We start from the raw sequence: 54,717 nt of genomic DNA on the forward strand, positions 1-54,717 counted from the left end.
GAACAGGGGTGGGACGGCCTAGCTGGTATTGAGGCTGCTGCCCCCTCACCCGGATTGCCATCCGGGAAAAGCAATTCGGGGCAATCCGACCTCTCCCCGAGGGCAGAGGTCGGAGCCGGAACCGAGGAAAGATCACTGCCCCGGCGGAATCAGCCTGAAATCCGGCAGCTCACGCAAAACCAGTTCAGGTCCTGCCGGCGAATAGACGACGAACAGCTGCATCGGCCCGTCGCCGGTGTTGAGCGTCGAATGAAAGCGGCTTTCCGGCACGTAGATGGTGCAGCCGGGGCCGACCTTCTCGACCATCGGATTGCCCTTCTCGTCCTCGACCATCTGTTCGCCATGGCCTGAGATGACGAAGATGATTTCTTCCGCGCCCGGATGGTTGTGGCGCGTGTGGCCCTTGCCGGAAGGCAGGTCGACGACCCCGCCGGAAAAGCGGGTTGCGCCATTCACTTCGGGCGCCACCGTCAGCGCCAATTTTCCCCAGTCGAAGCCGAAGGCGCTGACGTCCTTCGGGTACACGAACACTTTGCTCTTGTCGGTCATCTCACTCATCCCTTCTTTTTCTTGAATGTGGTCTTCTGGCCGCCGAGCGCGACGGCCTTGAAATCGGCCGTCTGCTTGGCGATCGCGGCTTCCGCCGGCAGCCGTTCCATCGAGCTGGCGCCATAGAAGCCGTGCAGGCCCTTGGCCTGGGAGAGAATGTAACGGGCGTCGTCGGGCATCGAAATCGGGCCGCCATGGCAAAGCAGGATGACATCCTTGCGCACCGAGCGCGCGGCATTGGCGATGGCGTCGATCTCCTGAATGCAGTCGTCGAGCGACTTGGCTGACGTGGCGCCGATCGAGCCGCCTGTCGTCACACCCATATGGGCGACGACGATGTCGGCACCGGCCTTGGTCATGGCGCGGGCCTCATCCGGGTTGAAGACATAGGGCGTGGTCAAGAGATCGAGCTTGTGCGCCTCGGCGATCATGTCGACCTCGAGGCCGAAGCCCATGCCGGTTTCCTCGAAGCTCTGCCGCATGCTGCCGTCGAACAGGCCGATGGTGGGAAAATTCTGCACGCCGGAAAAGCCCATCGTCTTCAGCTCTGCCAATAGCAGCGGCATGATGACGAACGGGTCGGTGCCGTTGACGCCGGCCAGCACCGGCGTGTGTCTGACCACAGGCAGCACCTCATAGGCCATTTCCTTGACGATCTCGTTGGCGTTGCCATAGGCGAGCAGGCCGGCGGCCGAGCCGCGCCCGGCCATGCGGTAGCGGCCGGAATTGTAGATGATGATGAGGTCGATGCCACCGGCCTCCTCGGCCTTCGCCGACAGGCCGGTGCCGGCGCCGCCGCCGACGATCGGCACGCCCTTGTCGATCATTCCCCTGAATTTCTTCAAGATGTCCTTGCGCGGTATGGCGGGCATTTTTTGAGGTCTCTCACTGTCTGGCGATGTCGAGGAAGGCCGCTGTTGCTGCCTTTGCGAATTCCGGGTCGTTGATATGCAGCGGCAGGCGCGTCACGCGGCGCTTGCCGTTGGGCTTGATGGTGCGCTCGATGGCATCGAACAGAACGGCGTCGGCTTCCGGGTCGAAGAAGGCGCCGCCTTCGATGTCGAGCGCCGAGACGCCTTTTTCCGGGATGAGAAAATGCACCGGTCCCCCGCAGCGGGCGAGCCTGGTGCCGATCCACTCGCCGATCGCACGGCATTCGTCCGCCGTGGTGCGCATCAGCGTGACATTGGGATTGTGTTCGTAGAACAGCCGGTCGCGATAGTGCTCCGGGATGGTCGAAGGCGCCCAGAAGTTCACCATATCGAGCGCGCCGACGGAGCCGACATAGGGCAGCCCCGTGCGTGCGACGGCGCCGAAACGATCCTCCGTCGCCGGCAGCACGCCGCCGAACAGAAGATCGCAGACTTCGGTCGTGGTGATGTCGACGACGCCGGACAGCAAGCCGCTGTCGGCCAGCTTTTCCATGCTGCGGCCGCCAGTGCCGGTGGCGTGGAAGACCATGCAGTCATATCCGGAACGGAGCTGGTCGGCGATGGCGGTCACGCAAGGCGTGGTGACGCCGAACATGGTGAGGCCGATCGATGGTTTGCCGTCGGGTGGTGGCGCCGGGCTGGCCGCCATGCCTGATATGGCTTGAGCCGCGTTGTACAACACGACACGGGAGAGCCGGTTCAGTCCGGCCATGTCGGTCACAGAAGGCATCATGATGATGTCGGAGACATCGACGTAGGGAGCGGTGTCGCCGGAGGCGAGCGTCGAGACCATGATCTTGGGCAGGCCGAGCGGCAGGGCGCGCATGCCCGACGTGACGATCGATGTGCCGCCACCGCCGCCAATGCCGATCATGGCCGCGATGTCGTTGCGCGATTGGGCAAAGCGGGCGAAGGCGATGCCCATTGCGGCGACCGCGGCGCCGCGATCATTGCCGCCGAGCACGGTTTCACTGCCGCCGGGATGATGGTCGGCGATTTCCCTCGCGCTGATATCGACGGGGATGGTTGCGTCGCGCGTTCCGACATCGACACGACAAACGAGGGCGCCCGCAGCCGTGATTGCATCGGCCAGGAAGGCGAGTTCCTCGCCCTTGGTGTCCGCGGTCCCCACCACATAGATACGCTTCATTGCGCTCTCCCAATCCTGGCAGGCGCGATGCCGCCCCCATCGCTCATTGCCCGGGCCACTCGACGATGCGGACGCCATTGCAAATTTTTGAGACGTGCGTATCGTATTGGTATGAATGTCTCACGTCAACAATCCGCTGCGAGCGACGAGGCTGAACGGGCAACCGGCCCAGTGCCCGAACGTGGGCCGCGCGCGCGGACCAAACGGCTGATGCTGGAGACGGCAACAAGGCTGATGCAGGCGGGCGTCACGCCCTCGGTCAGCGAGGTCGCCGAGGCGGCCGAGGTTTCCCGCGCCACCGCCTATCGTTACTTCCCGAGCCAGTCGGCACTGGTGCAGGCCGTCGTCGACGAGGGGCTGGGGCCAATCCTCACCTGGCAATCGACCTCCGCCGATGCCGAGCGCCGGGTCGCCGAGCTGTTCGACACGGCCATGCCGCGCATCGAGGCCTTCGAGGCTACGTTCAAGGCAGCACTGAAGCTGTCGCTCGATCAATGGGCGCGGCGTCAGGCCGGCACGCTGGGCGGTGAGCCCGCCTTTACGCGTGGCCACCGCATCGACCTGCTGAAGGATGCGATCGCGCCGCTCAAGGGCCGTTTGCCGCCGCGCGACTTCAAGCGGCTGGCACAGGCGCTGTCGCTTATCTTCGGCGTCGAGGTGCTGATCGTGCTCAAGGATATCTGGGGGCTGGACAGCCGCCGGACGATGTCGGTCGCACAGTGGGCGGCCGGGGCGCTGGTGCGTGCGGCAGTGGCGGAATCGGTCGATGAAGGAGGCAGCCTCGATCCGAAGGCAGTCGTGAAATAGAGCCTAACTGGTTCGACCAGATTGGCATGCACACTACTGATCTTAGCGGTTGGGTGGGGTATTGGACAATACCCGATCATATCACTGAGTAGGAAAATCTTGGTAAAACAGGCAGATAAAGCGGTAATCCGATGGAAATGGCCACGTCAAGCTGCCAAGAAAGGGCTTGACGCGCATGCAAAATTGGTAATACCAGATTGGATCAGAAAAGCGGATCGAAAGTGAGGGCTGCGATCCATTTTCCGGCGGGGCGAGGAGGCTCGAAACCGGAAAGGTGCGATCACGGGAGGAACTACCAGGGCCGGCCACGTTGCCGGCTCGCACGATAAGGTAGAACGCGCACAAGGGAGGAAATCATTATGCGCAAGTTAGTGACCAGCGTACTTGCTGGTATCGGCTTAACGCTTGCCTGCGGAACGTCCGTTTACGCGCAGGAAAAGTCACTCACCATCTTCTGGGCTGAATGGGATCCCGCAAACTATCTGCAGGAGCTCGGCAACGAGTACGAGAAGCAAACCGGCGTCAAGATCACGGTGGAAACCACCCCGTGGGCCGACTTCCAGACCAAGGCCTTTACCGAGTTCAACGCCAAGGGCAGCGCCTATGACCTGGTCGTCGGCGACTCGCAATGGCTTGGTGCCGCCTCCGAGGGCGGTCACTATGTCGACCTCACCGACTTCGTCAAAGAGAACAAGGTTCTCGACAAGATGGCTCCGGCGACGGTCAAGTTCTACTCCGAATATCCCGGCAACAGCGGCAAATACTGGTCGATCCCGGCCGAGGGCGACGCCGTGGGCTGGGCCTACCGCAAGGACTGGTTCGAGGATCCGAAGGAAATGGAAGCGTTCAAGGCCAAGTATGGCTACGACCTTGCCGTTCCGAAGACCTTCAAGGAAATGACCGACATCGCGGAGTTCTTCAACAGGCCCGACCAGAACCGCTACGGCATCGCCATCTACACACAGAACCAGTATGACGGCCTGGCGATGGGCTTCGAGAACGCGCTGTTCTCGTATGGCGGTGAGCTCGGCGACTTCGGCACCTACAAGGTCGACGGCATCATCAACTCGGACAAGGCGGTGGCCGCGGCGGAAAACTACCGCAAGCTGTTCGGCTTCACGCCTCCGGGCTGGACCAACGCCTTTTTCGTCGAGAACAACCAGGCCATCACCGAAGGCCTGGCGGCGATGAGCATGAACTACTTCGCCTTCTTCCCCTCGTTGATCAACGAGGCGTCGAACCCGAACGCCAAGAACACCGGCTTCTTCGCCAACCCGGCAGGTCCAGGTGGCGAGCAGTTCGCCGCGCTCGGCGGCCAGGGCATTTCCGTCGTCTCCTATTCCAACAACAAGGAAGAGGCGATGAAATTCCTGAAGTGGTTCATCCAGGACGATACGCAGAAGAAGTGGGCGGCCCTCGGCGGCTACACCTGCAACAAGGCCGTGCTGGAATCGGCCGAGTTCCAGAACGCCACGCCCTACAACAAGGCCTTCTACGACACGATGTTCAAGGTCAAGGACTTCTGGGCGGTGCCGGAGTATGCGGAACTGCTGCAGCAGCTCAACCAGCGTGTCTATCCGTACATCGTAAACGGCGATGGTACGGCCAAGGAAATGCTGGATGCGCTGGCGAAGGATTGGGACGCCACGTTCAAGAAATACGGCCGCGGCCAATAACCGACATGTAGTGCGGAGGAGGCCTGCGCCTCCTCCGTTTTCTTTTTCAGGAATGGGAGCAGGTCTTGGCGACCACAATGATCACACCGCTGAATACCTCCTCCAGAGCCGCCTCTCGCGGCCTCAGCGACATTTCGATACGCAACCTCTTCATCATCCCGACGATCGTGTTCCTGATCGTCTTCAACATCTTTCCGCTGATCTATTCGCTCGGCTATTCCTTCACCGACTTCCGCGCATCGACCAATGCGCCGGCCAATTTCGTCGGACTGAAGAACTATCGCGAGCTCCTCAGCGACCCTTATATCTGGAACAATTTCGCGGTGACCGCGAAATACGTCATCGTCTCGGTCGTCGGTCAGGTTGTCGTCGGCTTTGGAACGGCAATGCTGCTCAATCGCACCATTCCGCTCAAGGGCCTGATCACGACATTGCTGCTCTTGCCGATGATGCTCTCGATGGCGGTGGTCGGCCTGTTCTGGAAGCTGCTCTACGATCCGTCCTGGGGTGTCATCAACTACGTGCTCGACCTCGGCAAATTCCAATGGCTCGGCGACCCGAAGATGGCGCTCTACGCGGTCGCGTTCACGGACATCTGGATGTGGTCGCCCTTCGTCATGCTGTTGTCGCTCGCCGGGCTTTCGGCGGTGCCGAAGCATCTTTACGAAGCTGCCGCGATCGACCGCGCCGGGCCGTTCTATACCTTCTTCCGCATCACGCTGCCGCTGGTCGCGCCGATCCTGATGATCGCGGTCATCTTCCGCACCATGGAAGCCTTCAAGACTTTCGATCTTGCTTATGTGCTGTCGACGCAGCCGAGCACGGAGGTGATTTCCATCCGTCTCTACAAGATGGCTTTCCAGGAATGGCAGACGGGGCGCTCCTGCGCGCTTGCCTATATCGTGCTGATCATGGTGCTGGCGATCACCAACATCTATGTGAAATACCTCAACAAAGTTAAGGAGCGCTGAGATGGCGGCCGTCCAGACTTCGGGTGAACGGGCGCTCAACAAGGTCGCTATTGTCGCCGTCCTTTTGGTGACGATCATCTTCCTGGCGCCGATCTACTGGATCGTGGCGACCTCGTTCAAGCCACGCAACCTGGCCACGACGATCCCGCCGACGGTGATGTTCGAGCCGACCATCTCGCCTTTCGTCAAACTTTTCACAAAGCGCTCACAGTTGCGCAGCCCGCCGTCGGCCGAAGAATATGCCGCCGCCCCGTGGTGGGAGCGCGTCGTGTTCGACGGCGGCGAGAAGATCGTGCGCGACGGCAAGGGCCAGGTGCAATGGTCGGGATATCCGAGCCGCTTCCTGAACTCGCTCATCATCGCCATCACCTCGACGGTGTTGGCGGTCGGCATGGGGACATTCACCGCCTATGGCTTCTCGCGCTTCAAGGTGAAGGGGGAAGCGGACCTGCTCTTCTTCATCCTGTCGACGCGCATGTTGCCGGCGGTGGTGGTCGCCATCCCGATGTTCCTGATGTACCGGGCAGTCGGGCTCAACGATACGCATCTGGGCCTGATCATTCTCTACACCGCCTTCAACCTGTCCTTCTCCGTGTGGCTGATGAAGGGTTTCATGGACGAGATTCCGAAGGAATATGAGGAGGCCGCGCTTGTCGACGGCTACACGCGCATGGAGGCGTTCTTCAAGATCGTGCTGCCGGAGGCCGCCACGGGCATCGCCGCCACCGCCGTGTTCTGTTTCATCACCGCATGGAACGAATACGCCTTTGCGCTGATCATGACCAACCGCCGCGCCCAGACCGCGCCTCCCTTCATCCCGAGCCAGGTCGGTTCGGGCCTGCCGGACTGGACGGTGATCGCCTCCGGAACCTTCCTGTTCCTGCTGCCGGTCGCCATCTTCACCTTCCTGCTTCGCAATCATCTGCTGCGCGGCATGTCCTTCGGAGCGATCCGCAAATGAGTTTTCGCGCCTTCAACCAGAAATACCTTGAACCTGGGTCGCAGATATTGATGGTGCTCGGCATCGTCGCGCTCTGCCAGCCCTGGAACATGCTGCTGCACAGCTATGGCCTGACCATCATCCTGATCGGGCTCGTCGGCTTCAACGTAACCTCCAAGATCGCGCCCGAGGAGAAGGCCGGCACCGGCCAGGTGCGCAATCCGGGAGCACAGCATTGACCCAGATCGAGCTTCGCGGCGTCCAGAAATTCTTCGGCGCCGTCCAGGTCATCAAGGACCTGAACCTCAAGATCGCCGACAACGAGTTCATCGTGCTGCTCGGCCAATCGGGCTGCGGCAAGACGACGACGCTGCGCGCCATCGCCGGGCTGGAAACCATCGACGAGGGCGACATCTTCATCGACGGCAAGCCGGTGCAGCATTTGAAGGCCGCCGATCGCGACATCGCCATGGTGTTCCAGTCGTTCTCGCTCTATCCGCATATGAGCGTCTACGAGAACATCGCCTTCCCCTTGCGTGCCACGCGCAAGAGCAAGACGGAGATCGACAGCGAGGTGCGCTCCGTCGCCAAGACGCTGCAGATCACCGACCTGCTGGACAAGAAGCCGTCGGCGCTCTCGGGTGGCGACATGCAGCGCGTCGCCATTGGCCGCGCTCTGGTGCGGCGGCCGAAAGCCATGCTGATGGATGAGCCGATCGGCGCGCTCGACGCCAAGCTGCGCGAGGAGATGCGCGCGGAAATCAAGCGGCTGCACATCAAGCAGGGCTCGACCACCATCTATGTCACGCACGACCAGATCGAGGCCATGAGCCTGGCCGACCGCATCGTCATCATGCACGCAGGCGTCTTGCAGCAGGTCGGCACGCCCGACGAGGTCTATTCGCAGCCGGCAAATCTGTTCGTGGCGCAATTCGTCGGCAGCCCGGTGATGAATGTCACCGATGCGGCGGTGGCCGAGACGACGTCCTCGGTTTCGGTGACGGTCGGTGGAGCCGCCGCCGGCTTCGAGTTCCCGCGAGCCCTGCTGTCGAAGCTCAACGGCCATGCCGGCGGCCAGTTGGCGCTTGGCATACGGCCGGAAGGCGTGCTCATCCGGCGCGAGGCGACCGAGGGCTTCGTGCCTGTCGACACACATATCGTCGAGCCGCTCGGCTCCTTCGACATCGTCGATCTCAAGGTCGGAACCGAGTTGCTGCGGGCCCGCACCAAGAGCGGCTTCGTTGCCGGACCCGGTGAAAGGGTCTTCGCCAGGATCGACCCGACCCAGGCGCATTTCTTCGACAAGGCAAGCGGCAAGTCGCTTGAGGTGAGACTCTGATGGCCCATATCCAGCTCAAGAACATCTCGAAGACCTTCGGCAACCACACGGCGCTCACCGGGCTCGATCTCGATATTGCCGATGGCGAGTTCTTCGTGCTGCTGGGCGAGACGGGCGCCGGCAAGACGACGACGCTGCGGCTTATCGCCGGCCTGGAGAAGCCCAGCGAAGGCCAGGTCTTCATCGACGGCGTCGACGTTGCCGACTGGGGTGCGGCCGAGCGTGACGTGGCGCTGGTGCTGCAGCAATATTCGCTCTATCCGCGCTACACGGTGCGCGAAAATCTCGAATTCCCGCTGAAGCCGAAAATTCGCCGGCTGCCCGACGCCGAGATCAAGGACCGTGTCGACCGTGCCGCCCGTACGCTGCGGATCGAGCATCTGCTCGACCGCAAGACGGATCGGCTGTCCGGCGGCGAGATGCAGCGCGTCTCGATCGGCCGCGCCATCGTGCGCAAGCCGCGTGTGTTCCTGATGGACGAGCCGCTGTCTGCGCTCGACGCCAAGCTGCGCGAGGCGCTGCGGACTGAACTGAAGAACCTGCAGATACAGCTCGGCGCCACCTTCCTGTTCGTCACCCACGATCAGATCGAGGCGATGTCGATGGGTGACAAGGTCGGCGTGCTCAACCATGGCCGAATCGTCCAGACCGGCACACCGCATGAGATCTACAACAATCCACGCGACACCTATGTGGCGAGCTTCGTCGGCTCGCCGCCGATGAACCTCATCGACGGCAAGCTCGTGAACGGCCGCGCGGTGATGGCGCCGCTGAATTTCGAATTGCCTTTTTCAGGGGGAGCCAAAGCGGGCGGGGCGACCGACGGTCGCCCGCTCGTCTTCGGCATTCGTCCCGAGGACGTCTATCTCGAGAGCGGCGCGCCGGTCGAGGCGCGTGTCCACGACGTCGAGAACCACGGCGTCGAAAAGATCCTGACGCTGCGCGTCGGCGACGCGACACTGCGTGCAACCGTGCCGGCCAGGACCGACGTCGCCATCGAGCAGGCGGTGCGCTTTGCCTGGAACCCCGACAAGGTGGTGCTGTTCGACAAGGGCAGCGGCGTCAGCTTGCGTCACGCCTCGTAGCCGCATCCCAGCCTATTTCTGGAAGTAGGTTTCGTAGGGCGTGTCGTTGATCAGCAGGATCACGCATTCCGTGTCGGAGACGCAGGCGTCGTCATGCATCTCATTGGCTTTCTGGGTCCAGTAGGATCCAGGAGGCAGTTCGACCTTGGTCGCCTCGCCGCCATCCATCTGCCAGTGCGCCCACATCCCCTTTATGACCACCGCACGGTAATCCGCGGTGTGCGCATGGACCGGTGCGCGCCAGTTGCCGGGAACCTTCAGCAACGTGCCTGCCGGACCCTTGGCCCGCTCGCCCCACAATGGGCCAAGACGATGCGGCTGGTCGGGTACTTCCGCCACATAGGGGATCTTGTCGGCCGGCAGGTAGCTGTCCTCGAGGGCAAAGGCGCGCCCGGGAACCGCAAGCATGACGGCGAGTGCGATGAGCTTCGGATGATTTGGCATTGGTTCTCCTCTTCGGACCGGCTTGCCGCCGGCCTCTCGCTGCCTGGTTCTGGCAAGCTATTGCATGCGGGTGGCCCGGCAATGGCATTGCGTCCGGAAGGCTTGGCAATTCATCCAGACCCGGCGATCCACGGCCGCGCTGCGGATGGTGCCGATGCGATTGATGCCGCGCGCCATGTCGATCATCCTGACCGGCGTTTCGCTGGCGACCGTCTGTGCGGCGCCGGTCGGCGCCTATGTCGGTGACATCTGGGGCTGGCGCACGGCCTTCATGATTGCGACCGTGGTCGCCGCCCTGGCGCTGCTGGTGCAGCTGGCCACCATTCCGAAATTGCCCCCCCGTGGGTGTGGCAAGCTTCCGCACCTTGCTCCACGTGCTGAAGCGTCCGTCGATCCGGGTGGCGCTGCTGGTCGTGCTGCTGGTCGCTTCGGGACACTTTGCCGGCTTCACCTATGTCCGTCCCTTCCTCGAGAAGGTCCCCGTGCTCGACATCGAGACGATCTCGCTGGTGCTGCTGGCCTATGGCATTGGCGGCTTCTTCGGCAATGTCGCCGGCGGCATCCTGGCCGAGCGCAGCCTCAAGGCAGCCGTTGGGCTGGCGCCCTTGCTGATCGCACCGGCCGCCGCCTCGATGCTGGTTTTCGGAGCTTCGCCGACGATCGCCGCTGCCGCCGTTGCGGTCTGGGGCTTTGCTTTCGGCGCCGTTCCGGTCGGGCTGCAGAGCTGGCTGGTGCGGGCAGCACCCGACCAGGCAGAAAGCGCCGGCGGACTGATGGTGGCGACGTTCCAGGTGGCGATCGCGCTCGGCGCCGTCTTCGGCGGCCTGCTGGTCGACCACACCGGCGTCGCCAGTGCCTTCGCCCATTGCGGCGCGGCGACATTGCTGGCGGCCAGCGTGGTGTTCCTGCGCGGCCCGAAGCAGGCCGAGTAGCCTCGCCGCAATCAGGCTTCCCTGACACCTGCGCGTCGGCCCGAGAACCATCACGGTTTTCGGGTCGACGCCGTTGTGACGGCAGCGACGAGCGAACTCAGGCCGACCGCCCGTCGAAATCGAAGACCGACAGGGTCGAGGGGTCGAGATCGGCCACGCAGTTGATGTTGATGTAGGCGCTGCGTTCACGGCCCTCGCGGACATCCTCCGCAAAGGGATGGATGCCGCAGGCCCGGCAGAACCGGTGCGCGATGGCATGATTGCCGAATGTGTAGGTGCCCAAATCGTCGCCCCAGGCCAGGACCCGCAAGGTCCCGTGCGGGATGGCACACAACAGGGCGCCCTTGCGCGAGCAGATCGAGCAATTGCACCTGATGGCGCTGGTCAGTTCGGCCTTGAATTCGAAGGCGACCTTGCCGCAGTGGCAACTGCCTTTGTAGAGCATCGGATTTTCCTCGCATTCGACAGGGTGCAAAACCGTCTGCGCCGGGTTAAGTCTCGGCAAGCCAGGCACTGGCCGCTATCCCTTAAGACGTTCAAGGCGTCCGGAGTCCGACACCGAAAATGCAATCCGTCCGTGATCATCTGGAAACCATCCTTGCGCGCCTCGCCGCCCGTGCCGGCGAAGAGCGTGTGTTCACGAAGCTCTATGCCGAAGCCGCGCGGGCCGCGGCCGATGCCAGCGATGCGCGCAGCCAAGCCGGCGTGACGCTCGGGCCGCTCGACGGCAGCATCGTCTCGATCAAGGATTTGTTCGATGTCGCCGGCGAGCCAACCACGGCCGGCTCGCTGATGCTCAAGGCCGCAGCACCTCCGCTGCGCGATGCCGCGATCGTCAGCCGGCTGCGGCAGGCCGGCGCGGTTATCATCGGCAAGACCAACATGACCGAATTCGCCTTCACCGCGATCGGCGACAACCAGCATTTCGGCACGCCCGGCAATGCTGTGGACACCAATCGCATTCCGGGTGGTTCTTCCTCAGGCGCCGGCGTTTCCGTCGGCGAGCGCACGAGCGAAATATCGATCGGTTCCGACACCGGCGGTTCGATACGCATTCCGGCTTCACTCAACGGTGTCGTCGGCTTCAAGCCGACGGCGCGACGTGTGCCGCTCGCCGGCGCGTTCCCACTGTCGGCCACGCTGGACTCGATCGGTCCGCTTGCCCGAACCGTCGCCCAGTGTGCCGCCGCCGACGCCGTGATGGCCGGTGAGGTGCCGACCGCGCTGACGCCGATTGCCCTGGCAGGGCTTCGCATAGGCATTCCGCGCGGCGTCCTTTTCGAAGAGACGGAAGACGAGGTGGCGACCGCGTTCGACCGCTGCCTTGGCAAGATCGAGCAGACGGGCGCGCGGATCGAGGATCTGTCGATCGACGATCTGCTTGCCGATTTGCGCGCGGCCACCAAGCGTGGTTCGATCGCCGCGATGGAAGGGGCCGAAGTGCATGCCGACTGGCTGGCGACAGGAGCTTCGGTACCGGTCGACCCGCATGTCAGCGGACCTTTGTCGCGGGCAGCCATGCTGCCGACGCCTGTCTACATCCGGGCAATGCGCCGTCGTACAGCGCTCGCCGCCGCCATGGACGAGCGGCTGTCCTCGGTCGATGTGCTGGCCTTGCCGACCACACCGGTGACGGCGCCGACTATCGTCTCGATGTCTGACGACGCCGGGTTGCGTGACCGCACCGAAGGCCTGCTGCTGCGCAACACGCAGGTTGCCAACCAGTTCGATCTCTGCGCGATCTCGCTGCCGATGCCGAGCACTCAGCTGCCCGCCGGCTTGATGCTGGTGGCGCGCAACGGCCATGACCAACGCCTGCTGCGCATAGCAGCAGAGGTGGAGCAGCTGCTTGGCGCGTGAGCAGGGCTGAACCGCCCATCAGCGCGACGAACAGTGCTTGCGTTCGCTGTCCTTGGCGGTCCGTACGATACGGGTCGCGACCAGCCAGGGCAAATTGTACTCCTTGCCGGCGATCGTCTGGGTGCGGTGCTCGATCGAGCCCCTGACGACGATCTTGCCTGCATAAAGCGCGTCGGAAAGATCGGTTATGGCCTTGTCGGCCTGCGGCAGGCCGCTGGGGTCGATCGACACGCCCTTGATGATCGTCCCGGTGGCAAGGTCGAGTGCGCTGTTGGACGGGCAGGGCGCCTTGAAGCAGCGCAGCCCGTTGTCGCAATAGACATAACTGCTCTCGGCCGCGAATGCCGGCATGGCACAGAGCGAACAGGCAGCGACAAAGAGGAAGGCGAGACCGGGCATGGCTCTCAACGTCGCGGAGAATTGGGGCGAAACCGCGATGGGTTACAGGCTCGCCGGAAACCGCCGCCGATAGTGATCGACCACTTCTGGATTGCGCAGATTGACCGGCAGCTTGCCCGCCAGCACCAGCAGGGCTTCGCCCGCCGCGCCGACGCCCATGCGCATCATCGATTCCTCGGTGATCCCCGCCATGTGCGGCGTGACGATAACATTGTCGAAGCCGAAATAGGGATGGTTCGACGGCAGCGGCTGCGTCGCAAACACGTCGAGCGCGGCGCCGCCGATGCGCCGTTTCTGCAAGGCCTCGATCAGCGCGTCGTCGTCGACGACCGGTCCGCGCGACACGTTGATCAGCAGCGCCTGCGGCTTCATGCGGGCGATCCGCTCACGGTTGATCAGGCCGCGCGTTTCCGGCGTCAGCGGGCAGCACAGAACGATGATGTCGCTCTGCTCGACGAGAGCGTCGATCGACAGGAAGCCGACCTTGTCCGGCGCCGGCTGCATGCTGCGCGTCGTTGCCACCACCTTCAGGTCGAAGCCGTGCGCGGCGATATGGCCGACCGCCTGGCCGACGGCGCCGAGGCCGACGATGCCGATCGTCTTGCCGGCAAGCTCGCTGTTGGCGTTGGCGTGCTCGCGGCCGGCAAGCCAGCCTTTGGCGCGCAGGTCGCGGTCGACGACGCGGAAGTTGCGCAGCAAGGCGAGGGCCACGAACATGACGTGTTCGGCCACCGATCGGGCATTGACCGCCGGCACATTCGCCACCAGCACGCCGGCGGCCGTCGCTGCTTCCATCGGGATCATGTCGAGCCCGGCGCCATGACGGATTGCCGCCCGCAGCAGCTTTGCGCCGTCGAAAAGCTGTGGGGGCAGCGGCGCGCGCACGATGACGATGTCGGCATTTTTCGCCTCGGCGGCCAGCGTGGCCGGATCGATGGCGGAGGCGACGACGAGCTCGCCGGCGCCGGAGAGCATAGCCGAGGCGCGCGGGTGCAGAGGGTGCGTCGTGAGGATACGAGCCATGTCGGTCAGGCTTTTTCGAGCGCCGGGCTTTGCGGCTCCTCGCCATGGCCCTCGATCAGGCCCTTCCAGTAGCTCTCAGCGCCCTGCAGATGGGCGCTCATCAGCGCCTGTGCGAGATTGCCGTCGCGGCGCAGCAGCGCTTCATAGATCTGGATATGCTCGGCATGCGAGCGCACGTTGCGCTCGGGGTCGTTGAAATAGATCGGCAGGCGCTGCTCGCCCATCATGTAGTAGACGCTGCAGACATTGTGGAAGACGCTGTTCTTGGTGGCGCGCACGATTTCGAGGTGAAATTCGCGGTCTTCCCTGGCAAGCCCTTCGCCGGCGGCGATGCGCTCTTCCGAAGCCTTCAGGATTTCGCGCAGCCGCTCGAAATTCTCCTCGGTGGCACGCGAACAGGCAAGTTCGGCCGCCTTGATCTCGTGGATCTTGCGCAGTTCGACCGTCTCGTAGATCTGGATCGGGTCGAGCGGGAGGCCCGCGCGGGCAAAGAGCGCCATGGCCTCCACACTGGCCTGCTTGGTGTCGATGTAGATGCCGGATTTGGCCCGGCGCTCAACGATGCGCATGGCCTCCAGGATGGCCAGCGCCTCGCGGATCTGACCGCGGCTGACGGCGAAATGCTCCGCCAGTTCGCGCTCCGATGGCGTTCGGCCGCTCTCCTTGTCCGAATGGGAGAACAGGTAGGCAGCGAGTTCCGCGAGAAGGTTCTTTTCTTTCATCGTCAACCGCGTTGCGCGTGCGCCTCCAGGAACCGCTCCGAAATGGTGAATCCCAGACCCGGTTTTTCCGGGATCGCTATCATACCGTCCCTGGCTTCGACAGTCTCTTCGACCAGATCATGGATCATCGGGTTGGCGCCGAGCGAATATTCGACGGTGAAACTCGACGGCGAGGCGGCGCAGACATGCAAGCCTGCGAAAAAACAGGGCGCGCCGGCCCACAAATGCGGTGCAAAGCGCAGATTGAAGGCGCTGGCGATGGTGCCGATCTTCATCGCCTCGCTGATGCCGCCGCAGAAGGCGGGATCGGGCTGGAAGATGTCGGCGGCTTTGAGCACGGCAAGGTCGCGGAAGGCGTAGCGGGTCGCCTCGCTTTCGCCGGTGGCAATCGGAACGGCGCCACTTGCCCGCACTTCGGCCATGCCCGGCTTATCGTCGGCGATGATAGGTTCCTCGAACCACGCCAGGTCAAGGTCGTTGACGAGATGGATGAAGCGCTTGGCTTCAGCCACCGTGTAGGTGCCGTGCGCGTCGACCATCAGTTCGACATCGGGGCCGAGCGCCTGCCGTGCGGCGCGCACGCGGGTGGCGGAAATGTGCGCCGCGCCGTCCATGGCGCCAACCCGCATCTTCAGTGCCTTGAAACCGCCCTTGGCGATATAGGATTTCAACTGCTCGCCGATGGCGTCGGCGGCCGCCCAGCCGCCGGACGCGTAAGCCGGCATGCGATCGAGCTTGCGGCCGCCGAGCAGCCGCCAGACAGGAACGCCAAGCGATTTGCCAAGAATGTCCCACAGCGCGATGTCGACGGCGCTGATCGCCGCGATGCTCATGCCGCGCCGCGCCAGCTGCGGCATGGCGTGGCCGCCGCGTGCGGCGCTGTCGTGGCGCACGCCATTGTAGAGCATCTCCCAGATGATGCCGATGTCGGCCGGATCGCGGCCGACCAGCTGCGGCCCGACTTCATGGTTCAGCATGTGGACGAGTGCACCGTAGCTGCCGGCACTGCCGGCGGCGTTCTTGCCTTCGCCCCAGCCGACCAGCCCGTCATCGGTCTCGATGCGCAGGATGGCGGCGTCGAAGGTCGTCACCTGACCGAAGTCGCTGCGGTGCTGCCGAGCGGCTTCGATCGGAACGCGGATCCACCAGGCTTGGACGGACTTGATACGCATATTCTTCCCCAGCCCTGCGCCGGTCAGGGCGGAAGGGCGAATTTCCCTGAGGCAGTCGACTACTTGATCAGCGGCAGCAACGTTTCGGCGTTGATGCGCATCTGGTCGGTGTAGAATTTCTCGGTGAGCACGCTGGAGCCGTGGTCCTGGATGAACTTCAGCTGTTCGGGCGAGATATCGACCGGATTGCGCTCGACCATGTCGGGATAGGGGGCCGCCGGCGTCCGGTCGACGGGCGCGACGAACTCGTTGGTCAGCGCGCCGTCGTAGCCGATCTCGCGCAAGGTGGCGACGATCTTCGGCCAGTCGATCTGGCCGAGACCGGCGGCGAAGCGGTTGTTGTCGGCGACATGGAAGTCGAACAGGCGCTTTCCGGCCTGCCGGATCGCGTCATAGACGTTAAATTCTTCCATATGGAGGTGGTAGGCGTCGAGGCAGACACCGCATTCGGGGCTGACCGCGTCGGCCAAAGCCAGCGCCTGGGCGCCGCGATTGAACAGATAGGTCTCGAAGCGGTTGAGCGGTTCAACAGCGATCTTGACGCCGACCTTCTTGGCGTGGGTGAAGCATTCGCGGGTGGCGTCGACGACCCACTTCCATTCCTCTTCCTCGGTGCCGTCAGGCACGACCTTGCCGACGGTCGCCGGAACCAGCGTGATGATCTCGCCATCGAGTTCGCTGACCATGGTCAGCACGTCCTTGACATACTGAACGGAACGCTCGCGCTGGCCCTGGTTCCTGGCGGCAAGGTTGCGCTCGCCCAGCATCAGGGTCACCGCGCCCCAGCAACGAATGCCATGCTCCTTCAGCAGCGCCCGGGTCTCCCTGGTTTTGTACTGCTCGGGTTCGCCGGAAATCTCGATCGACTCATAGCCGAATTTCTTGATGCGCTTGAGCGTCGTTTCCAAGGGTTCCGCGCGCATCCAGTTGTGCGTCGAAAGATGCATGGTCTGTCCTTCCCAACTCGTCTCTATGGTTCGCCTGCGACATGCATCGCCAAAAGGCGACACAAAGGTTCCTCCCCAAGGCGTTCCCAGCCTTTTCTCGCAAACTGGTTCGACCAATTGGGCCTGAAGCGAGGTCTACAGCAAATTATCCGGATCGGCAAGAAGCGCCGGGATGCAACTTTCGCTGTGGAGTATTTCCTTGATTATATTGAGATATATATGCCTGCGCCGGGTGGTTTTGGGGTCATGATGGCGCATTGCAAGGCTTGACCAAAATTCCACATTTGGTAATACCAGAATGGTGGTGCGTGCAAGCGCCCGTTGAGAAAAGACCAAAGTGGCTGGCCCTGTTTCCAATCGGCGCTATGCTCGGTCGCGAGAGAAATGAGGGAGGATGCCGATGCCGACGACAATGAAGGGCCCGGGGCTGTTTCTGGCGCAGTTCGCGGGCGACGCCGCGCCGTTCAACTCACTGGCGTCGATCACCAAATGGGCGGCCGGTCTCGGCTACAAGGGCGTGCAGATCCCGACCTGGGACGCGCGGCTGTTCGATCTCAAGAAGGCGGCCTCTTCCAAGGCCTATTGCGACGAGGTGAAAGGCATTTGCGCCGACGCCGGCGTCGAGATCACGGAATTGTCGACGCATCTGCAGGGGCAATTGGTGGCGGTGCATCCTGCCTATGACGCGCAGATGGATGGCTTTGCGCCGCCATCGGTGCACAACAATCCCGCAGCCCGGCAGAAGTGGGCTGTCGAGCAGATGAAGTTCGGCGCTAAAGCATCGCGTAATCTAGGCCTGAATGCTTCAGTGTCGTTTACCGGCTCGCTGGCTTTCCCTTACCTCTATCCGTTCCCGCAGCGGCCGGCTGGACTCATTGAGGAAGCGTTTGGCGAGCTCGGCAAACGCTGGAAGCCGATTCTCGACGTGTACGAGGACAACGGCGTCGATGTCGGCTATGAAATTCACCCGTCTGAAGACGTTTTCGACGGCGCCACTTTCGAGATGTTCCTCGACGCGGTCGGCGGCCACAGGCGCTGCAACATCAATTACGATCCGTCGCATTTCCTGCTGCAGCAGCTCGACTATCTCGAATTCATCGACATCTATCACGAGCGCATCAAGGCGTTCCACGTCAAGGACGCCGAGTTCAACCCGACCGGCCGGCAAGGCGTCTATTCCGGCTATCAGAGCTGGACCAACCGCGCCGGGCGCTTCCGTTCGCTGGGCGATGGACAGGTGGATTTCGGCGGCATCTTCTCCAAGCTGACGCAGTACAATTATGATTCCTGGGCGGTGCTGGAGTGGGAGTGCTGCCTGAAGCATCCGGAGGATGGTGCGGCCGAAGGCGCGCCTTTCATCGAGCACCACATCATCCGGGTGACGGAAAAGGCATTCGACGACTTCGCCGCTGGCACCACCGACAAGAAGTTGCTGCGCGCCATGATGGGAATCTAGCTCGATTTTCCCTCCCCTTCGCGGGGAGGGTGGCCCAAAGGCCGGGTGGGTCGGTTCACACCGCGCTCTGCCTCAACGACCCCACCCGATCCGCTGCGCGGATCGACCTCCCCTCAAGGGGGGCAAGCAACAGCGAGGAGCAAGATATGGTCGGCGCATCGAAGTCGGAAACGGGAGGCGGCCCGATCCGCTACGGCATGGTCGGCGGCGGGCAAGGCGCCTTCATCGGCGCGGTGCATCGGATCGCGGCGCGGCTGGACAACGAGTTCGTGCTGGTTGCCGGCGCTTTGTCAGCCGACCCGGCCCGTGCCAAGGCCTCGGCGGCCGAACTGGGGCTCGACCCCTCACGCAGCTACGCATCCTATGCCGAGATGGCCAAGGCCGAGGCGAAGCGCCCCGACGGCATCGAAGCGGTGGCCATCGTCACGCCCAACAATGTGCATGTGCCAGCGGCAAAAGCTTTCCTCGAGGCCGGCATCCACGTCATCTGCGACAAGCCGCTGGCGACGACGCTGGCCGAAGCGAAAAAGCTCGCGGCGATAGTCGAGAAGACCGGCAAGGTGTTCGTGCTGACGCACAACTACACCGCCTATCCGATGGTGCGGCAAGCACGCGAAATGGTCGCCAAGGGCGTGCTCGGCGACATCCGCATCGTGCAGTCCGAATATCCGCAGGACTGGCTGACCGAGGATTTGGCGGCGACAGGCCAGAAGCAGGCGGCGTGGCGCTCCGACCCCAAGCAGGCAGGTGCCGGCGGTGCGCTGGGCGATATCGGCACGCATGCCTACAACCTCGCCCGCTTCGTCTCGGGGCTGGAACTGGACTCCCTGTCGGCCGATCTCGACGCCTTCGTGCCGGGACGGCTACTGGATGACAACGTCAACGTCATGCTGCGCTTCAAGCCTACCGGCAAGACGCACCCGGCCAAGGGCATGATCTGGGCAAGCCAGGTGGCGCCCGGCCATGAGAACGGGCTGAAGCTGCGCATCTATGGCTCGAAGGGTGGGCTGGAATGGGTGCAGGCCGACCCGAACTATCTCTGGTACACCCCATTCGGCCAGCCAAAGCAATTGATTACCCGCAATGGCGCCGGCGCGCTGCCGGTGGCGGGCCGTGTCAGCCGCGTGCCGTCAGGCCATCCGGAAGGCTACCTCGAAGGCTTCGCCAACATCTACCAGGAGGCCGCACGCGCCATCCGGGCGGCACGCCGCAAGGGCGGCAAGCCGGCAAAGGATGTCGTCTTCCCGACCATACAGGACGGCGTCGAGGGCATGGCCTTCATCGAGGCTTGCGTGAAGTCGTCGAAGAAGAACGGGGCGTGGACGAAGCTCTAGTCCAAGGGGCGCTGAGATTCAGGTGAGGCCGGCCTGCAAACGGCCGTTTCCTGCGCTTCCGGTGCTCACGTACCCAAAAGTACGCTCCGCTCCGGTTCTCGGAACCAGCCGTTTTCGGCTTGGCCTGACCTGAATCTCAACACCCCGGCGATCCGAGGAATCTAAGGGGAGGGGGCGTCGATGAAAATCGGCATGTGCATGTTCTTGTGGACGACGGCGGTGTCGAAGAAACACGAGCCGCTGCTGCGCGACATCAAGGCGACCGGTTTCGATGGCGTCGAGATACCGATCTTCGCCGGCACGCCGGACGATTATAGAAAGCTCGGCGATCTGCTCGACCGCATCGGGCTGGAGCGGACTGCGGTTTCGGCCATGGGCGATCCGGCGATGAATTTGATCGCGGCCGACGCGGCAACCCGCAAGGCCGGTGTCGACTACATGAAATGGGCGATCGACTGCGCGCAGGCGCTTGGCGCCAGCACGCTGAGCGGCCCTCTGCATTCGACGCTCGGGTCCTTTTCCGGCTCTGGGCCGACGGCCGCGGAGAAGAAGCGCTCCGTCGGCTCGCAGCGCGCCATCGGCGACCATGCCGGCAACAAGGGCGTCACCATCGGGCTCGAGGCGCTGAACCGCTTCGAATGCTACCTGCTCAACACGATGGCGGACCTGTCGGAGCATATCGACGCCATCGACCGGCCGCACATCAAGGCGATGTACGACACCTTCCACGCCAATATCGAGGAGGCCGACCCGATCGGCGCCTACACGAAACACCGCAGGAATGTCGTGCATATCCATATCTCGGAGAATGATCGCGGCGTGCCGGGGCGCGGCAACATTCCGTGGACCGAAACGTTTTCCGCCATCCGCAAGAGCGGCTATGACGATTGGCTGACGATCGAGGCGTTCGGCCGCTCACTCAAGGATTTGGCGGCGGCGACCAAGGTGTGGCGGGATTTTTCAGAGACCCCGGAAGCGGTTTATCGGGAGGGGTATAGGCATATCAAGAGCGGGTGGAAGAAGGCGGCTTAGGCGCCCTGGCCCATTTTCTATTTGCGTTCGCGGCGGTTGCCAGGTGGTTCCCCCACTCCGTCTCGGCTTCGCCGAGCCACCTCTCTCCCCCCTCCGGAGGGAGAGGAAGGAAGCCTCGGCCTGGGGGACACTCGGCCTAAGAGGACAGGCGTCGGCTCGGACAGCCTGGCGCTTTCCTCTACCCCGTCGATCGGGGGAGAGCGACTATCTGGGGTGTCAAGTTGCACTCGCGAACTCGTTGCGCGCATCGCGTGCTTTTGCATTGAGGATGACGAGGAGTTTTCTGGCGAGTGCGATGCGGATGAGCATTTTTGGCTTTCCCGCCTGTTGCAACCGTTGAGCGAAAGCTTTGAGATTGGGATCGAATTTGGCCACGATGGCTGCGACGATGAAGAGGATGCCACGCGGCCCGGCGCGTCCGCCGCGCACATGCCTGTTGCCGGTGCGCTTGCCGCTATCGTTGGCGAAGGGAGCGAGGCCTGCCAGCTTGGCGATGGCCTTGTTGGAGATGAGGCCGATCTCGGGCAGTTCGGCCATCAGGCGGGCGACGGTGCGTCCGGCCACGCCCTTCAGCGAACGAAAGGCCTGCTCCAGCCTGGCCCACAGCGGATCGTCATCGATCATCGAGGCAATCTCGCCTTCCAGGCGCCGTTGCTCGCGCTTGAGGAAGGCCAGCATCGCCTCGATGCTGGCGCATACCTCGGCGTCGCGTGCGGCACTTCTACGCTGCTTGTTGATGGTCGCATCGCCGACAATCTGGCAAAGCCGGCCAACCAACGCGGCAAGCCGCTGCTGGGCGGCGCTTGGCGGTGGCGTCGGCACAGTGTTCTTGACTGCGCCGTAGTGGGCGATGACAGCGGCGTCGATCCTGTCGGTCTTCTCAAGATAGCCCATCGCCTCGGCGAAACGGCGCACGCTCTTGGCATTGACCACGCCGCACGGCATGCCGTGCGCCCACAAGAGCATGAATCCCAGCCGTTCATAGCCGCCCGATGCCTCCATCACCGCAAGGACTGCGTCATGGCTGCGGCAGAACAGCCAAAGAGCTGCGATCCCCGCCGCGTCGTTGGCGAAGCGCGCTGCCGCTCCGCCAGGCCAGACATGCGCGTCCAGCCAATCTTTCGAAACATCAACTCCACAAATAATCCTGTTCACGGTAACCTGCCTTGTGCGTACGGTTGGAACCAAGCGACTGTTCGGTCGTGCGTGATGAAGGCGAAGATCCCAAGCTCTCCCGCGGCTGTAACCTCAGGTGGTACGGGCGACTTCGCCAAGCCAAGGTCCGGGCGGCCACCCGGACCTTGGCTCAATCGCTCTAATCCCACGAAATCTCTCTCGTGTAGATACAAGGTGTCGAGCGAAGCTCGACGGAGTGGGGGTCGATCCTTTGGCGCCGGTCGAGACGACTTGCGCGTCTGCATCACAAGCCTACCCCTGCTCAGCCTGGATCCTGTTGTAGTCGTGGATCGTCTGGCTCAGCCGGCGGCGCAGGAAGTTGGAGATGTTGTCGAAGATGAAGACGACGGCCAAGATCAGCAGCACCATGTAGAAGACGTTGGCCCAGTTTGAGTTGGTGCGCATCGCTTCCCACAGTTTCAGGCCGATGCCGCCGGCGCCGACAGCGCCGATGATGGTGGCGCCGCGGGTGTTGGATTCCCACTGATAGAGCGTCTGGCTGATGAACACCGGCACCACTTCCGGCAGCACGCCGTAGCGCTGCACCAGGAGGCCGTTGGCTCCGGTCGAGGTAATCCCCTCGCGCGGCCTGTCGTCGATGTTCTCCAGCGCCTCGGAATAGGTTTTGCCGAGCGTGCCGACCTCTGTGAAGAAGATCGCCGCACTGCCAGCCAGCGGTCCCGGCCCGAAGGCGCGGGTGAAGAACAGCGCCCAGATCAGCATGTCGATGGAGCGCATGAAATCGAAGAAGCGCTTGAGCACCTGGTTGACCAGCCGGCTGGGCGTGATGTTGCGGGCGGCGAAGAAGGCCAGCGGGAAGGCGACGATGCCGCCCAGCATGGTGCCGAGAAAGGCCATGACGATGGTCTGCAGGAGCTTCGTCCAGACATCGCCATGCTGCCACTGGGCGTTGTTCCAGATGTTGTCGCCGGCCAGCGCCAGATTTGACGTGCCCGGTTTCAGTTCCGGCCCGGAGACGATCAGCGAAGCGACTTCGCTTGCCGACTTGCCGAAGAAAGGCGAACGCGTGTCGAAGACGAAATTTGCCCAGCCTAGAAACCGCTTGCGTATCCTGACGCGGTCAACGGCGACGCGGGACTCGCCGGCAAAGCCCATGTCGGCGACCACCTCATCCTCATGCGCGGTGATCCAGCCGGGAACCGGTCCCGAGATCAGCGGCTTGCCGGTGCCGAGCGCGACCGCGACAGTCTCACCGTTGGCAGTTATCGTCGCTTGCGTCTTGGTGAAGGTGATCGACTTGGCGGTGCCGTCGATCAGGATCGTCACCGAACCATCGGCATTGGTCTTGACCCAGTCCGGATCCGGGTTCGGGCCGAGCACGGAGAAGCGTGGATATTTGGCAGTGATCTGCGGTTCATCGAGGCGGAAGATCGGCTGCACGTCGTAGCTGATCCACTGGGTCAGGAACAGCGGCAGGCGCTCCCAGTGCGATTCCCGCATGACCTGCGGCAGGTTGAAGAACCACAAGGCGTACAGCAGGTAGAGAAAGATGCCGCCAAGCAGCATCAGCGGCCCGAAGCGCTTGTGGAACGGCCGCTGGAACACCTGCGGGAAGCGCTCTTCGATCGACTGGATCTGATCGGCGGTCATGGTGGCCATGGTCAAGCGCTCATCACGAAAGCCTGCTCGCCGACCAGCTTGCGGCGCAGCCAGGCGGAGAACTGGTCGACGATGAAGATCGTCGTGAACAGGAGCAGCACGAGGGCTATCGTCTTGGCGCCGAAGCCGCGCGAGATCGACAGCTTCAACTCCTCGCCGATACCGCCGCCGCCGACCGCGCCCATGATGGTGGAAATGCGGACATTTATCTCAACACGCAGCAGCGTGTAGGACATGAAGTTGGGCAGCACCTGCGGCAGGCCGGCGAAGCGCACCCGCTCGAACCAGTTGGCGCCGACGGCCCTCAGGCCTTCCTCGGCGCGCATGTCGATGTTCTCGTTGATCTCGTAGAACAGCTTGCCCAGCGCGCCGATCGAATGCAGGCCGATGGCGATGATGGCGGCGATCGGGCCGATCGAGACGATGGCGGCGAACAGGCCGGCGATGACGATCTCGGGAAAGGCGCGCAGCAGTTCCATGAGGCGCTTGACGATCAGCCGCAGCACCGGATGCGGCGTCAAATTGCGCGCCGCGATGAAGGAGAACGGCACGGCGAAGACGAAGCCGATGAAGGTCGAGACCAGCGCCACGTTGAGCGTGGTCAGCATCAGCTCGAAATATTCGGGGATGTAGAAGCTGCCCCAGACATAGGCGCGGCCAAGCGGAAAATTGAATTCCTGGGTACCGGTGTCATGCGGGGAAGTGATGTCGAACATCGCCCGCCAGACATCGTTCCAGTCCTTGGGGACGAGCCAGCTCAGGAAATCCAGCAAATGCGGCAACCGGTCGAAGAAATGCCCGGCATTGGCCTCGTCGGCGAACCACATGGTGCTGCCGAGCGCGGTGATGAGCAGGCCGACACCGATGGCGGTGTAGAGCCGGCGCAAGGACGTCTGGCGACGCCAGGCGTCGGCCATCTGGTGAGTGGCGCCGGAAGGGGCTGTCACGGAAAGGGTCATGATCGGACATGCAAGAAGGGCGGCGTTTTCTCGACGCCGCCCTTCCTGGTTTCGCCGTTAGCCGCCGATGGCTGCCTTACGGGCTTCGACGATGACGTTGTAGAAGTCCGCCTTAACCGGGACGTAGCCGGTAAAGTCGCCGCCCTCGACGCCTTCGAAGCAAGCCTTGTCCTTCTTCGGCAACTGCGTGAAGAAGTCGGCGAGCTTGGCGGTCATTTCGTCGCCGAGCGCGGTGCGCACGACCAGCGGGCCGTTCGGGATCAGACCCGAGCGCCAGACTTCGACGAAGTCGTTGGGGTCGACGGCGCCCTTGGCGACTTCCTTGTGGAAGGTGCCGGAGGTGTAGCCGTCCTTGAAGTCGCCGATGCCGGAAGAATCGTCCACCGCCACGTCGACCTTGCCGTCACGCACGGCCAGGACGTTGTTCTCGTGACCGCCGTTGAACTGGGTCGAGGCGAAGAAGGTTTCGTTCGAAGCGCCGGTATCCTTCGGGATCTGGGTCAGCGGGATCAGGTAGCCGGAGGTAGAATCCGGATCGGCGTAGCCGAGCTTCTTGCCCTTGGCCGACTTGATGTCGGTGATGCCGGAGGATTTCAGCGCCAGGCCGATCGAATAATAGCCGGTGGCGCCGTCGGTCTGCTGGGTGGTGAGGATCGGGGTGACCGCCTTCGGGTCCTTGAGAGCGACGCTGGCGTAGCCGGAAGCGCCGAGTTCGGCGAAGTCGAGCGTGCCGCCGAGCAGGCCCTGGATGACGCCGTCATAGTCGGCGGCGGGGAACAGCGAGACCTTTTCGAAGCCGAATTCGGCCTTCAAATGGTCGGCGAGGCACTGGTAGTTGCGCAGCCGGTCGGTTTCGTTTTCGCCGCCGAGAATGCCGACGCGAAATTCCTTCATGTCGGCGGCATGGGCCATGCTGGTCGCCATGGCGAGCACCGAAACGGCGCCAAAGACCATCTTCCTGAACATTGGATATTTCTCCTGTAGGTTCCGGCCCCGCGCCGGCAGCGTTATCGATTTTGACAGGTGCCCTTGACGTGGGCTGGCGATCCCAACCGCTCTCAATATCCCGGGAATGCGGGCTCGAGCGGTCCGGCGGATGCGGCGATCTTTCGGCTGAAGGCAACGCTGGTCGAGGTGATGGCCTCGGAGATTTCCTGGCCATTGCTGTCGGCGCCGTAGACGAGGCGCACCGCCTCGCGGTTGAGCTCTTCCGGCGGGCCGTCGAAGACGACCTTGCCGGCAGCCATGCCGATGATGCGGTTGCAGTAGGTGCGGGCGGTGTCCAGCGTGTGCAGATTGGTGACGACGGTGATGCCTTCGCGCAAATTGATGTCCTGCAGCGAATCCATCACCACCTTGGCGTTGAGCGGGTCGAGCGAGGCGATCGGCTCGTCGGCGAGGATCACTCTGGGCTGCTGCATCATGGCACGAGCGATGGCGACGCGCTGCTGCTGGCCGCCCGACAAGGTGCCGGCGGGCTGCAGCGCGGTGCGGACGATGTCGAGCCGCTCGAGTGCCGCGACCGCCTCGGCGCATTCGGCGCGGGAGAACATGCCGAACAGGTTGGTGATGGTCGAGCGGTGGTTCAGCTTGCCGAGCAGCACATTGGTCAGCACGTCGAGGCGCGGCACCAGGTTGAACTGCTGGAAGATCATGGCGCAGTCACGCTGCCAGCGCCGCAGCGGCGAACCGCTCAGCTTCGAGACCTCGGCGCCGTCAAAAAAAATCGACCCCTGGCTGGGATCGATGAGACGGTTGATCATGCGAAGGAGGGTTGATTTGCCGGCGCCCGAACGGCCGATAATGCCAACCATCTGACCCTGCGGGATCGCGATGTTGATGTCGCTGACGGCAGTGTTCTTGCCAAATCGTCGGGTGACACCGCGGATTTCGAGCGTGGCGGAATTTGCTGGCATGGGGGCAGGTTCCAGTCCGGGACCATTGATCGTCAGGCTCTCGCCTAACGCAGCCACATGAACCTGCCGTGTCGCGATGATGTCAGTTTTGTTACGCTCCACAGGCCGGAGTCTGCGGCCGGCCCAGGATCAGCAGTCGAAGGTGATGTGGAATGCAGGCCTGGCGAGCTGGCGCCGGTGGCCAGACGGCACCACTTGATGCGCATATACTCGCCCGTCGCGCGCCGGCGATGGCGAGGCCGTCCTTCAGGCGTTCCAGACAAGGGCCGTCATGGCGTCGATGCCGGTGTCGAGAGGCACGTCATGCGGATAGCAGGGGCGGGGGCGGTTTGCCCCCGCTGCCCAGCGTCAGTGACAGCCCGTTCCTGGCGTCGCTATCCGCCATATTTCTCCAAGAACGCCTCGGCCTCGAGCTCCCGGAAGTCATCCAACGCGGCCCGCAGCCTTGCATGGTCCCAGTCCCACCAGGCCAGCGCCTGGTAGCGTTCGGCCGTGCGGCGATCGAAGCGCTCGCGGATCGGCTTTGCCGGCACGCCGGCGACGATCGTATAGGGCGCTACATCTTTCGAGACGACAGCGCCGGCGCCGACCGCGGCGCCATCGCCGATGGTGACACCGGGCAGGATGGTCGAGCCGTGACCAAGCCAGGTGTCGTGGCCGATGGTGACCCGCTTGGCGCGGCGTTGGGCGAAGAATTCGCTCTCGTGCTCGGCATCGTCCCAGTAGTCCGAGGCGCGATAGGTGAAGTGATGCAGCGTCGGCCGCCAGGTCGGGTGGTTGGTGGCGTTGATGCGCACGCTGGCCGCGATGTTGGCGAACTTGCCGATCGTCGCACACCAGACCGAGCAGTCCTGCATCATGTAGGAATAGTCGCCAAGTTCGCTTTCCGAGACCCGGCTACGGTCGGCGATCTCGGTCCAGCGGCCGAGCGTCGAATTCTGTACATCCGCCGTCGGGTGGACCAGCGGCGTCTCGGACAATTTCCTGGTCATGCGGCGATTTTTCCGGGCGCGAAAGCGGTGACGTCGATGATGCGGTCGGCAACCGCCTCGCGTACATCGTGGTCATGGAAGATGCCGAGCAGGGCGACACCTGCAGCCTTCTTGGCGGCGATGAGTTCGATCACGACATCGCGGTTCCTGGCATCGAGCGAGGCTGTCGGCTCGTCGAGCAGCAGGATCGGATGCTCGGTGATGAAGCCGCGCGCGATGTTGACGCGCTGCTGCTCGCCGCCGGAGAAGGTCGCAGGCGGCAAAGCCCAGAGTTTCTCCGGCAGGTTGAGCTGCGCCAGCAAGGCGCGCGCCTTGTCCCTTGCGGCTTCGCGATTCTCGCCGCGCTCGACCAGCGGTTCGGCGACGACGTCGAGCGCCGAGACGCGCGGCACGGTGCGCAGGAACTGGCTGACATAGCCGATCGTTTGCCGGCGTATGGCCAGCACGGTGCGCGGGCTGGCGGTGGCGAGGTCGATCAGCCCATCATCATGCGTGACGATGATCTGGCCTTCGTCGACGGCGTAGTTGCCGTAGAGCATCTTCAGGATCGAGCTCTTGCCGGCACCGGAAGGACCGCCGAGCACGGTGCATTCGCCAGCCCTGATCGAGAACGAGACACCGGCGACAACAGGCAGTTTGATGCCGTCGCGCAGGTGCATGGTGAAACTCTTGGCGACGTCGGAGACAACGAGGGGGGTTGCCATCAGAAGGGCCTCCAATTGTCGTTCGTTTGCGGGCCAACGCCTCCCTCTGCCTTGCCAGGCATCTCCCCCTCAAGGGGGGAGATCGGCAGCTTTCTCGTTGCGCTTGTTCTGCAACGTTGGAGAGTGGCGAAACCGAGGACGATAGCCAATCTCCCCCCTTGAGGGGGAGATGGCCGGCAGGCCAGAGGGGGGTGCCTTGGCGCCATCGTCAAACCTGCAAAATCGAGGAAACAAGCAATTGCGTGTAAGGCGCGCGCGGGTCGTCGAGCACGCGGTCGGTGAGGCCGCTTTCGACGACGCGGCCGTCCTTCATCACCATCATGCGCTGCGACAAGAGCCGCGCCACGGCAAGGTCGTGGGTGACGACGATGGCCGCCAGACCGAGATCGGTGACCAGACCACGCAGCAGGTCGAGCAGGCGGGCTTGCACCGAGACATCGAGGCCGCCTGTTGGCTCATCCATGAACACCAGGCGCGGCCCGGTGACGAGGTTGCGGGCAATCTGCAGGCGCTGGCGCATGCCGCCGGAAAAGGCGCGGGGCTCGTCGTCGATGCGGTCCTCGTCGATCTCGACGCGCGACAGCCAGTCGACGGCGGTGGCGCGGATCCTGCCGTAGTGACGGTCGCCGACCGCCATCAGCCGCTCGCCGACATTGGCGCCCGCCGACACCGTCATGCGCAGGCCGTCGGCGGGGTTCTGATGGACAAAACCCCAGTCGGTGCGCATCAGGAAGCGGCGCTCGGCCTCGCTCATGCGGTAGAGCTCGCGGAACTGGCCGTCGCGCATGCGGTAGCTGGCGGTGCCGGAGCTCGGCAGCAGCCGGGTCGACAGGCAGTTGAGCAGCGTCGTCTTGCCGGAGCCGGATTCGCCGACGACAGCCAGGACTTCGCCCGGCCACAGGTCGAAGGAGACGTTGTCGCAGCCGACGCGCGAACCGTAGAATTTAGAAAGTGCTGCGACACGCAGCAGCGGTTCGTCGGTCATTGCGCCGGCTCCCTTGTTCCCGAGGCAAGATGGTTTTCCGGGGCAAGATGGCCGCGATAGCCGTCCGCTCGCCGCTTCTCGCAATGGTCCGTGTCGGAGCAGACGAACATGTGGCCGCCATGGTCGTCGAGGATGACTTCGTCGAGATAGACGTTCTCGGCCGCGCACAGCGCGCAGGGCTGGTCGAAGGTCTGGACCTCGAACGGATGATCCTCGAAGTCGAGGCTGACCACTTCGGTGAAAGGCGGCACCGCGTAGATGCGCTTTTCGCGGCCGGCGCCAAACAGCTGCAGGGCCGGCGAGCGGTGCATCTTGGGATTGTCGAATTTCGGCGTCGGCGAGGGGTCCATCACATAGCGGCCCTCGACCTTGACCGGATAGGCATAGGTGGTGGCGATGCGGCCGTGCTTGGCGATGTCCTCGTAGAGCTTGACGTGCATGAGGCCATATTCCTCCAGCGCGTGCATTTTGCGCGTTTCGGTCTCGCGCGGTTCGAGGAAGCGCAGGGGTTCGGGGATCGGCACCTGGTAGACCAGCACCTGGGCCGCCGTCAGCGGATGCTCGGGAATGCGGTGGCGGGTCTGGATGATTGTGGCGCTGGCAGTGTCGGTCGTCACCGCGACATTGGCGACCTTCTTGAAGAAGGCGCGGATCGACACCGCATTGGTGGTGTCGTCGGCGCCCTGGTCGATGACCTTCAGCACATCGTCCGGGCCGATGATCGAAGCGGTGACCTGGACGCCGCCGGTGCCCCAGCCGTAGGGCATCGGCATTTCGCGCGAAGCGAACGGCACCTGGTAGCCGGGAATGGCGATGCCCTTGAGGATCGCCCGGCGGATCATCCTTTTGGTCTGCTCGTCGAGATAGGCGAAGTTGTAGGTGGCGATGTCGGTCATGGCGATCACATCCACATTGTGCTATCGAATTGGCGTCCAGGACGCGGATACAGGGGCGAATTCAGATGAACTCGACCGGATGGATGCATCTCGGAATTCTGTTGGTGGTGTTCGCCGGCGTCGTTCTCTTCTTCCTTCGGCGCATGATTCTGCCCGGCCCCAAAGAAGGCTCTCAAGGTGAGTCCGTGGGCGTCGGCAATGGTGATTACTCCGGGTATGACGGCTATGGCGGTCATTCCCACGATGGTGGCGGCCATGGTGGCGTCGGGCACTAAATTCATTCCGCAGCCTCCGATCCCCTGGCATAGCGCGCCAGCCGCTCATTGAGCGTGCCGGTGTGCAGTTCGAACATGTGGTTGTCTTCGTCGTAGAAATAGATCGAGCGGCCTTCACCCTCGACGCGCGGGCGCGGCGGGCGCATGTCGAGGCCGAGCCTGCCGATGCGCTCGGCATAGCGGTCGAAATCGGCGTCATCGATCTTGAAGGCGATGTGGTTGTAGCTGCGCTCCGGCAAGGGTTCGCCCTCCATGATGGCGACCCAGATGTCACCGATCAGGAAGAATTTTTCGGGCGACAGCGAGAACTGCCTGGCGTCGCTGACATAGACTTCGCGTGCGTCGAATACGCCCTCGAGGATTTCGGTCATCCGCTCGAGATCGCGGACGATGAAGGTCATGTGGGAAAGGCCCTCGATCATTCCGCGGCCTCCCGCTTCTCTTCGACCTTCACGGGGTTTTGGCGGGCGTCATATTCGGCACGCATGCGGCGCACGAGATCGAGTTCGGCCTGGAAATCGACATAGTGCGGCAGCTTCAGATGCTCGACGAAGCCGGTCGCCTGGACATTGTCGGAGTGCGAGATGACGAACTCCTCGTCCTGGGCCGCGGCGACGACATCCTCGCCGAGCTCCTTCGCGCGCAGCGCCCGGTCGCAGAGTGCCACGGCCATCGCCTTGCGTTCGCTCTGGCCGAAGACCAGGCCGTAGCCGCGGGTGAATTGCGGCGGCGCCTTGGCCGAGCCTTTGAACTGGTTGACCATCTGGCATTCGGTGACGCGGACAGTGCCGAGCGGCACCGAGAAGGGCAGTTCGGGCACGTCGAGCTCCAACTCGACTTCGCCGATGCGGATCTCGCCGACGAAGGGGTGGTTGCGGGCATAGCCGCGCTGGGTGGAATAGCCGAGCGCCAGCAGGAACCCTTCATCGCCGCGTGACAGCGCCTGCAGGCGGATGTCGCGCGCCATCGGGAATTCGAGCGGCTCGCGGGTGATGTCGCCGGGGACATGATCCTGCGGCATGTCGCCATCCGGTTCGATCAAGCCTTCGCGGGCGAGGATCGCCGAGACGCGCGGCATGGCTTGCGCTTCCGTGTCGCGCAGCAAGGGCTCGGCGACATCGGCGCCGGCGGCAAGCTCGGGATCGAGCAGCCGGTGGGTGTAGTCGAAGGTCGGTCCGAGCAACTGGCCGCCGGGCAGATCCTTGTAGGTCGCCGAGACGCGCCGCTCGACCAGCATGTTGGCGGTGTCGATGGGCCTGGAGTAGCCGAAGCGCGGCAGCGTGGTGCGGTAGGCGCGCACCAGGAAGATCGCCTCGATCATGTCGCCGCGCGCCTGGACGATGGCGAGCGCGGCCAGTTCACGATCATAGAGCGAGCCTTCGCTCATCACCCGGTCGACGCCGAGCGCCAGCTGCTCGACGATCTGGTCGAGACGAAGGGCGGGCACCGAACGGTCGCCACGCCGGCGGTCGGCCAGCAGGCTGTGGGCGTTGGCGATTGCCGCTTCGCCACCTTTTACCGCGACATACATCTTACGCCTCCATCGTCTTGATGCGCGTCGTGCGCGGTAGGCAGGCGATGCCGCCTGATGTGGCGAGGATGATGTCGACGCCGCGCGGAAAGCGCTTGATATTCTGCTTCCACTGCTCGACGAAATGGCGTGGCATCTGCGCCGGCGCGATCGTGGCGCTGGTTTCGATGCCGGGACCTTCGAGCAATAGCGGCGTGCCGGAGACCAGATCGCTGACCTGCAGGATCAGCGTGGTCGAGCGGTCGGGATAATCCTGCGTGCCCTGCGAAAAGCCATCGAGCGCCATCATCTCGGCAGGTGCTGCGACCAAGGCGAAATGCGCATCGGCCGGTGTGTTGGCCAATGGCGCGCCGGTATGGAACCCAAGCCACGATCTGATCGCGGTGGAGGCCTGCAAAGCCGGGTCGAGCCAGAGCGGCGTGTCATTGTCGCACAGCGCCAGTGCGATGGCGCCGGCGGTAGCCGAGAGCGGCACCGGCGGGCGGGCGAAGGCCGGCAGCGGTTGCACGCTGCCCGGCCGAGCCATTGCGTCCATCACGGCGCGGAACACGGTCTGGGCGTTGAAGACCGGATCGGCGAACCCGCCCTCGATCGATTGCGCTGCAATGTCCATCAGTCTTCTCCGCGAACCATGGTGAAGAAATCGACCTTCGTTGCCGCCGTCTCGGCGCGGCGTTTTTCGTGCGCCAAGGTCAGAGCCGACCGCAGAGGCGCTATCAGTCCGGTCTCGACCTCATTGCGGCGGGCAGGGTCCTGCCATAGGGCGTCGGCGATAGCCGCCAGCTTCGCCTTCTGCTTGTCGCGGCCAAGCGCATAGCAATGGCCGACCTGTCCGGTGGGTAGCCTGACCGTGGCGCGGGTGACGGTCGCCTCGCCGACATTGAAAGGGGCGCCGCCGCCGCCGATGCGGCCGCGCAGGGTGACAAGGCCGGTTTCGGGGCCGCGCAACAGCTCGGCGTCCGAAGGCAGTCCGGCCTCATTCCAGAGCCGTACGATGTCATCGCCGCTGGATTGCGTAAGGGTTGCCATGGCGGCTTTGCGCTCGGCCTGGTCGCGGGCTTCCTGTCCTCGCATCAGCAGCATTCCTCTTTGTTAATTTGTCTATTGATGTAGACAACTATACAAATTATATCTATTATCTAACGCGTGTCCATGACGGGTGGATGACAGCGATAGAAGACTGGGCGCTGGAAGGTTGGGGCAATGATGGTCGGGCGGCTGTTAGCGGACAGCATCGAGCGGCGCAGTGGCGTTTCGCTGTGGCGGCAGATCGCCGACAAGATCCTACATGCGATCGCCATCGGCGATTTCACGGAGAATGCAGCGCTGCCGCCGGAGGTGGCGCTGGCAGAACGCTATGGCGTCAACCGTCACACGGTGCGCAACGCCATATCAGCCCTTGTAAGGGAAGGCGTGCTGCGGGCCGAGCAGGGGCGCGGCACCTTCGTACTGTCGCGCAAGCGGCTGTCCTATCCGATCGGGGCGCGCACACGTTTTTCGACAGGGCTGCAAGGGCAAACGACGGAACGGCACATCGTCCTGCTCGCCTCGTCGGTCGAGCCGGCCAGCCAGCGCGTCGCCGAGGGACTGGGTCTTCCCAAGGGAGCCGATGTGATCCGGTTGGAAACGCGCGGCGAAGCCGACGGACGGCCGGTGTCGCGCGCTGCCGGCTGGTTCGAGGCCCGGCGCTTTGCCGGCATCGATGCCGCGATGGGGGAAACAGGCTCGATCACCGCATCGCTGGCGCGGTTCGGCATAGACGACTATCTCAGGCAATCGACCGTGCTGTCGGCGCGCCATGCCGATGCGGCGGACCTTGCCGACCTCGACCTGCAGCCGGGCGCCATCGTGCTGGTCACGGTTGCCGTCAACGTCACGCCGGACGGCCAGCCGATCCAGTTTTCCGAGTCGCGCTTTCCGGCCGAACGGGTGGAGCTGAAGCTGTCGGCGCTGTAGGGAGTGCCCGGCCCAGCTCGGCCGCATTCACTTGCCAGCGGCGGCGCATTTGAGGACCGGCTTCGCCGCCTGCCATGTTATAACCCCACCTCGATCACAGCCTTGATCAGGCCGGATTTCTCATGCGCCCAACGAGCCAGATCGCGCGGCGTGGCGGCGAGTGTGGTGCGGTGTGTGACGAGCTTGGCCAGTGGTACGGCCCCGTTGCGGATCGAGGCGGCGACATGGTCGAAGTCGGCGCGCAGCGCGTTGCGGCTGCCGATCAGCGTCATCTCGCGCTTGTGGAATTCCGGATCGGAAAAGCTGATGTCGTCCTTGACGACGGAGACCAGCACCAGCGTTCCGCCATGCGCGACATGGGCGAAGGCCGACTGCACCGACTGGGTGTTGCCGGTGGCGTCGAAGACCACATCGAAGCCTTCGCCTGATGTCGCTTCCCTGATCAGATCGGGCACCGCGCCGCGCGAGCCGTCTAGGGTCTGGAAACCAAGCTCGTTTCCAGCGAAGGCGAGCCTTTCACTGCTCATGTCGAGCAGCGTCACGTCGAGCCCGGCGATGCGGGCGAAGATGGCGGTGCCGAGCCCGATCGGGCCGGCGCCGATGACCAGCGTGTGGGCGCCGGGGTCGGCGCGGGCGCGCCGCACGGCATGCGCGCCGATGGCCAGGAACTCGACGGCAGCGGCGTCGGCCAGCGAAAGGCCGTTGGCCGGATAGAGATTTTGCGCCGGCACCAGGATGCGTTCGCACATGGCGCCGTCGCGATGCACGCCAAGCACCTCGATCCTGACACAGCAATTGGGCTTGCCGTGCCGGCAGGCGATGCACTTGCCGCAGGAAAGATAGGGGTTGACGACGACGGGCTCACCAATGGCCAGTTCGACGCCTTCGCCGGTCTCCATCACGGTACCCGAGACCTCATGACCCATGATGCGGGGATAGGCGAGGAACGGGTGCTTGCCCTCGAAAATGTGGTAGTCGGTGCCGCAGATGCCGACATGGCTGACCGCCACCAGCGCCCAGCCGGGAGGCGGTGCCTCGGGTGCGGGCCGGTCTTCAAGGACAAGATCGCCGGGCGAACGGCAGAGGACGGCTTTCATGCGCTAATCCAGTCATGAAATCGCCGGCCCGTTGGTGTGGCGGACCGGCGGTTGATTGCGGGGTCGCTACTTGCCGCGGCGGCGCAGGCCGTCGAAGTAGACGATGATGATGATCAGCGCGCCGGTGATGATGCGCTGCCAGAACGAATTGACGTTGAGCAGGTTGGCGCCGTTGTTGATGGTGGCCAGGATGAAGGCGCCGAGCAGCGGCCCATGCACCGAGCCGACGGCGCCGAACAGCGAGGTGCCGCCGATGACCGACGACGCGATCGCCTGCAGTTCCCAGCCCTCGGCCTGCGTCGGGTTGCCGATGCCGATGCGGGCGGCCAGCAGCACGCCGACAAAGGCGGCGCACAGGCCCGACAGCGTGTAGGCCATGTAGATGGTGCGCTGGACATTGACGCCGGACAGGCGCGAGGCCTCGGCGTTGGAGCCGACCGAAAACAGGTATCTGCCCCAGCGGCTGTGGTGCAGGAAGATATAGGCCGGAATGCCGACCAGGATCACCATCCAGAACAGGTTGGGGATGCCGATGAAGGAATTGCGCGAGAAGGCGGTGAAGGTGTCGCTGTTGATGTTGATCGAATTGCCGTTGGTCATCAAAAGGCCGATGCCGCGCAGCGAGGTCAACGTCGCCAGCGTGATGATGAAGGGCGGCAGGCCCATCTTGACGATACCGAAGCCGTGGAACATGCCGATGGCGACACCGACCAGCAGCGTCACCAGAATGGCGAGCCAGATGGGGAAGCCGGCATTGATCATCATGGCCACGACCACGGTGGCGAAGCCGACCACGGCGCCGACCGACAGATCGATGCCGCCGGTGATGATGACGAAGGTCTGGCCGACCGCCATGATGGCGATCATCGAGCCCTGGCGCAGGAGATTGGCTATGTTGTTGGCCGAGGCGAAGCTCGTCGTCGTCACGGAGAGGAGGATCCAGAGCAGAACCAGCAGCGCCAATAGCGTCAGCCCGAACAGGACATTATAGTTGCGCTTCGGTTTTTCGACGGCGATCGCCTCGGTGCTCATATCTGTCCTCCCAACTTTTCTTGTTTCTCGGCGAGCGCCTGAGTGAGAATATCCTCGTGGCTGGCGGCGTGAAAACCGTGCGTCGCCACCAGTTTGCCGCGCCGGAACACATGCAGCGTATCGGCGAGTTCATAGACTTCCGGCAGATAGGACGAGATCAGGATGATGCCGGCGCCCTTTGACAAAAGCGCGCCGAACAGGCGGTAGATCTCGGCCTTGGTGCCGACATCGACGCCGACGGTCGGTTCGTCGAAGATGAACAGCTTGGCGCCGTGCGCCAGCCATTTGCCGATGACGATCTTCTGCTGGTTGCCGCCCGACAGGCTGGATGCCAGCGCGCCACGTGTCGGTGTCTTGATGCGCAGATCGGCGATCTGGCGATCGGCCTGCGTCTTCTCCTGCGTGCTCGAAATCAGCAGATTGTTCGAGATGCGCTTGTAGATCGGCAGGTTGAGGTTGAAGCCGACCGGCAGGTTGAGGCAGAGGCCCTGGTCGCGGCGGCTCTCCGGCGCCAGCGCCATGCCGAGCTTGATCGCGTCATGTTCGGAATTGACCTGTACCTCCTTGCCTTCCCAGAGGATCTGGCCGGCGGATTTGCGGTGGCGGCCGTAGAGCGTGGTGACGAACTCGCTGCGTCCGGCGCCGATCAGCCCATAGAGTCCGACGATCTCGCCGGCGCGGACCGTCATCGAGACATTTTCGAAGCCCTTGCCGGACAGGTTTTTCGCCTCGATGATGGCGGCGCCCGGCGTGAAATGCTCCTTGTGATAGACCTGCTCGATCGAGCGGTTGATCATCATCTTGACCAGTTCGGCATCGTTGGTCTCTGCGATGTTGCGGGTGCCGACCAGCGTGCCGTCGCGCAGCACGGATACCCGGTCGGCGAGTTCGAACACTTCCTCCATGCGGTGGCTGATGTAGATGATCGTCACGCCTTCGCCCTTCAGACGGCGGATCAGCGTGAAGAGCTGGTCGGCCTCCTTGCGGGTGAGGTAGGCGGTCGGCTCGTCGAAGATCAGGAATTTGGTGCCGCGCACGGTGGCGCGGGCGGCGGCTATCAGCTGCTGCTGGCCGATGGTCAGGTCGCCGAGCGTGACATGCGCCGGCAGGTCGAAGCCTAGGTCGTCGATGATCGTCTGCGCCTGCCTGACCATGGCGCGCTGCTGCAGGATGCCGAAGCGCGAATTCTCCTCGCCGAGGAACATGTTGGCGGCGACCGTCAGGTGACGGCACAGCACGACTTCCTGGTGCACGGCATTGATGCCGAGCGCCATCGCCTCGTGCGGCGTCGCCAGGGCGGCCGCCTGGCCCTCCCAGACAATCTCTCCGGAGGTGCGCGGCATGACGCCGGTCAGAAGCTTGATGAGCGTGGATTTGCCGGCGCCGTTTTCGCCGACGATGGCGTGGATCTCACCGGACTTGAAGGCGAGATCGACCGGTTTCAGCGCGTGGGTGCCGGGATAGCGCTTCTCCAGGCCACGCAATTCGAGGATAGTCCGCCCCTGTTCCAGAACGGGTGCGGGATGCAGTTCCTGCGCCGTCGAAATCATGACAATCCTCCCAGATTGGCCTCCCGGATTGGCTTCCCAGGCTGGCCTCACGATTGGCACGCGGCGAGGCAGGGATATGCCTCGAAAACAGCCTGGCTCAGGCGTGCGGATTGCCAAGCCGTTCGTGCGGCAGTTTGTGTCTCCGGGGCGAGGTGCCCCGGAGACGATTGCGGATGCGACGGCTCAGAGCTTCGGATTGAGCAGCGCGTCGATCTTGGGATCTTTCATGTTGTCCTTGGTCACCAGATTGGCGCCGGTGTCGACATTGGCTTCGACCTTCTCGCCCTTGGAGGCGGCGAGCGCGGTCTTGATGCCGTCATAGCCCATCCGGTACGGATCCTGGACGACGAGGGCGGAAATGACGCCGTCGTTGAGGAACTTGATCAGCTTCTCGTCGCTGTCGAAACCGACCAGCGCCAGCTTGCCGCCAAGGTTGTTTTCCGCGACGGCCTGGCCGACGCCCTGCGCCATGATCAGGTTGGAAGCGAAGATGCCCTTGAGGTTCGGGTTGGCGGTGATCAGGTCGGTGGCGATGTTGAGGCCGGTGGTGGCCTGGCCGTCGGCATATTTGTCGGCAACCAGCTTGAGGCCCGGATATTTGGCGGCCAGCTGTTCGGTGAAGCCCTGCTTGCGCTGTTCGAGCGAGCCGGCGCCAGGTGCGTTGGTGATCAGGGCAACGTCGCCCTCGATCTTGCCGCCGTTGGCGGCGCCGATGGCAGCTGCGAGGCCGTCGGCAGCGACGCGGCCGCCCTGGACGTTGTCGGTGGTCAGGAACGAGGTGAAGGCCTTGGAGTCGGCACCGGAGTCGATGCCGATGACCTTGACCTTGGCAGCGGCTTCATCGATCGGCTTGCCGAGCGCCTTGAACTCGGTCGGCGCAATGACGATGGCCGCCGGGTTGCTGGCAACGGCGTTCTCGAGGATCGAGACCTGGCCGTTGACGTCGGTTTCAGCCTGGGCGCCGAGTTCCGGCACGTTGACGCCGAGATCCTTGCCGGCCTTGCGGGCGCCGGCCAGAACGATCTGCCAGTAGAAGGACGTGGTGTCCTTGACGATGATCGGAATGGTGACGTCCGCCGCCGAAACCGGCGCCGGATGCATGACGCCGGCGAGCATTGAAGCTGCTGCCAGCGCCATGACGGCGCGGCGGTTGAGAATGCTGGTCACGAATTTCATGAGGTTTCCTCCCTAAGTCGCCCGGTGAACGATACGGAAGCTCCGTTCGGATAGGCGCGGTCCCAAACAGAACTTTATCAATAAAAAACAGTTGCCCTGTTTTGATAGTGCATCGAACAGATCGATGCAAGCGGTGTTTGACCAGTCGTTGCGAGGTCTGGCAGAGGCAGATCCCCCGCCCTGTTCTCCCATTGGCGCCGTCACGCTTCCGTTCCGTTCTGGGAACGTATGGAATATTAATTCCACCAATTCGTCAATATGGAATATCCATTCCTCCATGTGCCGAAGGAACATGAAGTTTCACACCAGCTCCTGCACCAGCGTGTAGGGACGATATTTGGCGTATTCCGTTTCCGGTACGTCGATGTCGAGCAGCTCGAGGTTGCGCGTCAGATTTGCCAGCTTGGCGGTGCCGGTCAGTACGGTGGCGACGGCAGCTTCATGCAAGGGGAATTGGAACGCTGCGGCGGCGAGCGGATAGCCACCCTCGGCGGCGATCCTTTCCATTGCGCCGACGCGGTCGAGCACGTCATGGCTGGCGGGGCGGTAGTCGAAATGTGCGCCTTGCACCGGGCCGGTCGCCAGGATGCCGGAGTTGAACACGCCGCCAATGACCAAGGAGGTCTGCTGTGCCCGGCATAGCGGCAGCAACTCCGCTTCGGCACTGCGGTCGAGCAGGGAATAGCGGCTGGCAAGCAGGATGCAGTCGAGCGGCGCCCGGCGCATCACGTCCAGGCAGATCTGCACCTCGTTGACGCCAAGCCCATAGGCAGAAATGACGCCAGTCCGTTTCAGCTCTTCGAGTGCCTTGAGGCCGCCATCCATCAGGTCGCGAAAATGCAGCTTGGTCTTCTCGATACCATGGGTGTAGGCGCCGATGTCGTGGACAAACAGGATGTCTATCCTGTTTAGGCCAAGCCGCGCATAGCTGAACTCGACCGACCGCATAATGCCGTCATAGGAATAGTCGTAGTCGAGCGCGAAGGGCAGCGGATCGACATAGGAGTGATCGGGAACCTGATCGTCCGGCACCGGGCGAAACAGCCGGCCGACCTTGGTCGACAGCACATAGGAATCGCGCGGCTTGTAACGCAGGAAGTCGCCGAAGCGGCGCTCCGACAGTCCGAAACCGTAGAAGGGTGCGGTGTCGAAATAGCGCAGGTCGGCATCCCAGGCGCCCTGCAGCGTCTCCATCGCCGCTTCGCGCGAACAGGCGCGGTAAAGGCCGCCAAGTGCGGCGCCGCCGAAACTGACTTCGGTGACCTCCAGAGCTGTCCGACCGATACGGCGTTTTTCCATGCAAAACCTCCCCGTTGCCCGCCGCTGACCGGCGCGCCGTCTATTTTATATCAGTAAAATCTAAAGTGTTGCGCCCAGATGCCAGGGCACGAACTCGTTGTCGCCGTAGCCGAAGTCCTCGCTCTTGGTCTTGCGGCCGGAAGCCGTTTCGACGATCAGTTCGAAGATCTCGCGGCCCATGCCGGCGATGGTCTTTTCACCCGAGGCGATGACGCCGCAATTGACGTCCATGTCCTCTTCCATCTGGTGGTACATGGTCGAGTTGGTGGCGACCTTGATCGACGGCGTCGGACGGCAGCCGAAGCAGGAGCCGCGGCCGGTGGTGAAGACGATGACGTTGGCGCCGCCCGCCACCTGGCCGGTCGCCGAAACCGGGTCGTAGCCAGGCGTATCCATGAACACCAGGCCACTGCCGGTGACTTTTTCGGCGTAACCGAAGACGCCGTTGAGCGGCGTCTGGCCGCCCTTGGCGACCGCACCGAGGGACTTCTCCAGGATGGTGGTGAGGCCGCCGCGCTTGTTGCCGGGCGAGGGATTGTTGTCGATCGAGGCGCCATGCTTGGCGACGTGGTCCTCCCACCACTTCACGAAGCCGTCGAGCTTCTGCGCGATCTCCGGCGTTGCCGCGCGGTAGGCAAGCAGATGCTCGGCGCCGTAGATTTCCGTGGTCTCGGAGAGGATGCCGATACCGCCAACGCCGGCCAGGATGTCGACAGCCGCGCCCAGCGCCGGATTGGCCGTGATACCCGACATGCCGTCGGAGCCGCCGCATTGCAGGCCGACGACGATCTCGCTGACCGGGATCGGCTCACGCTTCAACTGGCCGACTTCCTCGGCGATCTCGGCCAGCACGCCCATCGCTTTTTCCACCGATTTGCGCGACCCGCCGGCGTCCTGGATGTTGAAATGGCGCTTGCCGGCAGCGACGCCCTTCTGGCCGTAGAGGGTGAGCTGGTTGACCTCGCAGCCGAGGCCGACCATCAGCACGCCGCCGAAATTCGGGTGGCGGGCATAGCCGGCAAGCGTGCGGTGCAGCACCATCATGCCGTCGCCGGTGCCGCTCATGCCGCAGCCCTGGCCGTGCACGATCGGCACGAAGCCGTCGATGCCGGGGTATTTCGGCAACAGCGTGCGGTTGGCGGTATCGGCGATGGAATGGCAGACGGTGGCCGAGCAATTGACGCTGGCGACGATGCCGATGAAGTTGCGCGTGCCGGCGCGGCCATCGGCGCGGCGATAGCCCATGAAGGTGCGGGCGCGGTCGGCCTCCGTCGCGTGCTCGGCCTCGCTCGGCGGCACGACCGGCAAGCGGCCGGATTCGAAAACCAGATTGTGCGAATGCACGTGCTCGCCGGCTGCGATGTCCTGTGTCGCGCGACCGATCGCCTGGGCGTATTTCACCACGGCCTCGCCGGCGGCGATCGGCTTGATCGCCACCTTGTGGCCGGGCTCGATCAGCGCACTGGCGACGGCACCGCCCGGCAGCGCGGTGCCGATCTCGATGCGGCCGTTGGCGACGGCGACATTGTCGGCGGGGGACAGAAGAATGCAGTTGGAGGCGTTCACGGGCGGTTTCCTGGGTGATCCTGGGTTGCGCGGGGCGGATTGACACGCGCCTGTTTAGAGATATTGTCTTTTATCGTGAAAAAACAGTTTTGCGTCAATTGTTTTTTCGTGGGGAGTTCCGCATGTCTCCGGGTTGTTCCGGGAAGCAATTTCGCTTCTCAGAGCCATGCGAACGTCATATTGCGCTTCAAACCGTCCGCTGCAAGCGACGGCGTGCAACGGGTCAGGGATGTCGAAGAGCAACAACGTCTACAAGGATGCCTACAACCGCTGCCTGCGGCTGCTCGACGAAACGCGCAGCCTGCCTTCGGAGCCGGAACTGGGCACCTTGCTTGGCGTCAGCCGGACCACGGTGCGCACCATTCTCGCGCGCATGGAAGAGACCGGGCTGATCGCCTGGAACAAGCGCGCCAAGACGGTGCTGCGCGAACCGCTTCCCGATGATTTCTTCCCCGAGGAAGAGACAGACACGCTGGCCGAGATCATCGAACGGTCGTTCATGCGTCGGCTGCTCGCCGGCGGCGCCGAAGCCGGCATGCAGATCAACGAACTCGAACTGGCGCGCGAGATCGGCGTCGGCACCACCAGCGTGCGCGAGTTCCTGATCCGCTTCTCCCGCTTCGGCCTGATCGAGAAACGTCGCAACAGTCATTGGGTGCTGAAGGGCTTTACGCGCGCTTTCGCGCTGGAGCTGACCGAAATCCGCGAGATGTTCGAACTGCGCTCGGCGGCCGCCTTTGCCGCTTTACCGCAGGACAGCGCAGTCTGGACCGATCTCGACCGCCTGGAAGACGAGCATCGCCAGCTGGCAAACGACATAGCCGCCCGCTTCACCGAGTTCTCCGAACTCGACGAGCGCTTCCACCGGCTGATCCACCGGGCATCGCGCAATCGCTTCATCGTCGATTTCTACGATGTCATCGCCATGATCTTCCACTACCATTACCAGTGGAACAAGGCGCAGGAACGCGAGCGCAACGAAGTCGCGATCGGTGAGCATCTGGTCTACATAGAAGCGCTGAAATCACGCGATCTCGGCAAGGTCGACGCCGCTTGCCGCAAGCATTTGAAGTCGGCGCGCCAGACATTGCTGACCTCGATCCCGGAGAGCCGGTCGCTGCAAAAACACTGAGCCGCATCGCGGCTCGGAGCCCTGTTTCATGCATGTTGTCCCAAAACCGCTATACACTTCTGGGCGACATGCCTTGGGCCTGCCGCGTTGCCGCCGCGGCGATTTGGCGATTTTCCACCCGCCGGCCCCGTGCTAGATATGGTTGGTTGCTGCGAAGAGGCAGGGCTTTGGGCGTATCGAGGAGACGATGGAGCATGCCGGTCGCGCTTGTCGCGGCCTATCTGCTGTTGCTCCAGTCGACGCTTGGTGCATTCGCCTTCGGCGCCGGTCCCAATGCATCGCAACTCGACGCTTTTGGCAACGTCATCTGTACCCATGAAGGCGCAACCCAGCTTCCGGGCGGCAACCAGCCGCCGTCCCATCTGCCGGCATGCTGCGTGCTCGGCTGCAGCATGGTTTCGGCGGCCTTTGCGCCGCCGCCCAATGCCGGTCTGGCGCCGGGCAGCCTTTCCTTTGAAACGGTCGCCTTTGTCTTCCCGGCGGCCATCCATCTCGACTTTGCGCGTGAGCGCTCGCCGTCGAACCCGCGCGCGCCGCCGCTGACGGCCTGAGCCTGTTTGCCCGGCGGAACCTTTCGTGGGCGTACCCATCCAAAGATCTAACTGCTCGCGACCGGCAACGGCGCGACCTTCACTTCATGGAGCAACCATGTCCTATTTTTTCCCTGACGCCGCGCGTCCTGAGCCGGGCAGCATTCTACGCGGCATCGAAGAGCGTGTCGGCATTGCCGTGCTGGCTCTTGCGCTGCTGTTCACAGGCGCCCAGTCCGTCCTCGCGCATGAGTTCAAGGTTGGCGATCTTGAGATCGGCCACCCCTGGTCGCGCGCCACGCCGGCCGGCGCCAAAGTGGCCGGCGGTTATTTCACCATCACCAACAAGGGCAGTGCGCCGGATCGGCTGGTGTCGATTTCCTCCGATGTCTCCGAAAAGGCCGAGCTGCATGAGATGGGCGTCAAGGACGGCGTCATGACCATGCGGCCGGTTGCCGGCGGCCTGGAAATTCCGGCCGGCGGCAAGGTAGCCCTTGCACCTGGCGGCTATCATTTGATGTTCATGGGCCTGAAGCGGCAACCCAAACAGGGCGAAAAGTTCTCCGCCACCCTGACCTTCGAAAAGGCCGGCGCCGTCAGCGTCGATTTCGCCGTCGAAGGCATGGGCGGCGGCGCCGTGGACGATCACGCCAATTGACCGCGCCAGCTCGACAAATCTTGAAAATCCGAGGGACCATCATGAACAAATATCTTTTGTCGGCCGGCGCACTTCTCGCGCTCGGAACCAGCGCCGCCTTCGCGCATATCACGTTCGAAACCCAGGAGGCGGCGGTCGGCTCGACCTACAAGGCCGTTTTGCGCGTGCCGCATGGCTGCGACGGCAAGGCGACGACCGCCGTGCGCGTGCAGATTCCGGAAGGGGTGATCGCGATCAAGCCGATGCCGAAGCCCGGCTGGACGCTGCAGACCAAGAAGGGCAAGTACGAGAAATCCTACCAGCTCTACGGTCAGGCGGTGACCGATGGGGTCAAGGAGGTCGACTGGAGCGGCGGCAACCTGCCCGATGAATTCTATGACGAGTTCGTTTTCCGCGCGACGCTGACGGCGGATCTCCCCGTCGGCCAAAAACTCTATTTCCCGGTCGTGCAGGAATGCGACGGTGCAGCCGATCGCTGGATCGAGATTCCAGCGGCAGGGCAGGATGAAGACGCACTGGAAAGCCCGGCACCCGGCATCAAGCTGCTGCCGAAGAAATGATCTCCCAGGCGGCGCGCTCTTTCGAGTGCGCCGCTCTTTTTTCGTGGCGGTGACATGAGCACGACCTCCCTCCTGCAAACGGCTTGCATGACCGGCAAACGCACCGGCCGGCTTGCCGTCGGCCTGTTGGCTGTGATCGTGTTTCTTGCCAGCCTTGCCGTGTCAGATCAGGCCTTTGCCCATGCCGCGCTGATCAAGACCGACCCGGCCGACGGCGCGGTGCTGGCACAGGGACCGGCGCAGTTCTCGCTGACCTTCAGCGAGCCGGTCTCGCCTCTGGTGCTGACGCTGGTGAAGCCCGACGGCAAGCCGGTTCCACTGACCGCCTTTCGTCTCAGCGACCAGACCGTCGAGATCGACAATCCGCAGCCGCTCAAGTCGGGCACGCATGTCTTGAGCTGGCGCGTCATCTCCGCAGACGGTCATCCCGTCGGCGGATCGCTGCTGTTTTCCATCGGAGCGCCCAGCGAACCGCCGGCCGTATCCGAAACCGTCGACTGGCCGTTGCGGTCGGCTATCTGGGCGGGCAAAATCTTTCTCTACGTCGGCCTCTTCCTCGGCGTTGGCGGCGCCTTCGCGCTTGCCTGGTTGGCCGGAAGTGCCCGTGCCGGGCAACGCTTCGTTGCAGCTGCAATCCTGAGCGGGCTGGTCGCGTCGTCCCTGTCGCTCGGATTGCAGGGGCTTGATGCACTCGGGGCGCCGCTCTCCCATCTGGCACAATCGGTCATCTGGCGGACCGGGCTCGGCACCAGCTTCGGCTGGACGGTGCTGGTCGCGCTGATCGCGCTGGGGCTTGGCCTGCTGTCGCTGGCCGGTCCCCGTGCCACCGCCAAGCCATTGGCGCTGGCCGGCCTGGCCGGGGTGGGGATTGCCCTTGCCGCCAGCGGCCATGCCAGTGCCGCCGAACCGCAATGGCTGACGCGGCCGATGGTGTTCCTGCATGGCGTCTGCATCGCGTCGTGGGTCGGCGCATTGGTCCCACTCGGGCTGGCGCTCAAGGGGCAATCGGCGGAGGCCACGCCATTCCTGCGGCGATTTTCTTGGGCGATCCTGCCCGTGGTGGCCGTGCTTGCCGCTGCCGGCACCGTGCTTGCCGTCATCCAGGTGCAAACGCCCGCGGCATTGGTCGACACCGCCTATGGAAGGCTGCTGCTGATCAAGCTCGGGCTGCTGGTCTTTCTGTTCACGCTCGCTGCCGTCAACCGCTGGAAACTCACGGCATCGGCCGAGGCGGGATCGACGGAAGTTCAACGCAGGCTGGTCCGCTCGATCGGCGTCGAGATGTTGATCGTGTTGGCGATTTTCGGCGTTGCCGCGGGCTGGCGCTTCACACCGCCGCCACGAGCCCTGGCGATCGCGGCAGCGCAACCGGTGTCGGTCCATATCCACGCGCTGCAAGCGATGGCCGATCTCAACATCACTCCAGGCCATGCCGGCCCGGTCGTTGCCTCGATGGTCATCATGAGCGGCGATTTCGGCCCGCTCGACGCCAAGGAGGTAACGCTTGTGCTGTCAAAGCCCGATTCCGGCATCGAGCCCTTGAAGCGCGCGGCAACCAAGCCCGGCGACGGCAGCTGGCGCGTCGACAACCTCGTCATTCCGCTGCCCGGCCGGTGGACGGTGCGCATCGACATACTGGTCTCGGATTTTCAGATGGTGAAGATCGAGGCGCCCGTCGACATCAGGCCGTAGGCGGGACTGCCAGGTACCTCTACACGGGCACGACCGACAATCCGGGCAACACAATTCGGCGAGGCGGTTGACGCAGGCGTCAAGGCCCGTCAATCATCGCCCGCAAAATCGCGGTCTCAACAAACGATCCGAGAGCAGGGAAGAAACGATGGAAAAAGCCGAAATCGGCCTGATCGGCCTTGGCACGATGGGCTCCAACCTGGCGCTCAACATCGCCGAGCACGGGCACCGCATCGCTGTCTTCAACCGCACCAGGGCGCGCACCGATGCCTTTGTCGAGAATGCCGGCGCACTCAGGGACATGGTCGTGCCCTGCTACAGCCTTGAAGAGCTCGCCGCCGCGATCCGGCCGCCGCGCCCGATCATCATCATGGTGCTGGCCGGCAAGCCGGTCGACGAACAGATCGCGGCACTGCGTGGCGTGCTGTCGGCCAACGACATCGTCATCGATGCCGGCAACGCCAATTTCCGCGACACGATGCGGCGCTTCTCCGAGCTTTCCGGTTCGGGTCTCACCTTCATCGGCATGGGCGTGTCCGGCGGCGAGGAGGGGGCACGCCACGGGCCGTCGATCATGGTCGGCGGCACGGAGGACTCATGGAAGCGCGTCGAGAAGGTGCTGACGGCGATCTCCGCCAAATTCAAGGACGAACCCTGCGCGGCATGGCTCGGCACCGACGGCGCCGGACATTTCGTCAAGACCATCCACAACGGCATCGAATATGCCGACATGCAGATGATCGCGGAGATCTACGGCATCCTGCGCGACGGCCTGGGCATGGGCCCGAAAGAGATCGGCACGGTGTTTGCCAACTGGAACAAGGGCCGGCTCAACTCCTACCTGATCGAGATCACCGCCAAGGTGCTGGCCGCCGACGATCCGAAGACCGGCAAACCGGTGGTCGACATCATCCTCGACCGCGCCGGCCAGAAGGGCACCGGCAAATGGTCGGTCATCGAGGCGCAGCAGCTCGGCATCCCGGCCACCGCGATCGAGGCGGCGGTGGCGGCGCGCGTTCTGTCGTCGATCAAGGACGAGCGGCTGGCGGCGGAAAAGGCCTATGGCAACATCGGCGTGACGAAGATTTCCGGTGACAAGGACGCCTTGCTGAAAGATCTGGAACTGGCGCTGTTCGCCGGCAAGATCGCCGCCTACGCCCAAGGTTTTGCGGTGATGAGCGGCGCGTCGAAGGAATTCAACTGGAACCTGCCGATGCCGACCATCGCCAGGATCTGGCGCGCCGGCTGCATCATCCGCTCGCAGATGCTCGACACCATGGCGGAAGCCTTCAGCAAGGGCGGCGCCTCGACCAACCTTCTGATGGCGCCGGCCTTCATCTCGCTGATGCAGGAAGCGCATCCGTCGCTGCGCCGCATCGTGGCGAGGGCTTCGGAGGCCGGCTCGCCGGTTCCGGCGCTGTCTTCCGCACTTGCCTATTTCGACAGCTATCGCCAGGGCCGCGGCACCTCGAACCTGATCCAGGCGCAACGCGACTTCTTCGGCGCGCACGGCTTCGAGCGTATCGACGACAAAGGCGCGTTCCATGGGCCGTGGGGAAGCGGTGCGGCTGGCTGACAAGCCGGCCCAAGAGCCTAAACGGAAACCGGGGGTCTGAACGCCTGAACCTCGCTGGTGGCGACCAGGCGCTGCAGCGAGCCGGGTGCGGCGCCGCCGATCCAGCCGAGCACGGAGCGGGCGAGATCGGAGCCGGCCAGGCGGAAGTTCTCGTTGACGACGAGCAATTCCGGCCGGAACAGGTGCAACAGGTCCGACGACTGCTTGGACACGACATCGACGTCGCGGCCAAGTTTGAGGCCGGCATCTTCGATGCCGGCGACGATAGCCAGTGTCGCGGCGGCAGCGCTGCTGACGAAGCCGTCCGGCCTGTTCTCGCGGCGCATCACCTGCGCGGTCCTGGTCCTGATCTGCTCGATCGTGTGATCGATGGAAACGGTGTTGAACGGAATTTCGCTGGCGCCGACCTCGCTCAGCGCATCGGCAAAGCCGTTCAGCGTGTGGCCATAATAGGTCAGCCCGGGTGGCGGCGACAGAAGCGCCAGCTTGCGCCTGCCCATGCTCGCCAGGCGGCGCACGGCTTCCATCGCGAATACATGGTTGTCGAAGTCATGGTAGGGGTGGACCAGGCCCATGTCGGTGCGGCCATGCGTGGCAAAGGGCATGCCGTGCTCGAGCATGTAGCGGGCGCGTGGATCGTTCGGTTGGGTGCGCGAGATGATGACGCCATCGGCCGAGCCGGTCTCGACGAGATAGCGGATCGGCTCCATCGGATCCTGCGAGCGGGAATAAGGCGTGACGATCAGGTGATAGGGCGTTTCGGCGAGCACTTCCGAAACGCCGTAGATGATGTCCGAGACGAAGCTCATGATCTCGCGGTCGGTGTTGAGCACGAGGCTGATGACATTGGTCCTGCCGGTGCGCAGACGCACGCCGGCGCGGTTCGGCCGGTAGCCGATCTGCTTGGCGACGAGTTGGACGCGGCGCCTGGTTTCGGCGCCGATTTCCGGGGCATCCTTCAAGGCGCGTGACACGGTGGTGACGCCGAGCCCGGTCATGAAGGCAAGCGTCTTCAACGTCGGCCGTCCCTGTGCCGAGTTCTCCCCGTTCTTGTCCGTACGCTGTCTGTCCATTCGTCCCGCCCGTCAGGCGCATAGCAGCCGCGGGCCATGTCGGCAATCGCCGTCATAGCGATACGATATGCGTCCCAGCCCCGGCAAAGCGTCAATATACTGAAACGTTACAGATTGCCAGTATCGAGATGTATGTCCTCGTCACGAGGTGGATGGTTCTTTTTGCGAAACGCATTGGGATTCCAGGAGAAATCGCCCTGCCGCCGCCTTTTGCCCGTATCAGGCGGCATTTCGGTGTTTGCGCCGCAGCAAACCATGCTGCAGTGCATGAGAAGCGCGATCATTCAGGCGGATTTGTTCGCGGCCCGAAAAAATATCGAGGGCGCTTCGTTGATGGGTTGCACAGCCCGCGCAATTGCCGTATCGAAAATCTGTAACGTTTCAGATTCTGGGAGGAGCCGAAATGCGATACAGATTTTTGACCGCTGCCCTGGCGGCGACGGCTGCACTGCAATTTGCCGGCCAGGCGGCCGCGACGGACCTGGAAGTCACCCATTGGTGGACTTCAGGCGGCGAGGCCGCGGCGGTTGCGGAACTTGCCAAGGCATTCGATGCGACCGGCAACCACTGGGTGGACGGCGCCATTGCCGGCTCCGGCGGCACGGCGCGGCCGATCATGATCAGCCGCATCACCGGTGGCGATCCGATGGGCGCCACGCAGTTCAACCACGGCCGGCAGGCGGAAGAGTTGGTGCAGGCCGGCCTGATGCGCGACCTCACCGACGTCGCCACCAAGGGCAAGTGGACTGATGTCGTGCGGCCGAAGAGCCTGCTCGACGGCTGCACCATCGACGGCAAGATCTATTGCGTGCCCGTCAACATCCATTCCTGGCAGTGGCTGTGGCTGTCCAACGAAGCCTTCGCGAAGGCCGGCGTGCCGTTGCCGAAGGACTGGAATGAATTCGTGGCGGCAGCGCCGGCACTGGAGAAGGCCGGCATCATCCCGCTCGCCGTCGGCGGGCAAGCCTGGCAATCCTCCGGTGCCTTCGACGTGCTGCTTGCGGCTGTGGGCGGCACGGACACGTTCCTCAAGGTCTACAAGGACAAGGATGCCAAGTTCGCCGCCGGGCCCGAAGTCGCCAAGGTCTTCAAGGCCGCGGACGATGCCCGCAAGATGGCGAAGGACACCAATGTGCAGGACTGGAACCAGGCGACCAACCTGGTCATCACCGGCAAGGCGGGTGGCCAGATCATGGGCGACTGGGCACAGGGCGAGTTCCAGGTTGCCGGCAAGACCGCCGGCAAGGACTATACCTGCCTGCCGGGCCTTGGGCTGAACGAGGTCATAGCCACGGGCGGCGACGCCTTCTACTTCCCGCTGCTCAAGGATGCCGACAAGAGCAAGGCGCAGGAGGTGCTGGCCGAGACGCTGCTCGATCCCAAGACGCAGGTTGCCTTCAATCTGAAGAAGGGTTCCCTGCCGGTGCGCGGCGACGTCGATCTCAACGCGGCGAACGACTGCATGAAGAAAGGCCTCGCCATCCTCGCCAAGGGCGCCGTCATTCCATGGACGGACCAACTGCTTTCGCAGGACACCCAGAAGCAGAAGGAAGACCTTTTCGCCGAATTCTTCGCCAAGCCGGAATTGACCGTCGAAGACGCACAGAAGCGCTTCGCCGACCTCATCGCTTCGGCGGACTGACGCTGGCGGCAAGCCACCTCGCTCCCGGCCTTGCGAATGCAGGGCCGGGAATGCACCGCCCTTACCCAGCCGGCTGACGAGATGAGCAAGAGCGAACGCCCCAACCTTCTGTTCCGCAACCTCAATGCGAAGGTCGCCTCGATCCCGATGATCCTCACCGCCATGGTGGTTTTCGTCGGCGGCACCGTTTGGACGGTGCTCTATTCCTTCACCAATTCGAAGCTCTTGCCGCGGCTGAATTTCGTCGGGCTCGACCAATATTACCGGCTGTGGGCGACGCCGCGCTGGCTGATCTCGATCGAGAACCTGCTGATCTACGGCGCGATCTCGCTGGTGTTCTCGCTGGTCATCGGCTTCCTGCTTGCAGCACTGCTCGATCAGAAGATCCGCTTCGAGGACACGTTGCGCACCATCTTCCTCTATCCTTTCGCGCTCTCCTTCATCGTCACCGGCCTGGTCTGGCAGTGGCTGCTCAATCCGGATTTCGGCATCCAGCATGTGGTCCGTGACTTAGGCTGGACGAGCTTCAGCTTCGACCCGCTCTACAATTCCAGCATCGTCATCTACGGCATATCGATCGCGGCGCTGTGGCAAGGCACAGGGCTCATCATGTGCCTGATGCTGGCTGGCCTGCGCGGCATTGACGAGGACATCTGGAAGGCGGCGCGGGTGGATGGGATCCCGATGTGGAAGACCTATCTGTTCATCGTCATCCCGATGATGCGGCCGGTCTTCATCACCACGCTCGTCATCATCGCTGCCGGCATCGTCAAGGTCTATGACCTCGTCGTGGCCCAGACCAGCGGCGGCCCAGGCATCGCCTCCGAAGTGCCGGCCAAATACGTCTACGACTATATGTTCTTCGCCCAGAACCTCGGCCAGGGCTTTGCTGCCTCGACCATGATGCTGCTCTCGGTGGTGATCGTCATCGTGCCCTGGGCCTATCTCGAGTTCGGGCGGCGCAAATGAGCATGGCAGACATCACCGCTCAAGCAAGCACCGCCGCCGGCGCGCGCCAGGGCATCACCGATCCCTACGGCCCGAAGCCGCGCCGCGTGATTTCGCGCCGCAACGTCTTCCTATACGGCACATTGTTCGTCATGGCGGTCTACTACCTCTTGCCGCTCTACGTCATGGTCGTCACCTCGCTCAAGGGCATGCCGGAGATCCGGCTCGGCAACATCTTCTCACCGCCGCTCGAGATCACTTTCGAACCGTGGGTCAAAGCGTGGTCGACTGCCTGCACCGGCCTTAACTGCGACGGGCTCTCGCGCGGCTTCTGGAATTCGGTGCGCATCACCGTGCCGTCAGTGCTGCTGTCGATCGCCATCGCCTCGGTGAACGGTTATGCACTGGCCAATTGGCGCTTCAAGGGCGCCGATACGTTCTTCATCATCCTGATCGTCGGCGCCTTCATTCCCTACCAGGTGATGATCTATCCGATCGTCATCATCCTGCGCGAGATCGGCCTCTATGGCAGCCTCAGCGGGCTGGTGATCGTCCATTCCATTTTCGGCATGCCGATCCTGACGCTGCTGTTCCGCAATTATTTCTCCTCGATGCCGGAGGAGCTGTTCCGGGCGGCACGTGTCGACGGTGCCGGCTTCTGGGGCATCTTCCTGCGCATCATGCTGCCGATGTCGCTGCCGATCTTCGTCGTCGCCATCATCCTGCAGGTGACCGGCATCTGGAACGACTTCCTGTTCGGCGTCGTCTACACCCGCCCCGACACCTATCCGATGACGGTGCAGCTCAACAACATCGTCAATTCGGTGCAAGGCGTGAAGGAGTACAACGTCAATATGGCCGCAACCATCCTGACCGGGCTTGTGCCGCTCATCGTCTACTTCATCTCCGGCAAGCTTTTCGTACGTGGCATCGCCGCCGGCGCGGTGAAGGGGTGATGGCGATGACGGCAGCCAACGATACCAGCGTTTCGATCCAGGACCTGTCGCTGAATTTCGGCGCGGTGACCGTCCTGGAGACGCTCAATCTGGATGTCGCCGATGGCGAGTTCATCGTGCTGCTCGGGCCGTCCGGCTGCGGCAAGTCGACCTTGCTCAACTGCATTGCCGGCCTGCTCGACGTTTCCGAAGGCCGCATCTTCATCAAGGGCAAGAACGTCACCTGGGAAGAGCCCAAGGACCGCGGCATTGGCATGGTGTTCCAGTCCTATGCGCTCTATCCGCAAATGACGGTGGAGAAGAACCTGTCCTTCGGGCTGCGTGTCGCCGGCACGCCAAAAGAAGAGATCGCCAAGCGGATCACGCGGGCGGCTGAAATCCTGCAGATCGAACCGCTGCTGCAGCGTAAGCCGGCCGCACTTTCCGGCGGCCAGCGCCAGCGCGTCGCCATCGGACGGGCGCTGGTGCGCGATGTCGACGTGTTCCTGTTCGACGAGCCGCTGTCCAATCTCGACGCCAAGCTGCGCGCCGAACTGCGCGTCGAGATCAAGCTGCTGCATCGCAAGCTGCAGAACACCATGATCTACGTCACCCACGACCAGATCGAGGCGATGACGCTGGCCGACCGCATCGCGGTGATGAAGGGCGGCGTCATCCAGCAACTCGATGCGCCGCAGACCATCTACAACCGTCCGGTCAACCGCTTCGTCGCCGGCTTTCTCGGTTCGCCCGCAATGAACTTCGTCGATGGCCACCTGGAAGACGCCGACGGCGGCTGGCGGTTCGCGGCCGGGGATATCAAGATCCCGCTCGGCACTTACGACTTTGCCAAGCCTCCGGCTCCCGGCCCCGTCACATTCGGTATCAGGCCCGAGCATGTCAGCCTGAACAGCGGCACCGGCTGGCCGTTCTCGATGGCCGCCAATGTCGAGGTGGTCGAACCCATGGGCTCCGACACGCTGGTCTGGCTGAAGCTTGCCCAGCAGAATTTCAGCGTCCGAGTGACCTCGGAACGCACGCCCAAGAACGACGAGGCGGTGACGCTTGGATTCGATCCGATGCGCGCCTCGCTTTTCGACACCGCAACCGGCACACGCATCTAGCTTCCGAGAACCAACCTTCCAACGACGATCCCCAAGCAAAACGGACAGAGACGATGAATTGGTCATTCCAACTTTACAGCGCCCGCAATTTCCAACCCTGGGACGGTGTGCTCGCCATGCTCGGCAAGCTCGGCTACGCCCAGGTCGAAGGTTTCGGCGGCGTCTATGATGATCCCCAGGCATTCCGCGCCGAGCTCGACAGGAACGGGCTTGCCATGCCGACTGGGCATTTCTCGATCGACGCGCTCGAGAACGATTTTGACGGCGTGCGCAGAACCGCCGACGCACTCGGTATCACGCTGCTCATCTGTCCTTTCCTGATGCCCGACCAGCGGCCATCCGACGTGGCCGGCTGGCGTGGTTTCGGCGAACGCCTGGCCAAGGTCGGTGATGCCGCGAAAAAGGCCGGCTACGGCTTTGCCTGGCACAATCATGATTTCGAGTTCAAGAAACTTGCCGACGGATCGGTGCCGCAGGACCACATCCTGTCATCCGCGCCCGATGTCAGCTGGGAGATGGACGTTGCCTGGGTGGTGCGCGGCGGCGATGATCCGCTGCCGTGGATCGAGAAACACGGCAAGCGCATCAGCGCCGTCCACGTCAAGGACATGGCCAAGCCCGGCGAGGGGCTGGATGAGGATGGCTGGTCGGATGTCGGCCATGGCACCATCGACTGGGCCGCCCTGATCAAGGTGTTGCGTGCCAGGAGTGCTGCCCAATACTACGTCATGGAACAGGACAACCCCAACGACATCGAGCGTTTCGCCCGCCGCTCCATCGCAGCCGCCAAAACCTATTAGGAGCAACCAGCATGGCAAAGAAACTTGGCATCGGCGTGATCGGCTGCGGCAACATCTCGAAGGCGTATTTTTCGCTGGCGCCGCTGTTCCGCGGCATTGAAATGCGTGCCTGCGCCGACATCAACATGGAGGCGGCCAAGGCTCGGGCGAAGGAGTTCAAGCTGCGCGCCGACACCGTCGAAGACCTGCTCAAGGCCGACGACATCGACATCATCGTCAACCTGACCATCCCGGCGGTGCACTATGAGGTGTCAAAGCAGATCCTCGACGCCGGCAAGCACGTCTATTCGGAAAAGCCGTTCGTGCTGTCGGTCAAGGAAGGGCTCGACCTTAAGAAGCGGGCGGAGAAAAAGGGTCTGCGCATCGGCTCGGCGCCAGACACTTTCCTCGGCGGCGCGCACCAGCTGGTACGCAACCTGATCGACACCGGCAAGCTTGGCAAGGTCACGAGTGGCACGTGCCATGTCATGGGCCACGGCATGGAGCACTGGCACCCCAATCCGGATTTCTTCTTCCAGCCAGGCGCGGGGCCGGTGCTCGACATCGG

Annotated in this window: 56 protein-coding genes and 1 pseudogene (1 of these 57 only partly in view); 27 read left to right on the forward strand and 30 right to left on the reverse strand. The window is 63.5% G+C overall.

Annotated elements, in window-relative coordinates; all coding sequences use genetic code 11:
• Positions 1–132: 132 nt before the first annotated feature.
• From EOC83_RS26605 to EOC83_RS26615, 3 genes are read right to left on the reverse strand one after another with little or no spacing between them, the layout of a single operon-like run.
• Positions 133–549 carry a cupin domain-containing protein gene (locus tag EOC83_RS26605; protein WP_013529490.1) on the reverse strand — a complete coding sequence of 139 codons (417 nt, stop codon included), beginning with the start codon at positions 547–549 and terminating at the stop codon, positions 133–135.
• A 5-nt stretch (positions 550–554) separates the two neighbouring features.
• On the reverse strand, positions 555–1,421 hold the full coding sequence (locus EOC83_RS26610) for a phosphoenolpyruvate hydrolase family protein (RefSeq protein ID WP_024504438.1): 867 nt from the start codon (positions 1,419–1,421) through the stop codon (positions 555–557).
• A 13-nt stretch (positions 1,422–1,434) separates the two neighbouring features.
• The gene (locus EOC83_RS26615; RefSeq protein ID WP_063169051.1) at positions 1,435–2,631 is read right to left on the reverse strand and encodes a Tm-1-like ATP-binding domain-containing protein; all 1,197 of its coding nucleotides are present in this window, start codon (positions 2,629–2,631) and stop codon (positions 1,435–1,437) included.
• Between the two features lie 111 nt (positions 2,632–2,742).
• Here EOC83_RS26615 and EOC83_RS26620 point away from each other — a divergent pair, with 111 nt between their 5' ends.
• From EOC83_RS26620 to EOC83_RS26650, 7 genes are all read left to right on the forward strand, one after another.
• A complete protein-coding gene (locus EOC83_RS26620; protein WP_013529493.1) occupies positions 2,743–3,438 on the forward strand; it encodes a TetR/AcrR family transcriptional regulator in 696 nt (231 codons plus the stop codon).
• Between the two features lie 359 nt (positions 3,439–3,797).
• Positions 3,798–5,114 (forward strand): extracellular solute-binding protein, encoded by a 1,317-nt coding sequence (locus EOC83_RS26625; protein WP_013529494.1) that lies wholly within the window; start codon positions 3,798–3,800, stop codon positions 5,112–5,114.
• Between the two features lie 65 nt (positions 5,115–5,179).
• A complete protein-coding gene (locus EOC83_RS26630) occupies positions 5,180–6,085 on the forward strand; it encodes a sugar ABC transporter permease (protein ID WP_013529495.1) in 906 nt (301 codons plus the stop codon).
• Position 6,086: 1 nt separating this feature from the next.
• Positions 6,087–7,046 carry a carbohydrate ABC transporter permease gene (locus EOC83_RS26635; protein ID WP_013529496.1) on the forward strand — a complete coding sequence of 320 codons (960 nt, stop codon included), beginning with the start codon at positions 6,087–6,089 and terminating at the stop codon, positions 7,044–7,046.
• Positions 7,043–7,264 (forward strand): hypothetical protein, encoded by a 222-nt coding sequence (locus tag EOC83_RS26640; protein ID WP_013529497.1) that lies wholly within the window; start codon positions 7,043–7,045, stop codon positions 7,262–7,264. The genes EOC83_RS26635 and EOC83_RS26640 overlap by 4 nt, the downstream gene beginning before the upstream one ends.
• Positions 7,261–8,364, forward strand: coding sequence for an ABC transporter ATP-binding protein (locus tag EOC83_RS26645; RefSeq protein ID WP_063169050.1), 1,104 nt, complete (start codon positions 7,261–7,263; stop codon positions 8,362–8,364). Before EOC83_RS26640 ends, EOC83_RS26645 begins: the two co-directional genes overlap by 4 nt.
• The gene (locus EOC83_RS26650; protein ID WP_013529499.1) at positions 8,364–9,449 is read left to right on the forward strand and encodes an ABC transporter ATP-binding protein; all 1,086 of its coding nucleotides are present in this window, start codon (positions 8,364–8,366) and stop codon (positions 9,447–9,449) included. The genes EOC83_RS26645 and EOC83_RS26650 overlap by 1 nt, the downstream gene beginning before the upstream one ends.
• A 12-nt stretch (positions 9,450–9,461) precedes the next feature.
• Here EOC83_RS26650 and EOC83_RS26655 read toward each other — a convergent pair whose 3' ends face one another.
• Positions 9,462–9,893 carry a DUF4437 domain-containing protein gene (locus tag EOC83_RS26655; RefSeq protein WP_013529500.1) on the reverse strand — a complete coding sequence of 144 codons (432 nt, stop codon included), beginning with the start codon at positions 9,891–9,893 and terminating at the stop codon, positions 9,462–9,464.
• Positions 9,894–10,029: 136 nt separating this feature from the next.
• Between EOC83_RS26655 and EOC83_RS26660 the strand changes: the two are divergent.
• A pseudogene (locus EOC83_RS26660) lies at positions 10,030–10,825 on the forward strand (MFS transporter); the annotation flags it as partial.
• Positions 10,826–10,922: 97 nt separating this feature from the next.
• On the opposite strand, the gene EOC83_RS26665 reads toward EOC83_RS26660, so the two are convergent.
• Positions 10,923–11,270, reverse strand: coding sequence for a GFA family protein (locus EOC83_RS26665; protein WP_063169049.1), 348 nt, complete (start codon positions 11,268–11,270; stop codon positions 10,923–10,925).
• 119 nt (positions 11,271–11,389) lie between these two features.
• Between EOC83_RS26665 and EOC83_RS26670 the strand changes: the two genes are divergently transcribed.
• Positions 11,390–12,685, forward strand: a complete 1,296-nt coding sequence (locus tag EOC83_RS26670; RefSeq protein WP_063169048.1) for an amidase — start codon at positions 11,390–11,392, stop codon at positions 12,683–12,685.
• Between the two features lie 18 nt (positions 12,686–12,703).
• On the opposite strand, the gene EOC83_RS26675 is transcribed toward EOC83_RS26670, so the two are convergent.
• From EOC83_RS26675 to EOC83_RS26695, 5 genes are read right to left on the reverse strand one after another with little or no spacing between them, the layout of a single operon-like run.
• The gene (locus tag EOC83_RS26675; protein WP_063169047.1) at positions 12,704–13,084 is read right to left on the reverse strand and encodes a hypothetical protein; all 381 of its coding nucleotides are present in this window, start codon (positions 13,082–13,084) and stop codon (positions 12,704–12,706) included.
• 42 nt (positions 13,085–13,126) lie between these two features.
• Positions 13,127–14,107, reverse strand: coding sequence for a hydroxyacid dehydrogenase (locus EOC83_RS26680; RefSeq protein ID WP_063169046.1), 981 nt, complete (start codon positions 14,105–14,107; stop codon positions 13,127–13,129).
• A 5-nt stretch (positions 14,108–14,112) separates the two neighbouring features.
• The gene (locus tag EOC83_RS26685) at positions 14,113–14,829 is read right to left on the reverse strand and encodes a FadR/GntR family transcriptional regulator (RefSeq protein ID WP_013529506.1); all 717 of its coding nucleotides are present in this window, start codon (positions 14,827–14,829) and stop codon (positions 14,113–14,115) included.
• A 2-nt stretch (positions 14,830–14,831) separates the two neighbouring features.
• The gene (locus tag EOC83_RS26690) at positions 14,832–16,001 is read right to left on the reverse strand and encodes a mandelate racemase/muconate lactonizing enzyme family protein (RefSeq protein ID WP_013529507.1); all 1,170 of its coding nucleotides are present in this window, start codon (positions 15,999–16,001) and stop codon (positions 14,832–14,834) included.
• Between the two features lie 59 nt (positions 16,002–16,060).
• Complete coding sequence (locus EOC83_RS26695; protein ID WP_013529508.1) at positions 16,061–16,948, reverse strand: sugar phosphate isomerase/epimerase; 888 nt, start codon at positions 16,946–16,948, stop codon at positions 16,061–16,063.
• Between the two features lie 400 nt (positions 16,949–17,348).
• Between EOC83_RS26695 and EOC83_RS26700 the strand changes: the two genes are divergently transcribed.
• From EOC83_RS26700 to EOC83_RS26710, 3 genes are all read left to right on the forward strand, one after another.
• Positions 17,349–18,404 (forward strand): sugar phosphate isomerase/epimerase, encoded by a 1,056-nt coding sequence (locus tag EOC83_RS26700; protein WP_063169045.1) that lies wholly within the window; start codon positions 17,349–17,351, stop codon positions 18,402–18,404.
• Positions 18,405–18,550: 146 nt separating this feature from the next.
• Positions 18,551–19,738 (forward strand): Gfo/Idh/MocA family oxidoreductase, encoded by a 1,188-nt coding sequence (locus EOC83_RS26705; protein ID WP_013529510.1) that lies wholly within the window; start codon positions 18,551–18,553, stop codon positions 19,736–19,738.
• 180 nt (positions 19,739–19,918) lie between these two features.
• Positions 19,919–20,770, forward strand: coding sequence for a sugar phosphate isomerase/epimerase (locus EOC83_RS26710; protein ID WP_063169044.1), 852 nt, complete (start codon positions 19,919–19,921; stop codon positions 20,768–20,770).
• Between the two features lie 216 nt (positions 20,771–20,986).
• Here EOC83_RS26710 and EOC83_RS26715 read toward each other — a convergent pair whose 3' ends face one another.
• The 9 genes from EOC83_RS26715 to EOC83_RS26760 all read right to left on the reverse strand — a co-directional run bounded on the left by EOC83_RS26715 (position 20,987) and on the right by EOC83_RS26760 (position 30,018).
• Positions 20,987–21,925, reverse strand: a complete 939-nt coding sequence (locus tag EOC83_RS26715) for an IS110 family transposase (RefSeq protein WP_063169043.1) — start codon at positions 21,923–21,925, stop codon at positions 20,987–20,989.
• Positions 21,926–22,198: 273 nt separating this feature from the next.
• Positions 22,199–23,566 (reverse strand): phosphonate ABC transporter, permease protein PhnE, encoded by a 1,368-nt coding sequence (phnE, locus tag EOC83_RS26720; RefSeq protein ID WP_063169042.1) that lies wholly within the window; start codon positions 23,564–23,566, stop codon positions 22,199–22,201.
• A 2-nt stretch (positions 23,567–23,568) separates the two neighbouring features.
• On the reverse strand, positions 23,569–24,525 hold the full coding sequence (gene phnE / locus EOC83_RS26725) for a phosphonate ABC transporter, permease protein PhnE (RefSeq protein ID WP_063169041.1): 957 nt from the start codon (positions 24,523–24,525) through the stop codon (positions 23,569–23,571).
• 57 nt (positions 24,526–24,582) lie between these two features.
• Complete coding sequence (gene phnD, locus EOC83_RS26730; protein WP_063169040.1) at positions 24,583–25,491, reverse strand: phosphonate ABC transporter substrate-binding protein; 909 nt, start codon at positions 25,489–25,491, stop codon at positions 24,583–24,585.
• Between the two features lie 92 nt (positions 25,492–25,583).
• Entirely contained in the window at positions 25,584–26,441 is an 858-nt protein-coding gene (gene phnC, locus EOC83_RS26735; protein ID WP_063169039.1) for a phosphonate ABC transporter ATP-binding protein, read from the reverse strand.
• A gap of 374 nt (positions 26,442–26,815) precedes the next feature.
• The gene (locus EOC83_RS26740; RefSeq protein WP_063169038.1) at positions 26,816–27,433 is read right to left on the reverse strand and encodes a DapH/DapD/GlmU-related protein; all 618 of its coding nucleotides are present in this window, start codon (positions 27,431–27,433) and stop codon (positions 26,816–26,818) included.
• Positions 27,430–28,137, reverse strand: a complete 708-nt coding sequence (gene phnL / locus EOC83_RS26745) for a phosphonate C-P lyase system protein PhnL (RefSeq protein ID WP_063169037.1) — start codon at positions 28,135–28,137, stop codon at positions 27,430–27,432. The genes EOC83_RS26740 and phnL overlap by 4 nt, the downstream gene beginning before the upstream one ends.
• 208 nt (positions 28,138–28,345) lie before the next feature.
• Complete coding sequence (gene phnK / locus EOC83_RS26755) at positions 28,346–29,122, reverse strand: phosphonate C-P lyase system protein PhnK (protein WP_013529518.1); 777 nt, start codon at positions 29,120–29,122, stop codon at positions 28,346–28,348.
• On the reverse strand, positions 29,119–30,018 hold the full coding sequence (locus EOC83_RS26760) for an alpha-D-ribose 1-methylphosphonate 5-phosphate C-P-lyase PhnJ (protein ID WP_063170339.1): 900 nt from the start codon (positions 30,016–30,018) through the stop codon (positions 29,119–29,121). Before EOC83_RS26760 ends, phnK begins: the two co-directional genes overlap by 4 nt.
• A gap of 65 nt (positions 30,019–30,083) precedes the next feature.
• On the opposite strand from EOC83_RS26760, the gene EOC83_RS32900 reads away from it, so the two are divergent.
• On the forward strand, positions 30,084–30,293 hold the full coding sequence (locus tag EOC83_RS32900) for a hypothetical protein (protein WP_063169036.1): 210 nt from the start codon (positions 30,084–30,086) through the stop codon (positions 30,291–30,293).
• Positions 30,294–30,295: 2 nt separating this feature from the next.
• Here the strand turns inward: EOC83_RS32900 and fosX are convergent, their stop codons facing one another.
• Genes fosX through phnG form a run of 4 tightly spaced genes read right to left on the reverse strand, consistent with a single transcriptional unit; the run spans position 30,296 to position 32,898 of the window.
• Positions 30,296–30,715 carry a FosX/FosE/FosI family fosfomycin resistance hydrolase gene (gene fosX, locus EOC83_RS26770; protein WP_063169035.1) on the reverse strand — a complete coding sequence of 140 codons (420 nt, stop codon included), beginning with the start codon at positions 30,713–30,715 and terminating at the stop codon, positions 30,296–30,298.
• On the reverse strand, positions 30,712–31,824 hold the full coding sequence (locus EOC83_RS26775; RefSeq protein ID WP_063169034.1) for a carbon-phosphorus lyase complex subunit PhnI: 1,113 nt from the start codon (positions 31,822–31,824) through the stop codon (positions 30,712–30,714). The genes fosX and EOC83_RS26775 overlap by 4 nt, the downstream gene beginning before the upstream one ends.
• A 1-nt stretch (position 31,825) precedes the next feature.
• Complete coding sequence (phnH, locus tag EOC83_RS26780; protein ID WP_063169033.1) at positions 31,826–32,437, reverse strand: phosphonate C-P lyase system protein PhnH; 612 nt, start codon at positions 32,435–32,437, stop codon at positions 31,826–31,828.
• Entirely contained in the window at positions 32,437–32,898 is a 462-nt protein-coding gene (gene phnG, locus EOC83_RS26785) for a phosphonate C-P lyase system protein PhnG (protein WP_063170338.1), read from the reverse strand. The genes phnH and phnG overlap by 1 nt, the downstream gene beginning before the upstream one ends.
• Before the next feature lie 132 nt (positions 32,899–33,030).
• On the opposite strand from phnG, the gene phnF reads away from it, so the two are divergent.
• Positions 33,031–33,780: a phosphonate metabolism transcriptional regulator PhnF gene (phnF, locus tag EOC83_RS26790; protein ID WP_063170337.1), complete on the forward strand. Its 750-nt coding sequence runs from the start codon at positions 33,031–33,033 to the stop codon at positions 33,778–33,780.
• Between the two features lie 77 nt (positions 33,781–33,857).
• On the opposite strand, the gene EOC83_RS26795 is transcribed toward phnF, so the two are convergent.
• The 6 genes from EOC83_RS26795 to EOC83_RS26820 all read right to left on the reverse strand — a co-directional run bounded on the left by EOC83_RS26795 (position 33,858) and on the right by EOC83_RS26820 (position 41,500).
• Positions 33,858–34,877, reverse strand: coding sequence for a zinc-binding alcohol dehydrogenase family protein (locus tag EOC83_RS26795; RefSeq protein ID WP_063169032.1), 1,020 nt, complete (start codon positions 34,875–34,877; stop codon positions 33,858–33,860).
• A gap of 66 nt (positions 34,878–34,943) precedes the next feature.
• Complete coding sequence (locus tag EOC83_RS26800) at positions 34,944–35,909, reverse strand: ABC transporter permease (protein ID WP_013529527.1); 966 nt, start codon at positions 35,907–35,909, stop codon at positions 34,944–34,946.
• Positions 35,906–37,459: a sugar ABC transporter ATP-binding protein gene (locus tag EOC83_RS26805; RefSeq protein WP_063169031.1), complete on the reverse strand. Its 1,554-nt coding sequence runs from the start codon at positions 37,457–37,459 to the stop codon at positions 35,906–35,908. Before EOC83_RS26805 ends, EOC83_RS26800 begins: the two co-directional genes overlap by 4 nt.
• Before the next feature lie 183 nt (positions 37,460–37,642).
• Entirely contained in the window at positions 37,643–38,635 is a 993-nt protein-coding gene (locus tag EOC83_RS26810; protein ID WP_063169030.1) for an ABC transporter substrate-binding protein, read from the reverse strand.
• Positions 38,636–38,935: 300 nt separating this feature from the next.
• Positions 38,936–39,934, reverse strand: a complete 999-nt coding sequence (locus tag EOC83_RS26815; RefSeq protein WP_063169029.1) for an aldo/keto reductase — start codon at positions 39,932–39,934, stop codon at positions 38,936–38,938.
• Positions 39,935–39,994: 60 nt separating this feature from the next.
• Positions 39,995–41,500 carry an altronate dehydratase family protein gene (locus EOC83_RS26820; protein ID WP_013529531.1) on the reverse strand — a complete coding sequence of 502 codons (1,506 nt, stop codon included), beginning with the start codon at positions 41,498–41,500 and terminating at the stop codon, positions 39,995–39,997.
• A 229-nt stretch (positions 41,501–41,729) separates the two neighbouring features.
• On the opposite strand from EOC83_RS26820, the gene EOC83_RS26825 reads away from it, so the two are divergent.
• The 6 genes from EOC83_RS26825 (at position 41,730) to gndA (ending at position 47,648) form a co-directional block, all read left to right on the forward strand.
• The gene (locus EOC83_RS26825) at positions 41,730–42,632 is read left to right on the forward strand and encodes a GntR family transcriptional regulator (protein ID WP_013529532.1); all 903 of its coding nucleotides are present in this window, start codon (positions 41,730–41,732) and stop codon (positions 42,630–42,632) included.
• A gap of 194 nt (positions 42,633–42,826) precedes the next feature.
• Positions 42,827–43,183, forward strand: coding sequence for a DUF2946 family protein (locus EOC83_RS26830; protein WP_063169028.1), 357 nt, complete (start codon positions 42,827–42,829; stop codon positions 43,181–43,183).
• 97 nt (positions 43,184–43,280) lie between these two features.
• Positions 43,281–43,820 carry a copper chaperone PCu(A)C gene (locus EOC83_RS26835; RefSeq protein WP_063169027.1) on the forward strand — a complete coding sequence of 180 codons (540 nt, stop codon included), beginning with the start codon at positions 43,281–43,283 and terminating at the stop codon, positions 43,818–43,820.
• A 41-nt stretch (positions 43,821–43,861) separates the two neighbouring features.
• The gene (locus tag EOC83_RS26840; protein WP_013529535.1) at positions 43,862–44,380 is read left to right on the forward strand and encodes a YcnI family protein; all 519 of its coding nucleotides are present in this window, start codon (positions 43,862–43,864) and stop codon (positions 44,378–44,380) included.
• A 54-nt stretch (positions 44,381–44,434) separates the two neighbouring features.
• Complete coding sequence (locus EOC83_RS26845; RefSeq protein WP_063169026.1) at positions 44,435–46,072, forward strand: copper resistance CopC/CopD family protein; 1,638 nt, start codon at positions 44,435–44,437, stop codon at positions 46,070–46,072.
• Positions 46,073–46,220: 148 nt separating this feature from the next.
• Entirely contained in the window at positions 46,221–47,648 is a 1,428-nt protein-coding gene (gene gndA / locus EOC83_RS26850; protein ID WP_063169025.1) for an NADP-dependent phosphogluconate dehydrogenase, read from the forward strand.
• Between the two features lie 17 nt (positions 47,649–47,665).
• Here gndA and EOC83_RS26855 read toward each other — a convergent pair whose 3' ends face one another.
• The gene (locus EOC83_RS26855) at positions 47,666–48,721 is read right to left on the reverse strand and encodes a LacI family DNA-binding transcriptional regulator (RefSeq protein ID WP_063169024.1); all 1,056 of its coding nucleotides are present in this window, start codon (positions 48,719–48,721) and stop codon (positions 47,666–47,668) included.
• Positions 48,722–48,873: 152 nt separating this feature from the next.
• On the opposite strand from EOC83_RS26855, the gene EOC83_RS26860 reads away from it, so the two are divergent.
• The 7 genes from EOC83_RS26860 to EOC83_RS26890 all read left to right on the forward strand — a co-directional run.
• On the forward strand, positions 48,874–49,098 hold the full coding sequence (locus EOC83_RS26860) for a hypothetical protein (protein WP_127224157.1): 225 nt from the start codon (positions 48,874–48,876) through the stop codon (positions 49,096–49,098).
• Between the two features lie 26 nt (positions 49,099–49,124).
• Positions 49,125–50,363, forward strand: a complete 1,239-nt coding sequence (locus EOC83_RS26865) for an ABC transporter substrate-binding protein (RefSeq protein WP_063169023.1) — start codon at positions 49,125–49,127, stop codon at positions 50,361–50,363.
• An 81-nt stretch (positions 50,364–50,444) separates the two neighbouring features.
• Complete coding sequence (locus EOC83_RS26870; RefSeq protein ID WP_024504415.1) at positions 50,445–51,332, forward strand: sugar ABC transporter permease; 888 nt, start codon at positions 50,445–50,447, stop codon at positions 51,330–51,332.
• A gap of 2 nt (positions 51,333–51,334) precedes the next feature.
• The gene (locus tag EOC83_RS26875; RefSeq protein WP_024504414.1) at positions 51,335–52,267 is read left to right on the forward strand and encodes a carbohydrate ABC transporter permease; all 933 of its coding nucleotides are present in this window, start codon (positions 51,335–51,337) and stop codon (positions 52,265–52,267) included.
• A gap of 5 nt (positions 52,268–52,272) precedes the next feature.
• Positions 52,273–53,370: a sn-glycerol-3-phosphate ABC transporter ATP-binding protein UgpC gene (gene ugpC / locus EOC83_RS26880; RefSeq protein WP_027161308.1), complete on the forward strand. Its 1,098-nt coding sequence runs from the start codon at positions 52,273–52,275 to the stop codon at positions 53,368–53,370.
• Between the two features lie 53 nt (positions 53,371–53,423).
• Positions 53,424–54,170 (forward strand): sugar phosphate isomerase/epimerase, encoded by a 747-nt coding sequence (locus EOC83_RS26885; protein ID WP_063169022.1) that lies wholly within the window; start codon positions 53,424–53,426, stop codon positions 54,168–54,170.
• 11 nt (positions 54,171–54,181) lie between these two features.
• Positions 54,182–54,717: the start of a Gfo/Idh/MocA family oxidoreductase gene (locus EOC83_RS26890; RefSeq protein WP_063169021.1), read on the forward strand. The gene runs 607 nt beyond the window's last position; 536 of the gene's 1,143 nt are visible here — the first part of the coding sequence; it begins with the start codon at positions 54,182–54,184; the stop codon falls past the right edge of the window.

The organism is Mesorhizobium sp. Primo-A, from assembly GCF_003997175.1.
Taxonomy (GTDB): Bacteria; Pseudomonadota; Alphaproteobacteria; order Rhizobiales; family Rhizobiaceae; genus Mesorhizobium; species Mesorhizobium ciceri.

Excerpts from the sequence above, each read along its gene's own strand:
- EOC83_RS26800 (WP_013529527.1), bottom strand. The coding sequence starts at position 35,909 with ATGAGCACCGAGGCGATCGCCGTCGAAAAACCGAAGCGCAACTATAAT.
- EOC83_RS26620 (WP_013529493.1), top strand. The coding sequence starts at position 2,743 with ATGAATGTCTCACGTCAACAATCCGCTGCGAGCGACGAGGCTGAACGG.
- EOC83_RS26870 (WP_024504415.1), top strand. The coding sequence starts at position 50,445 with ATGAGCAAGAGCGAACGCCCCAACCTTCTGTTCCGCAACCTCAATGCG.
- EOC83_RS26700 (WP_063169045.1), top strand. The coding sequence starts at position 17,349 with ATGCCGACGACAATGAAGGGCCCGGGGCTGTTTCTGGCGCAGTTCGCG.
- phnD (WP_063169040.1), bottom strand. The coding sequence starts at position 25,491 with ATGTTCAGGAAGATGGTCTTTGGCGCCGTTTCGGTGCTCGCCATGGCG.
- EOC83_RS26650 (WP_013529499.1), top strand. The coding sequence starts at position 8,364 with ATGGCCCATATCCAGCTCAAGAACATCTCGAAGACCTTCGGCAACCAC.
- fosX (WP_063169035.1), bottom strand. The coding sequence starts at position 30,715 with ATGATCGAGGGCCTTTCCCACATGACCTTCATCGTCCGCGATCTCGAG.
- EOC83_RS26860 (WP_127224157.1), top strand. The coding sequence starts at position 48,874 with ATGGTTCTTTTTGCGAAACGCATTGGGATTCCAGGAGAAATCGCCCTG.
- EOC83_RS26760 (WP_063170339.1), bottom strand. The coding sequence starts at position 30,018 with ATGACCGACATCGCCACCTACAACTTCGCCTATCTCGACGAGCAGACC.
- EOC83_RS26825 (WP_013529532.1), top strand. The coding sequence starts at position 41,730 with ATGTCGAAGAGCAACAACGTCTACAAGGATGCCTACAACCGCTGCCTG.
- EOC83_RS26670 (WP_063169048.1), top strand. The coding sequence starts at position 11,390 with ATGCAATCCGTCCGTGATCATCTGGAAACCATCCTTGCGCGCCTCGCC.
- EOC83_RS26685 (WP_013529506.1), bottom strand. The coding sequence starts at position 14,829 with ATGAAAGAAAAGAACCTTCTCGCGGAACTCGCTGCCTACCTGTTCTCC.
- phnK (WP_013529518.1), bottom strand. The coding sequence starts at position 29,122 with ATGACCGACGAACCGCTGCTGCGTGTCGCAGCACTTTCTAAATTCTAC.
- phnG (WP_063170338.1), bottom strand. The coding sequence starts at position 32,898 with ATGCGAGGACAGGAAGCCCGCGACCAGGCCGAGCGCAAAGCCGCCATG.
- EOC83_RS26605 (WP_013529490.1), bottom strand. The coding sequence starts at position 549 with ATGACCGACAAGAGCAAAGTGTTCGTGTACCCGAAGGACGTCAGCGCC.
- EOC83_RS26655 (WP_013529500.1), bottom strand. The coding sequence starts at position 9,893 with ATGCCAAATCATCCGAAGCTCATCGCACTCGCCGTCATGCTTGCGGTT.
- phnL (WP_063169037.1), bottom strand. The coding sequence starts at position 28,137 with ATGGCAACCCCCCTCGTTGTCTCCGACGTCGCCAAGAGTTTCACCATG.
- EOC83_RS26705 (WP_013529510.1), top strand. The coding sequence starts at position 18,551 with ATGGTCGGCGCATCGAAGTCGGAAACGGGAGGCGGCCCGATCCGCTAC.
- phnE (WP_063169042.1), bottom strand. The coding sequence starts at position 23,566 with ATGGCCACCATGACCGCCGATCAGATCCAGTCGATCGAAGAGCGCTTC.
- phnE (WP_063169041.1), bottom strand. The coding sequence starts at position 24,525 with ATGACCCTTTCCGTGACAGCCCCTTCCGGCGCCACTCACCAGATGGCC.
- EOC83_RS26615 (WP_063169051.1), bottom strand. The coding sequence starts at position 2,631 with ATGAAGCGTATCTATGTGGTGGGGACCGCGGACACCAAGGGCGAGGAA.
- phnF (WP_063170337.1), top strand. The coding sequence starts at position 33,031 with ATGGTCGGGCGGCTGTTAGCGGACAGCATCGAGCGGCGCAGTGGCGTT.
- EOC83_RS26845 (WP_063169026.1), top strand. The coding sequence starts at position 44,435 with ATGAGCACGACCTCCCTCCTGCAAACGGCTTGCATGACCGGCAAACGC.
- EOC83_RS26835 (WP_063169027.1), top strand. The coding sequence starts at position 43,281 with ATGTCCTATTTTTTCCCTGACGCCGCGCGTCCTGAGCCGGGCAGCATT.
- EOC83_RS26775 (WP_063169034.1), bottom strand. The coding sequence starts at position 31,824 with ATGTATGTCGCGGTAAAAGGTGGCGAAGCGGCAATCGCCAACGCCCAC.
- phnC (WP_063169039.1), bottom strand. The coding sequence starts at position 26,441 with ATGCCAGCAAATTCCGCCACGCTCGAAATCCGCGGTGTCACCCGACGA.
- EOC83_RS26690 (WP_013529507.1), bottom strand. The coding sequence starts at position 16,001 with ATGCGTATCAAGTCCGTCCAAGCCTGGTGGATCCGCGTTCCGATCGAA.
- EOC83_RS26710 (WP_063169044.1), top strand. The coding sequence starts at position 19,919 with ATGAAAATCGGCATGTGCATGTTCTTGTGGACGACGGCGGTGTCGAAG.
- EOC83_RS26675 (WP_063169047.1), bottom strand. The coding sequence starts at position 13,084 with ATGCCCGGTCTCGCCTTCCTCTTTGTCGCTGCCTGTTCGCTCTGTGCC.
- EOC83_RS26830 (WP_063169028.1), top strand. The coding sequence starts at position 42,827 with ATGCCGGTCGCGCTTGTCGCGGCCTATCTGCTGTTGCTCCAGTCGACG.
- EOC83_RS26695 (WP_013529508.1), bottom strand. The coding sequence starts at position 16,948 with ATGCATCTTTCGACGCACAACTGGATGCGCGCGGAACCCTTGGAAACG.
- EOC83_RS26635 (WP_013529496.1), top strand. The coding sequence starts at position 6,087 with ATGGCGGCCGTCCAGACTTCGGGTGAACGGGCGCTCAACAAGGTCGCT.
- EOC83_RS26815 (WP_063169029.1), bottom strand. The coding sequence starts at position 39,934 with ATGGAAAAACGCCGTATCGGTCGGACAGCTCTGGAGGTCACCGAAGTC.
- EOC83_RS26795 (WP_063169032.1), bottom strand. The coding sequence starts at position 34,877 with ATGAAAGCCGTCCTCTGCCGTTCGCCCGGCGATCTTGTCCTTGAAGAC.
- EOC83_RS26885 (WP_063169022.1), top strand. The coding sequence starts at position 53,424 with ATGAATTGGTCATTCCAACTTTACAGCGCCCGCAATTTCCAACCCTGG.
- EOC83_RS26840 (WP_013529535.1), top strand. The coding sequence starts at position 43,862 with ATGAACAAATATCTTTTGTCGGCCGGCGCACTTCTCGCGCTCGGAACC.
- phnH (WP_063169033.1), bottom strand. The coding sequence starts at position 32,437 with ATGGACATTGCAGCGCAATCGATCGAGGGCGGGTTCGCCGATCCGGTC.
- EOC83_RS26665 (WP_063169049.1), bottom strand. The coding sequence starts at position 11,270 with ATGCTCTACAAAGGCAGTTGCCACTGCGGCAAGGTCGCCTTCGAATTC.
- EOC83_RS26810 (WP_063169030.1), bottom strand. The coding sequence starts at position 38,635 with ATGAAATTCGTGACCAGCATTCTCAACCGCCGCGCCGTCATGGCGCTG.
- EOC83_RS32900 (WP_063169036.1), top strand. The coding sequence starts at position 30,084 with ATGAACTCGACCGGATGGATGCATCTCGGAATTCTGTTGGTGGTGTTC.
- EOC83_RS26680 (WP_063169046.1), bottom strand. The coding sequence starts at position 14,107 with ATGGCTCGTATCCTCACGACGCACCCTCTGCACCCGCGCGCCTCGGCT.
- EOC83_RS26640 (WP_013529497.1), top strand. The coding sequence starts at position 7,043 with ATGAGTTTTCGCGCCTTCAACCAGAAATACCTTGAACCTGGGTCGCAG.
- EOC83_RS26625 (WP_013529494.1), top strand. The coding sequence starts at position 3,798 with ATGCGCAAGTTAGTGACCAGCGTACTTGCTGGTATCGGCTTAACGCTT.
- EOC83_RS26865 (WP_063169023.1), top strand. The coding sequence starts at position 49,125 with ATGCGATACAGATTTTTGACCGCTGCCCTGGCGGCGACGGCTGCACTG.
- EOC83_RS26805 (WP_063169031.1), bottom strand. The coding sequence starts at position 37,459 with ATGATTTCGACGGCGCAGGAACTGCATCCCGCACCCGTTCTGGAACAG.
- EOC83_RS26855 (WP_063169024.1), bottom strand. The coding sequence starts at position 48,721 with ATGGACAGACAGCGTACGGACAAGAACGGGGAGAACTCGGCACAGGGA.
- EOC83_RS26610 (WP_024504438.1), bottom strand. The coding sequence starts at position 1,421 with ATGCCCGCCATACCGCGCAAGGACATCTTGAAGAAATTCAGGGGAATG.
- EOC83_RS26875 (WP_024504414.1), top strand. The coding sequence starts at position 51,335 with ATGGCAGACATCACCGCTCAAGCAAGCACCGCCGCCGGCGCGCGCCAG.
- EOC83_RS26740 (WP_063169038.1), bottom strand. The coding sequence starts at position 27,433 with ATGACCAGGAAATTGTCCGAGACGCCGCTGGTCCACCCGACGGCGGAT.
- gndA (WP_063169025.1), top strand. The coding sequence starts at position 46,221 with ATGGAAAAAGCCGAAATCGGCCTGATCGGCCTTGGCACGATGGGCTCC.
- ugpC (WP_027161308.1), top strand. The coding sequence starts at position 52,273 with ATGACGGCAGCCAACGATACCAGCGTTTCGATCCAGGACCTGTCGCTG.